Below are 57,088 nucleotides of genomic sequence, written 5' to 3'. Positions count from 1 at the left end.
CACGATCGACTTCCTGCTTGATGGATCGCGGAGAGAAGAGCAGGTCTGCGACAATCGCGCAGACGATACCAATGACAATCTCGCTGCAACGTTCCACGGCGAACTGCGGAGCAAGCAGCGGTTCACTCTGAATGGTGATGATAATAATCAGCGCGGTATATCCCGCCAGACCCCAGGCGTACGAGTTCTCCACCTTCACCAGCGAAGAGACCCAGGTGCAAAAACCCGCCCAGATACAGCATACAATCAGCATCAGCAGCGGCGTGCGGATCATCAGGATGATAATGGTCAGGGCGGCGATACAGCCGATAAAGGTGCCGATAATACGCAGCATCCCGCGATAGCGAATTGCCCCGGAGTAAGGTTCGCCACCCGCCGCGAAGGCAGGACCGGCGGCGACGATCGCGGCGGTCAGAACGGCCCAGCGCGGCGTTTCAAGCTGGAAATGGAAGCCAACAAACAGCGCCAGCACAATGGCGCATGCCAGCTTCACGGCGAAGCGGATGTGCTGGCTGGCGATGGAAAAAATGCCCATAGCGATCAACCAAACTCGCGCAGGCGATGGGCGATTTGACGGAAGATAGAATCCTGGCTGGCATCACGGTCTTTTTCACCCGTGATCACCACCGTCGCCGTGGTGCCTGCGGGCCAGAGGTTGCTCTGCTGCTCATCCAGACGAATGCGTACCGGTACGCGCTGCGCCAGACGAACCCACTCGAGGTTAGAATCGACGGTCGCCATCCCTTTTGAATCATTGGTACTGCTGGAGTTGGTCACCCCCGCGGCCACGCTGTCCACGGTTCCCTTCAGGACCCGGTTGCTGCCGAGCGGCGTGATTTCGGCGCGATAGCCCGGACGCACGCCTTCCAGCTTGGTCTCTTCCATATAGGCGAGGACGTAGAAAGAGTTCTGTTTCACCAGCGCCACGGCCGTAGAGCCGCGCGTGATAAACTCGCCCGCATAGACATTGAGGTTGGTCACCCAGCCATCGGACGGGGCGCGGATAACGGTACGTTCCAGATCGAGCTTCGCCAGATCGCGCGTCGCCTGCGCTTTTGCCAGCTGATGCAGCACGGTTTGCAGCACGTTATTGGACTGGTCAATCTCTTCCCGGGACATGGCCTGGATGCCCAGCTTGTTACGGCGTCCTGCTTCACGGCGTTTTTCAGAGGCCAGCGCGTTGTAATACGCCACGTCGGCTTCCGCTTCTTCCAGTGCTTTTTGATAGCGCGGCTGGTCGATGGTGAACAGCACCTGATCTTTTTTCACCAGTTGGTTATCGTGGACGTTGACTGCCGTAATGAGACCGGCGACATCGGGCGCTATCGCGACCACCTCCGCGCTGAAACGCGCATCGCGCGTCCACGGGGATTCGGTGTAATAAACCCAGGCGCGAAAAATAGCGATGAACGCCAGGATGACCAGCGCCATAGTGATGGCAGTGCGGGAGATTTTTCTTGTTAGCGTTTTCACATCAACCTCAGACAAACATGCGCGATATTAAATAGAACAGGCAGCAATACAGCGCGGTATTGAACAATGCAGGATGCCAGACGAAATCATAAATCCCGGTAGGGACCAGCACCTTGCGCACCAGCCAGAAGATCGCCAGTGATAAAAGAAGCTCGAAAAATATCGGTGGGAACGACAAACCGAACACCACGATAACGGGAAACAGACTCATGTTGACCTTGATTAAAGAGAGTGCAGGTTACTGGATTTTTAAGCTCGCGCCGCCGCAGGAGAGCAAGAATTGCCGGGCGAGAGTGGCGCAGCCGTTATGTAATTAATAATATATTAACGTAACTGTTATGCTGTTATCTATCATATGTGATCTAAATCACTTTTAAGCCAGAGTGAATAATGGAACGTCTAAAACGCATGTCCGTCTTTGCGAAAGTGGTTGAGCAAGGCTCTTTTACCGCCGCAGCACGTCAGCTACAAATGAGCGTCTCATCCATTAGCCAGACAGTGTCAAAACTGGAAGATGAGCTTCAGGTGAAGCTGCTCAACCGCAGCACCCGCAGCATCGGGCTGACGGAAGCGGGTAAAATTTACTATCAGGGCTGCCGTCGAATGCTGCATGAAGTGCAGGACGTTCACGAGCAACTCTATGCCTTTAACAACACGCCTATCGGCACGCTGCGTATCGGGTGTTCTTCAACTATGGCACAAAATGTTCTCGCTGCCATGACGGCGGAAATGCTGAAAGAGTATCCCGGTTTAACCGTTAATCTGGTTACGGGCATTCCGGCACCGGACCTGATTGCCGATGGGTTAGACGTGGTGATCCGCGTTGGCGCGTTGCAGGACTCTAGCCTGTTCTCGCGTCGACTGGGCAGCATGCCGATGGTGGTCTGCGCTTCGAAAAGCTACCTGGCACAGTATGGCGTGCCGGAGAAACCTGCCGATCTGAGCAACCACTCGTGGCTGGAATACAGCGTTCGGCCAGATAACGAATTTGAACTGATCGCGCCGGAAGGGCTTTCCACTAAACTGCTGCCTGAAGGCCGCTTCGTCACCAACGATCCGATGACCATCTCACGCTGGCTGGTGGCCGGGGCCGGGATCGCCTACGTACCGCTGATGTGGGTGATCAACGAGATCAACAGCGGCGTGCTGGAGATCCTCTTCCCGCGCTACCAGTCCGATCCGCGTCCGGTGTACGCGCTCTATACGGAAAAGGACAAGCTGCCGCTGAAGGTGCAGGTCTGTATTAACTATCTGACGGACTATTTTGTGGAAGTGGCGGAGCTGTTTCAGGGCATGCGGGGCAGAAGGAAAGAGTAGGCTTTTCCCCTCTCCCCGTTGGGGAGAGGGTTAGGGTGCGGGGGAAAATTTACGCCGTGCCGCCCACCGTCAGATTATCTACTTTCAGCGTAGGCTGACCGACGCCCACAGGCAGGCTCTGGCCCTCTTTGCCGCAAACGCCCACGCCGTTATCCAGCTTCAGATCGTTACCGACCATGGAAATCTGCTGCATGGCCTCAATGCCGGAGCCAATCAGGGTTGCGCCTTTCACCGCTTTGGTCACTTTGCCCTTCTCAATCAGATACGCCTCTGAGGTAGAGAAGACAAATTTGCCGGAGGTGATATCCACCTGACCGCCGCCAAAGTTTGGCGCGAAGATCCCGTAATCAACGGATTCGATAATCTCCTGCGGCGTGGATTTGCCCGGCAACATGTAGGTGTTGGTCATGCGCGGCATCGGCAGGTGCGCGTAGGATTCACGACGGCCGTTACCCGTTGGCGCTACGCCCATCAGGCGCGCGTTAAGCTTGTCCTGCATGTAGCCTTTCAGTACGCCGTTTTCGATCAGCACGTTGTACTGGCCCGGCGTGCCTTCATCGTCGATAGAAATCGAGCCGCGACGGTCGAGCATGGTGCCATCATCCACCACGGTACACAGTTCGGAGGAGACAAGCTGCCCCATCTGACCGCTGAATACGGACGTCCCGCGACGGTTGAAATCACCCTCAAGGCCGTGACCGACCGCTTCGTGCAGCAGCACGCCAGGCCAGCCTGCGCCCAGAACCACCGGCAGCGTACCGGCAGGAGCCGCCACGGCAGACAGGTTGACCAGCGCCATGCGCACGGCTTCTTTTGCCCACGCATCAGCGCGCGCTTCGCCGTCAACGTCGCCGAGGAACCAGTCGTAGCCAAAACGACCGCCGCCACCGCTTGAGCCGCGCTCGCGCTTGCCGTCGTCTTCAACCTGCACGCTGATAGAGAGACGCACCAGCGGGCGAACATCCGCCGCCAGGGTACCGTCCGTCGCCGCCACCAGGATCAGTTCATAAACACCGGTCAGGCTGGCAGAGACTTCCTGCACGCGTTTATCCGCCGCGCGAGCCACTTTGTCCACGCGACGCAGGATGTCGAGCTTCTCTTCGCGGCTCATGCTTTGCAGCGGGTCGATGCTGGTATAGAGCGCAGCGTGCTGCACTTCACCCAGCGTTTTCACGCGACCATCTCCGGTATCACGCACAATGGTGCGCGCGGCCTGCGCGCTCTGCTCAAGTGCGGCGAGGCTAATCTGATCGGCATAAGCAAAACCGGTTTTCTCCCCGCTGACGGCGCGCACGCCGACGCCCTGGTCGATGTTGTAAGAGCCATCTTTAATGATGCTGTCTTCTAAAACCCAGGATTCGTGATAGCTCGACTGGAAATAGAGATCGCCGTAGTCGAGGCGGCGTTCGGTCAGTTGACCAAGAATGGAGAACAGGTCCTGATGGCTCAGGCCGTTCGCTGCGAGCAAATGTTCACTTACCAGGTTCAGACTCATCTATTGCTACTCGTTCGTTGCCGCCCGTGGCGGTATAAAGATCGTATTTATTGAGAGTGAGGCAATTACCTGCCCACGTCAAATCATTGCGGTGCTTCTTTGCGCGGCTGGCGCAGCACCTCGTTAATCTGCGGTTTATCGACCGGACCGGTAATGCGATAGCGCAGAATAGAGACCTTGCTCCACAGCGGCCCCAGCACTTTACTGGCGGCAAACACCGCCGCACCGACAATCGGGTTCACCACAAAGGCCGCCGCAACGCCCACGCTTGCGGAAATTTCCGGCGCCACCACGGCTTCCATATCCAGTTCGCGACGCACGAGGTTGACCGAGCCTTTCATGGCGATATCCGCTTCCAGGCCATCCACCAGCGTATCGTCCGTATGCAGAACGCCGTCTTTGATCCACGCCGTACTGCGAATGGAATCGTAGTAGAAACCTTCGCTGAAGGTGTCGCTGAAATCGAAGCGCAGCTTGCGCAGCAGCGCATCAAAACTCAGCAGGCGCAGGATCTGCCCGGCGCGCCCCGTGCTCACGTCGGCAATCTCACCCTTACCGAAGTTGGTTTTCAGGATGCCGTTAAGCGAAGCTTCATCGGGTGTCCACGGCGCAGCGCGCCAGTGCAGATCGTAATTCACATCGAAGGACGATCCGCGAAGCGGCGTGCTAATGCCGAAGAAGTTAGCCGCGGCGTCCAGCTTATTGCCTTTAATATCGCCTTTCAGCGAGGTGCGTTGTTCACCCGGTTTGTTCACCCATTCGCCCGCGGCAGTCATGCGGCCAAAGCCGGTATCCACCAGCCCACCAGAGAGGCTCAGCGTATTTCCCTGAATGGCAAAATCACCGTCGATACGGCCATATTTCTGTCCCCACAGCCAGCACTCCGCGCAGCGCAGCTGGAGATCGGGCCAGCCGCTGAAATCCACGCGCGACGTCCCATTGCCACTGACAGGAGAAGTGCTTGTCGACTCTGCTTTAGACGCCGTAAAGGTCGGATTGTAATAGAGATAACGGATAGCCGCCTGCCATGGCGCGTGATCGCGCATGATCAACGAACCGTTGATCTCACGCCCCTGCGCCTCGACCTTTGAGCCGTTTACCGTCGGCCGGGAGACAATACTCAGGTTGTTCCACTGCTGCCCGCCCAGCGTCAGCGCAGGCGTGCGCAAGGTAATGGACTGCGGGAACTGCGCCGTTTGGTCGACGTTTTGCCCGACACCTTTCTGGAACAGTGCCAGCCACTCTGCGCCATCCATCGGCGGGAGATTCAGTTCAACGCCCGCCTGCTCCGGCAGCGGCGGCGTGGTACGGCTGTCCGTCGTCCAGATCGCCCTGTCCAGCGTCAGCTTGCGGTTAAGCAGCCAGCGGCTGTTGAAGTGGTTTGTTCCGCCCGCGTTTCCGGTTAAATCGAAGCTGTTAAGGTTGCCCGCAACCTTAACGTTGACGGGCAATGCTTCACCGCTTTTTTTATTCAGCGGCGCGGGAAGCTGGCTGCTGAGGTTTTTTAGATCGCCCGTAATGTCGACGTTATAGCGCGCACCGGCATGATAAGGCAGGTCGATGGCGACCTTGCCATTCCATGACACCGCACCGTCCACCGCATTCTCAATCGGCTTCGGCAGAACATCCATGCGTGACGGCTGCCAGTTCGCGTCCATATTGACCGCCACCTGGTAGGCTTTATCGCCCTCGGTGGTGGAGAAATCGATATTAACGGGTTGATTGAACCAGGTCGCTTTAAGCGGCTCACTTTTCAGCGTGCCGTTAACAAAGCTGAACTGACCGCTGAGGTTTTTCAGGGTGCTGTCCAGCGGCTTGATATAGAGGCTGTTGTTATTAAGGCGAACGTCGCCTTTGGCGGTGGTCAATTCACCGTCCAGCGGGATATCCAGATGTAAGCGAGCATTCACATCGCCATCTAACTGCAACTGCTGAAGGGTGGCTGCCAGGGAGTCATTCAGCGGCGTATCTTCAAAGTACGGGCCAACCGCTTTACCCGGCCCCTTAATATCCGCATCAATCAGCAGCTTCTCTTTGGAATAATCCGGGATGTTTGCCGTCAGGTTGCTTGCCGTTACGCCGCCCAGCGCGACGCTGTCCGTCTTCATCCACAAGCCGTCATTCAGGAAGTTGAGTTCAATATCCAGATTCTTCAGCGCCGGCCAGTCTGGCTGGAAGGCATAGGTGGCGTTGCGTAGCGGCACCAGAACCTGGAACTGGCCTTCGTTGTGCTTATACGGGAACAGGTGCGGGTTGCCGCCGTAGACCAGCGTGGCGTTATCCGCCTGGCCGCCCTGAATAGCGCCGCTGAGATAGTCCACCAGCGCTTTCCCCATCAGGTTTTCCGGGAAGTAGCGCCACGCCTGCGAACCGTCATCTGTGCTGATGCCCGCCAGAATACCCAGCCACGGCTCATCGCCTTCAGGCTGTAGATAACGGAAATTACCACGGGCATGTACCGCTTTGGCTTTTACATCAATATCGCGGCCATCGAGCTGAAAACCTTTGTCATTCTTCAGCCAGTTGAGAGTGGCATTTCCCTTTTCGATCTCCAGTGGCGCACGGAAGACCGTTTCGTACGGCATTTTCGCGTCCTGCATTTCTGCCGTCAGCCTGCCGTTTTCCACGCTTCCTTCCAGTTTACCGCTGAAGTGCTCGGCACCCGGCAGCAATTTCCACTGTTTCCATGCGAGATTTTTCCATGCCGCCTGAAAACGCGTCTTTTCCGTAGCCTGGAGCGGAATATCCAGCGCCAGTCGGTTTATCTGCCCGCTCGGCTGCGTCGCCAGCCAGATTTCGCCCAGCTCCGGTGAAAGTTTTGCGGCCATTGAACGCAGCCCTTCGATCGCCGTCAGATCCAGGTTACTGGCGCGGATACGCAGCTCGTCGCTGCGTTTACCGTTTATCCCGCCGACGTCCTGTTCCGGCATCCACGCCAGCGTCAGCGCGCCGCGCGGCCAGGGTTTGTTATCCATGGAGATGCGCGTATCCGGAATGGCGAACTGCCAGCCGCCTTTATCCTGCGTCACGTGTGCGGTGAGGTTATCGACGGAAAGTTGATGCTGATGGTTTTCCCCTTTCCAGCTCGCGCCCCCCTGCTTAAGCCAGATATCGCCGCTGGCGAACGCCCCGTTCGTCAGCGTCATCCAGCCTTCCAGGCTGAAGCGCGCGGTCTCCAGCTGCATGTTCTGCTGTAGCAACTCACCGAGCCACGGCTTCACGTCCACGTCGTCCGCCTGTAGCCAGACCCTGCCGTTGTTCAGCAGGCCATTGTCGTCACGCAGATCCATCCGCACCTGCATAACCCCGTGCTGCCCGTTCAGGCTGGAGAGATTCACCTGCCCCTCGGCGCGGTGGCGATCTTTCCCGTTTAACCAGGTCAGCTGAGGGATCGCCAGCTCAGCGCGCTGACCGGAAAGAGTAATAAAGCTCACTTCGCTGTCGCGCAGATCGAAATGATCGAACTGCCGCAGGAACAGATCGCTGATACGGCTGGTTTCCAGCCCTCGATCGCTGTCGCCGCTTTGCAGCGGCGTGTTAGTCATCAGCTGAAGTTGCCAGAAGGTGAGATCGCGAAACTGCCAGCGCAGATGCAGCAGGCTTTGCCAGACATCCAGCGCCAGGGTGACGCGTTTGATTTTGAGGTGGCCGCCATCTTTCAGGCTGGCGCGGATATCCCGCGCATCTAGCGTCGGGCCAAAGTTCTGCCAGCTTGCCTCGATATGACTCACGTCCACCGGCAGGCCGGTGGCGGATTCGATTTTTGCCAGTATCTGCGGACGCCAGCTGTCCAGATGCGGCAAGGCGAGACGCAGCCCGCTCACGAGCAACGCGACAATCACGACCAGCGTTGCCCCTGTAAGCAGTAAAATCCCCGGCAATCGCCTCACGCGTCTCTCCTTGTCAGCCTTAAATCTCGCAGCGAACTGCGTTTACATCATGACGACGTCAAACTGCTCCTGGTTATAGAGCGGCTCAATTTGCACTTTTACCTGTTTGCCGACAAAGATTTCCACTTCCGCCAGCGCGTGCGACTCTTCCCCTTTCAGGGCCTCCGCCACCGCAGGGGAAGCATAGACCAGAAAACGGTCTGAGTCGTAGGCATGATGGACACGGACAATTTCACGCATGATCTCGTAGCAGACCGTCTCCACCGTCTTTACCGTTCCGCGTCCATGGCAGGTTGGACACTCATTACACAGGACATGTTCCACGCTTTCGCGGGTCCGTTTCCGGGTCATTTCCACAAGACCGAGCTGCGAGAAGCCATTGATGCTGGTTTTCACGCGGTCCTTACTCAGCGCCTGCTCCAAAGAGTGCAACACGCGACGGCGGTGATCTTCATTATTCATATCGATAAAGTCGATGATGATAATGCCGCCCAGATTACGCAGGCGAAGCTGACGCGCGATGGCCTGCGTCGCTTCGATGTTGGTGTTGAAGATGGTGTCATCGAGGTTGCGATGGCCGACAAACGCGCCGGTGTTGATATCGACGGTGGTCATCGCTTCGGTTTGATCGATGATCAGATAGCCACCCGATTTCAGCTCAACCTTACGCTCCAGCGCACGCTGGATTTCGTTTTCAACGTCATAGAGGTCAAATATCGGCTGGCGTCCGGTGTAATGCTCCAGCAGACCCGGCATTTCCGGGATGTACTCGGCGGTGAACTCCAGTAAGGCTTCGTACGTCAGACGGGAGTCCACGCGGATGCGGTCAAGCTGGGCGTCGGCGAAATCACGTAATACGCGCTGAGCGAGCGCCAGCTCACCGTACAGCCGGTAGCGGGTCTGGTTGCGTTTTTTACGCTCCATCACTTTGGTCCAGACGCGCTTCAGGTAGGCCGCATCCGAGGCGAGATCTTCTTCGCTGATCCCTTCCGCCGCGGTACGGATAATAAACCCGCCCTGCTCGTCGCAGTAGGCGCTGACCACCTTTTTCAGGCGCTCACGCTCGCTTTCGCTCTCAATACGCTGTGACACGCCGACGTGCGACGCCCCCGGCATAAACACCAGGTAGCGTGAAGGCAGGGTGATGTCGGTGGTCAGACGCGCGCCTTTAGTGCCCAGCGGATCTTTTACCACCTGCACCATCAGATCCTGGCCCTGACGCACCAGCTCAGAGATGTCGCGCACGGCAAACTGCTTTTGCTCTTCGCCTGCCACACATTCGGTGTGCGGCATGATATCGGAGGCATGTAAAAACGCCGCCTTATCGAGCCCAATATCTACAAAAGCCGCCTGCATACCCGGCAGGACACGACTGACACGACCTTTGTAGATATTGCCTACGATTCCGCGTCGCGCTTCACGCTCAATATGAATTTCCTGAAGAATGCCACCATCAATGTAGGCCACACGGGTTTCCGATGGCGTTACGTTTACCAACAATTCAGCCGTCATAATTATCCCTTCCCTCACGCAGTGAGTTAAAATTGCTCAGCAACTCATACGTTTCCACCAGCGGTAAGCCGACTACGGCGTGATAGCTGCCATTTATCTTCCTGACAAAACAGCCACCCAACCCTTGAATACCGTATGCACCTGCTTTATCCATAGGTTCACCGCTGGCGATATAGCCGGCGATCTCCTCGTCGGTGAGGACTCTGAACGTCACTTCCGTTACCACAAGGCAATCCAGAGCGTACTGGCTGTCTGCCAGCGCTACCGCCGTCATCACCTGATGGGTTTGTCCGGACATGTTACGCAGCATCCGCGCCGCATGGTCTGCGTCGCGGGGTTTCTCAAGCACCTCACCATTGAGAATGACAATGGTATCCGCACCCAGCACCGGTAAGTCACGCGGCACGCATGCCACGCCCGCCTGCGCTTTTTCACGCGCCAGACGAGAGACATACTGCTGAGCGCTTTCACCCTCAGCACGTTTTTCTTCAATACCGGTAACGATGCGTTCGAAGGAGACACCCAACTGCGCGAGCAGTTCCTGGCGACGCGGAGAACCGGAGGCAAGATACAAAGACGTCATAGAAACCTTTTATTGCACGGCAAACTGCTGGCGAATTTTACGCATCAGCAGGAACAGCCACGGCCAGAGCACACCGTTTACTACACTACTCCAGAACACTTCCGGTCGGAAAGAGACGTTGATCACTAAAAACTCTGCCCAGAAAACAACGATATCCGCAGCGAGCGACAACAACATCACCACCAGCGCCTGTTGCCAGAGCGCAAGGTTACGAAAGAGCTGGAATTTGAGTGCGACGAGATACGCAATAATGCTCATGGATAAGGCGCGGACGCCAAGCGTAGAGCCACTGATAAGATCCAGTATGGCACCCATCACAAAACCTGTGCCGACATTTACGCGGTGCGGCAGGGCAAGGATCCAGTAGAGCAAAATGAGCAATACCCAGTTTGGCCGGAAAACAAGAATGTCGTCCGGCCAGGGCATAATTTGCAGCAACAGTGCAACGAGGAATGAGAGCCAGATTACCCAGCGCCCCTGGCTACGATAACTGGCCACTACTGCCCTCCACCCGAGACTTGCGGCGGTGGCGGCGCATCCGGCAGCGGCTGCGTTAACCCCGTCGCCGGAGCCGGTACGGGTGCAGGTGGTCCCATCGCATCCGGCGCAGGCAGTACCTGCGGCATCATCTGCATCAGGCGTTCATTCGCCACGCGATGCACATCTTCCGGGGTCATCGGGTTAGCTCCGTTACGATCGGCGCCCCACAGCAGCAGCAGGTAGCGCAAACGCTGCAAGCCGGCCGTTGGACGCGCCTGAATCACGGTGTAGGCACGCTGAGTGTCGAGCTTCACGGAAGAGACAACCGCAACCGGGTAGCCCTCAGGGAAACGACCGCCCAGACCGGACGTCACTAGCACGTCGCCCACGCGGATATCCGTGTTGGCGGGCAGATGTTCCAGTTGCAGATCGTCCGTGCAGCCGTTACCGGCGGCAATCACGCGAATATCGTTACGCAGCACCTGAATCGGCAGTGCATGGGTGGCATCGCAAATCAGCAGCACGCGGCTGGTCAGTTTGGCAACCGCCACAACCTGGCCCACGACGCCTTTATCGCTGATGACAGGCTGACCTTCGTATACGCCGTTCACGCTGCCTTTATCAATCACCACCTGATCGCTGTACGGATCGTTTACGGTGGAGATCACCTGGGTGACCATTTTCTGTTCATCCTGGCGCAGCGGCGAGCCAAGCAGTTCACGCAGGCGTGCGTTTTCCTGCTTATATTGCCCCAGCATCAGCAGCTCGCTGTTTTTCAGCAGCAGTTCCTGGCGTAACGCACGGTTTTCGAGTTCGAGCTGGTCACGCGATGAGAGCGTTTGCGACACGGAGTCGAGCAGTTCACGGGGACCATTTGAAATAAAGTAGAAAGGACTGACGGCGGTATCCATGTACGTTCGGATCTGGCTGAACGTACCGAGGCGGCTATCGGCAATAATGACCCCGAGCGCAACCAGAACCGCCAGGATCAGGCGAAACTGTAGCGACGGGCCACGGCTAAAAATTGGCTTCATAGGCTATGCGTATTCTCGCGTCAGAGAGAAAGGGTAGCAAATTGCTACCCTCTCACACCCGACTACTCTTCGCTAAACAAGTCGCCGCCGTGCATGTCGATCATTTCCAACGCCTTGCCACCACCACGGGCGACGCAAGTCAGTGGATCTTCTGCAACTACGACAGGAATACCTGTCTCTTCCATTAACAGGCGGTCGAGGTTACGCAGCAGCGCACCACCACCGGTCAGAACCATACCGCGCTCGGAAATATCGGAGGCTAGCTCTGGCGGGCACTGTTCCAGCGCAACCATCACCGCGCTCACGATACCGGTCAGTGGCTCCTGCAACGCTTCCAGGATTTCGTTGGAGTTCAGGGTGAATCCACGTGGCACGCCTTCCGCCAGGTTACGACCGCGAACTTCGATCTCGCGCACTTCATCACCCGGGTAGGCAGAACCGATTTCGTGCTTGATGCGCTCTGCGGTCGCTTCACCGATCAGAGAGCCGTAGTTACGGCGAACGTAATTGATGATAGCTTCGTCGAAACGGTCGCCGCCGATACGCACGGAAGAGGAGTACACCACGCCGTTCAGGGAGATAACGGCCACTTCAGTGGTACCGCCACCGATATCCACCACCATAGAACCGGTAGCCTCAGAAACCGGCAGACCCGCACCAATTGCCGCAGCCATCGGTTCTTCAATCAGGAAGACTTCACGCGCACCGGCACCCTGAGCAGATTCACGGATTGCACGGCGTTCAACCTGGGTCGCGCCAACCGGCACACACACCAGCACGCGCGGGCTTGGGCGCATGAAGCTGTTGCTGTGAACCTGCTTGATGAAGTGCTGAAGCATTTTTTCGGTCACGAAGAAGTCAGCAATAACGCCGTCTTTCATTGGGCGGATCGCGGCGATGTTGCCCGGCGTACGGCCCAGCATCTGCTTCGCATCATGACCTACTGCGGCCACGCTTTTTGGCGAGCCGGCACGATCCTGACGAATGGCCACAACGGAAGGCTCATTCAATACGATGCCTTGTCCTTTTACATAAATAAGGGTATTCGCGGTACCCAGGTCAATGGACAGGTCATTGGAAAACATGCCACGAAATTTTTTCAACATACTAAGGGATAATCCTGAAAGCTGGGGCGGAAAACAAAATCCGCTTACTTTACCAACCACACGCAGCAGCGACAAGGCGCAAAAATCGTCTGCTACGGTGAAAATTAGTGCAGCACGTTTCCTTTGTTACAAATTCATCCCCTGAATCCCTCAGGGCTGAGTAAACAGCAGCGTCCCTCACTTTCACTTGTAACCCATTAAAGGTCGTTCACTGGCTTTTATGCTCGTCTTACTCAAAGCTACAGGCGCGATATTCTACGTGAAAACAAAGTAAACGGCAGGTCAAACAGAGTATCTTTGCAAATATTTTTTCACATTGGTGTCAAGCGGCTGAGAGGCGGCAAAAAAATCCCCCTGACCGCCCGTCACGCCGCGCTCTGTCAACATCTGCCATTCACTTCGTGAACGTACGCCTGTGGCAAATACTTGCGTTTGCGTTCCTTTGCACGCTTCCACCAGGCTTTGTACCAGCAGCTGGTTTTCCGTGCGTTTTTCAATATTCCTTACCAGACCCGGATGCAGCTTCAATAATTCAACATCCAGCTCTTTGATCCAGCTGGTGCTCACCAGCGTCAGACCCGCCTGGGTTACCGCCACGCGAGCTCCAAGCGCATTGATTAAACGCACCACCGGGCGCAACCGGCTGATGTGTTGACCTACATCTGCCTCTGCAAGTTCAAAAATAATGCGTTTGCGTTGCGATTTTTCGCATTGCATTAACGTGTCACGTAACCAGCGCTGGAAGCGCGGACGGATCAGCGATTCGACGGTCACCTGTAAAGCCAGATTTTCTTCAGGCCAGTACGATAAAAACGGAATGAGGCGGGTGATTTGCTGACGGTCATACTCTTCGGACAATCCGAATTGCAACACCATGGGCAGATATTCCGCGGAGATAACCTCTTCGGTGCCATCAAAAATACGGCACATCAGCTCACGATGATGGACATGACCACTCTTCATGACCGCCGGTTTTTGATAGATGCGCGGTCCGCCCCGGCTCAGCATCTGTTCAATCAGGGTTCGCCAGCGCACGTTGCCGCGCCCTTTCTCCGGCAGCGTATCATCATAGACTGCCCAGCCGTTCGCCCCCTGCAATACGGCGTTACGCGTGGCCGCTTCCGCATGTTCCATCACCTGCTCCGTCGACTGACCGCCGCGCCAGGCACAGATGCCCATATGCACCATATCGTCTCTGTCGAGCATTTTGCTCTGGGGCAGCGCATCGACGGCTTTCAGCAGCTGGCTGGCGATACTCTCGGACTCCTTTAAGGTGCGATGCGGCAGCAAGACGGCAAAATCGCTGCGGTGGTAGCGTGCCAGTAACGCGCCGGGGTAGCGCATAATAAAGGTGGACAGCAGGTTAATCAGCGTAAAGAGGTTCTCTTCCGCCACGCGCTGACCCCAGGTATCACGGAGCAGATCGAAGTCGGGCAGGCGAATCATCATTACCACGCCATGCGTACCCACCTTTTCGGGGTCATCAAGAAGGGTAGCCAGCTGATTATCAAAGAAGAGACGGTTGTTGAGGCCCGTTTTGTTATCCTGCGCGGCGTAAGAGCGAATCAACGTGTCCATACGGCTACGCTGATCGCTGGCAAACTGGATTTCGGAGAGCAGCACGTCCAGGGCGCTACTGGTGCGTGATGGCCATTCATAAACCGATCCCCGCACCTGCGGACCCCGCTCGCCATTCAGTATCCGCACGGAGCGTGTTTCCAGCAGTTCCTGGCCGGAAAGTTGACGACGCTGCCAGCGAACGGCGAGGAAAATCAGCAGTACGATAAAAGCAACGGCGATGGTTAAGGGCGCGGTGGTCATAAGCGAGCGTAAATAGTTGCTCATCGGATCCTGGTACATCAGATGAATTGTCATACCCGGATGTTTAAGTGAATTAACCGTGACGTCCCGATACTGATCTACCGTGCCGGCAGGACGATAGCTGCCCTGGCGGGTATGGCTGAAAACGGTCTGCTTCCCCTGTTTAATGTCGATCTGCACTATATCCACAGGCACCATTAACTCATCCAGCTCACGCGAAAGCGCCGGGAAGGAGGACGTTATCAGGCGAGTGTCGATAACCGATGCAACCGATTCAACCCGGTTAACCAGCTTATCCTGGATGGCATTGTAAAAGCTCAGCGAGCAGCCGATTAGCGTGACAAATATGGTCAGCCCCGTCAGCAAGGTAATAAAAGCTGAGAACTTCGTCGTTAATCGCATCCTTGAGATTACTCCGTGGGTTGAAGGGGGGCAAGTGAGCACTAACTTGCATTTTAAATGCGACATACTACCAAACCTGGTGTATCTGGCAATTTATTGCGTTAAATCGGCACTGCGTTTCATTGAGCGAGTATAGTCATCAGGACATATTTTCCCATCATCAAACCTAGTGAGGACCCTGTATGCAGGCTTTGATCTTAGAACAGCAGGACGGCAAAACCGTTGCCTCGGTGCAAGCCATTGAGGAAAACCGCCTGCCGGAGGGCGACGTGACCGTAGATATCGACTGGTCCAGCCTGAACTATAAGGATGCACTGGCGATTACGGGAAAAGGTAAAATCATCCGAAATTTCCCGATGGTGCCAGGAATCGACTTTGCAGGCCGCGTGCATACCAGTGAAGATCCGCGTTTTCACGCCGGACAGCAGGTGCTGCTCACCGGCTGGGGCGTAGGTGAAAACCACTGGGGCGGACTGGCAGCACAGGCGCGCGTCAAAGGTGACTGGCTGGTCCCGATGCCGAAAGGCCTGGACGGTCGTAAGGCGATGATCATCGGCACGGCAGGCTTCACCGCCATGCTGTGCGTGATGGCGCTGGAAGAGGCCGGGATTCGTCCTGACTCGGGCGAAATTGTCGTCACCGGCGCCAGCGGCGGCGTGGGCAGCACGGCCGTCACGCTGCTGCACAAGCTGGGGTATCAGGTCGCCGCCGTCTCTGGCCGCGAAAGTACGCATGATTATCTACGTCAGCTGGGCGCAAGCCGTATTCTGAGCCGCGACGAATTCGCCGAGACCCGCCCGCTGGAAAAACAGATCTGGGCTGGCGCAGTAGATACCGTCGGCGACAAAGTGCTGGCGAAGGTGCTGGCGCAAATGAATTACGGCGGCTGCGTGGCGGCCTGTGGTCTGGCGGGTGGTTTTGCCCTGCCGACGACGGTGATGCCATTTATTCTGCGTAACGTGCGTCTTCAGGGTGTCGATTCGGTCATGAGCCCAGCCGAGCGGCGGGCTGAGGCCTGGGAACGTCTGGTGCAGGATCTGCCAGCCTCATTCTATGAGCAGAGCGCCACTGAGATCACCCTGAGCCAGGCGCCAGAGTTCGCCAATAAAATCATGGACAACCAGTTCCACGGTCGTGCGCTGGTTAAAATCGCCTAATCTTCAAATTTTCGTGACATATTCGCGCTAACCCTCCTCCTCCGTCATGCTTAGAAAAACGCCTGACGGAGGATGCCATGAAAACCCGAAAACTGACGGAAGCCGACGTAACGTCTGAATCTGTCTTTATGCTACAGCGCCGCCAGATCCTGAAAATGCTTGGCATCAGCGCCACTGCCCTGACGCTCACCCCTGCGGCCCATGCCGATCTGCTCGACTGGTTTAAGGGCAACGATCGCCCGAAAGCCCCCTCCGGCGCACCGCTTGACTTCACCAAACCGGCACAGTGGCAGAATAAACTGACGCTGACGCCGGAAGATAAAGTCACCGGCTATAACAACTTCTATGAGTTTGGTCTTGATAAGGCCGATCCTGCCGCCAACGCCGGGAGCATGAAAACCGATCCCTGGACGCTGAAGATAGATGGCGAGGTGGCAAAACCGCTGACGCTGGATCATCATGACCTCACCACCCGCTTCCCCCTTGAAGAACGCATTTACCGTATGCGCTGTGTGGAAGCCTGGTCGATGGTGGTGCCGTGGGTAGGTTTCCCTTTGCATAAACTGCTGGCGCTGGTTGAGCCCACCAGCAACGCGAAGTATGTTTCTTTCCAGACGCGCTATGCCCCGGACGAGATGCCAGGCCAGAAGGATCGGTTTATCGGCGGCGGGCTGGAGTATCCCTACGTTGAAGGTTTACGTCTCGACGAAGCCATGCATCCGCTTACGCTGCTCACCGTCGGGGTTTATGGCAAAGCGCTGCCGCCGCAAAACGGGGCACCCATTCGCCTGACCGTACCGTGGAAATACGGTTTCAAGGGCATCAAATCGATCGTCAGCATTAAGCTCACCCGTGAACGCCCCCCCACCACCTGGAACCTGGCAGCGCCTGACGAGTATGGTTTTTTTGCCAACGTTAACCCACACGTTGACCATCCGCGCTGGTCGCAGGCAACAGAACGTTTTATCGGTTCCGGCGGCGCGCTGGATGTTAAACGCCAGCCAACGCTGCTATTTAACGGCTATGCGGATGAGGTGGCATCCCTCTACCGTGGTCTGAACTTACGGGAGAACTTCTAAGTGCGTTTAACGGCAAAGCAGATAACCTGGCTGAAGGTACTCCTGCATTTAGCCGGATTGCTCCCCTTTATCTGGCTCTTCTGGGCAGCCAGCCAGGGACAGTTCAGTGCCGATCCGGCGAAAGATATTCAGCATTTTACGGGTCGGATGGCTCTGAAATTTTTGCTGGCGACCTTGCTCGTCTCACCGTTGGCGCGCTACGCTAAACAGCCATTATTGATACGCACCCGTCGGCTTTTAGGGCTATGGTGTTTCGCCTGGGCAACGCTGCATCTCACCAGCTACGCCCTGCTGGAACTGGGCATTAATAACCTGGCACTCCTTGGCAGCGAACTGGTGACGCGTCCCTATCTGACGCTGGGTATCGTAAGCTGGCTGGTTTTACTGGCGCTGACGCTGACATCCACGCAGTATGCGCAGCGAAAACTGGGGCGACGCTGGCAACTACTGCATAACTTCGTCTATCTGGTCGCGATCCTCGCCCCTATTCATTACCTGTGGTCGGTGAAGATTTTATCCCCTCAGCCGGTCATCTACGCCCTGCTGGCCCTGGCCCTTTTAGCGTGGCGTTACAAGAAGTTCCGCCAGTGGTTGCGATAGTTCACGAAACTGTGCGTTTTCCCGCAGATTATTTATCAACCGCGAATCTTTTTCGGATAGCGGTTGATAATCTTCCCTGATAAGACCAGTATTTAGCTGCCAAATGCTACGAAATCGTTATAATGTGCGACTTCGGTTTTCCGGACAGGGGTTTTAGGCCTCTGAAAGGGTGACAATTGCGCTTTGAGGGTATATGTTGTTTTTTACCCGAAAATCGCAGGAGATAGCGGCATAATGGCTGATAAATTCCAAATTTTAGTTTTAAACGGACCGAACCTGAACATGCTCGGCACCCGTGAGCCAGAGAAGTACGGCACGCTAACATTGAGCGAAATTGTTAACCGTCTGAGTACGGAAGCAGCGTCGCTGAATGTGGATTTGGACCATTTTCAGTCTAACGCGGAGTACGCAATCATCGACCGTATTCATCAGGCTAAAGACACTGTGGACTATATCCTGATCAATCCGGCCGCGTTTACGCACACCAGTGTTGCTATACGCGACGCACTGCTCGCGGTGAGTATCCCGTTTATCGAGATTCACCTGAGTAACGTGCACGCCCGAGAGCCGTTCCGCCACCACTCCTACCTGTCAGATATCGCCGCTGGCGTGATTTGTGGGCTGGGTGCAGACGGCTATTCATACGCTTTACAGACAGCGGTAAAACGCTTGTCACAATCACACTAAACAAGAGTACGGAACCCACTCATGGATATTCGTAAGATTAAAAAACTGATCGAGCTGGTTGAAGAATCAGGCATCTCCGAACTGGAAATTTCTGAAGGCGAAGAGTCTGTACGCATCAGCCGTGCAGCCCCAGCCGCTAGCTTCCCGGTAATGCAGCAAGCTTATGCTGCGCCAGTGCAGCAGCCTGCGCTCTCCGCAGCCGTTGCGCCAGCGGCAGCAGAAGCGGCACCTGCGGCTGCAACAGAAATCAGTGGTCACATCGTACGTTCCCCAATGGTTGGTACTTTCTACCGCACCCCGAGCCCGGACGCGAAGGCGTTCATCGAAGTGGGTCAGAAAGTCAACGTAGGCGATACCCTGTGCATCGTTGAAGCCATGAAAATGATGAACCAGATCGAAGCAGACAAATCAGGTACTGTGAAAGCGATCCTGGTCGAAAGTGGTCAGCCGGTAGAATTTGACGAGCCGCTGGTCGTCATCGAGTAACGAGGCGAACATGCTGGATAAAATTGTTATCGCCAACCGTGGCGAGATTGCACTGCGTATTCTTCGTGCCTGTAAAGAACTGGGCATCAAGACCGTGGCCGTGCATTCAAGCGCGGATCGCGATTTAAAACACGTATTGCTGGCGGATGAGACGGTCTGTATCGGTCCGGCTCCGTCCGTAAAAAGCTATCTGAACATCCCGGCGATCATCAGCGCCGCCGAAATCACTGGCGCGGTCGCGATTCACCCGGGTTATGGTTTCCTCTCTGAGAACGCCAACTTTGCTGAGCAGGTTGAACGCTCTGGCTTTATCTTCATTGGCCCGAAAGCTGACACCATTCGCCTGATGGGTGACAAAGTGTCTGCCATCACCGCGATGAAAAAAGCTGGCGTGCCAACCGTACCGGGCTCTGACGGCCCGCTGACCGACGATATGGATGCTAACCGCGCCCATGCTAAACGCATTGGCTATCCGGTGATCATCAAAGCGTCCGGCGGCGGCGGCGGTCGCGGTATGCGCGTTGTACGCAGCGATGCTGAACTGGCGCAGTCCATCTCCATGACCAAAGCGGAAGCGAAAGCGGCTTTCAGCAATGACATGGTGTACATGGAAAAATACCTGGAAAACCCACGCCACATCGAAATTCAGGTGCTGGCTGACGGTCAGGGTAACGCGATCTATCTGGCAGAACGTGACTGCTCCATGCAGCGTCGTCACCAGAAAGTCGTCGAAGAAGCGCCAGCGCCGGGCATTACGCCGGAACTGCGTCGCTACATCGGTGAGCGTTGCGCCAAAGCGTGTGTCGATATCGGCTATCGCGGGGCGGGTACCTTTGAGTTCCTGTTCGAAAACGGCGAGTTCTACTTCATTGAGATGAACACCCGTATTCAGGTTGAACACCCGGTTACCGAAATGATCACCGGCGTTGACCTGATTAAAGAACAGCTGCGTATCGCAGCCGGTCAGCCGCTGTCCATCAAACAGGAAGAAGTTGTGGTTAAAGGCCATGCGGTAGAGTGCCGTATCAACGCCGAAGACCCGAACACCTTCCTGCCAAGCCCGGGTAAAATCACGCGTTTCCACGCGCCGGGTGGCTTTGGTGTGCGCTGGGAGTCCCATATCTACGCCGGTTACACCGTACCGCCGTACTATGACTCAATGATTGGTAAGCTGATCTGCTACGGCGAAAACCGTGACGTGGCCATTGCCCGCATGAAGAACGCCCTTCAGGAGCTGATCATCGACGGGATCAAAACCAACGTTGATCTCCAGATGCGCATTATGAGCGACGAGCACTTCCAGAATGGTGGGACTAACATCCATTACCTGGAGAAAAAACTCGGTCTGAACGAGAAGTAAGAGATCAGTGTTGCTAAAAGGCCGGATTATCCGGCCTTTTTTATTTCTGGGGATCGCTAAGCCCCATCATGTACAATCCCCGCTTTCTTCATCCACAAGGGACAAAAAATGGACAAACGTTTTGTTCAGGCCCATAAAGAAGCGCGCTGGGCGCTGTGGCTGACCCTTCTCTATCTCGCCGCATGGTTAGTAACTGCTTACTTACCTGATTCGGCGATTGGCATTACCGGCCTCCCGCACTGGTTTGAAATGGCCTGCCTGCTGCTGCCGCTGGTGTTTATCCTGCTGTGCTGGGCGATGGTGAAATTCATCTATCGCGATATTTCACTGGAGGACGATGATGCAGCTTGAAGTCATTCTGCCCCTTATCGCTTACCTGTTCCTGGTGTTTGGCCTGTCGGTTTATGCGATGCGTAAACGTTCGACCGGCACCTTTCTGAACGAGTATTTCCTCGGGAGCCGCTCAATGGGTGGCGTCGTGCTGGCCATGACGCTGACCGCTACTTACATCAGCGCCAGCTCGTTTATCGGTGGCCCGGGCGCCGCTTATAAGTACGGGCTGGGCTGGGTACTGCTGGCCATGATCCAGCTGCCTGCCATTTGGCTCTCTCTGGGCATACTGGGTAAAAAGTTTGCCATTCTGGCCCGTCGCTACAATGCCGTAACGCTGAACGATATGCTGTTTGCTCGCTATCAGAGTCGCTTGCTGGTATGGCTGGCAAGCCTGAGTCTGCTGGTGGCGTTTATTGGCGCAATGACGGTGCAGTTTATCGGCGGCGCACGTCTGCTGGAGACGGCAGCCGGTATCCCCTATGAGACGGGCCTGGTCATTTTCGGTGTGAGTATCGCGCTGTATACCGCGTTTGGCGGGTTCCGCGCCAGCGTACTCAACGACACGATGCAGGGGATGGTGATGCTCATTGGCACCCTCGTTCTGCTGGTGGGTATCGTGCATGCCGCAGGGGGCCTGAGCCATGCGGTTGAAACCCTGGAAGCGATCGATCCGAAACTGGTCTCGCCGCAGGGGGCGGATGACATCCTCTCTCCAACCTTTATGACCTCGTTCTGGGTGCTGGTGTGCTTTGGCGTGATTGGCCTGCCGCATACTGCCGTGCGCTGCATCTCATATAAAGACAGCAAAGCGGTGCACCGCGGGATCATTATCGGGACAATTGTGGTGGCGATCCTGATGTTTGGTATGCACCTGGCGGGCGCGCTGGGCCGCGCGGTGATCCCTGACCTTACCGTACCGGATCTGGTCATTCCGACCCTGATGGTGAAAGTGCTTCCGCCGTTTGCCGCCGGGATTTTCCTCGCCGCACCCATGGCGGCCATTATGTCGACCATCAACGCTCAGTTGCTGCAAAGTTCCGCTACGATCATTAAAGATCTCTATCTGAATTTGCGCCCTGAACAGGTCGAAAATGAGCGACGCCTCAAGCGTATGTCGGCGGTGATTACCCTGGTGCTGGGGGCGTTACTGTTGCTGGCCGCGTGGCGTCCACCGGAGATGATCATCTGGCTAAACCTGCTCGCCTTTGGCGGGCTGGAGGCCGTTTTCCTGTGGCCGCTGGTGCTGGGGCTGTACTGGGAACGCGCGAATGCCGCGGGTGCATTAAGCGGCATGATTGTCGGGGGCGTCCTGTATGCCGTTCTCGCCACGTTTAAAATTCAGTATCTGGGCTTCCATCCGATCGTGCCTTCGTTACTGTTAAGTTTACTGGCGTTTGTGGTGGGAAACCGTTTTGGTCGACCGGTGCCACAAACTGCCCTGATTTCTACTGACAAATAAAGAGTTTTGCCATGCCGTGGATCCAATTAAAACTGAACACAACCGGCGCGAACGCCGAAGAACTGAGTGATGCGCTGATGGAGGCCGGTTCGGTCTCTATCACCTTCCAGGACACGCATGACACGCCGGTCTTTGAGCCGCTGCCAGGCGAAACGCGCCTGTGGGGTGATACGGACGTTATCGGCCTGTTCGATGCAGAAACCGATATGAAAGAGGTCGTGGCGATTCTGGAAAACCATCCGCTGCTGGGCGCGGGTTTCGCGCATAAAATTGAACAGCTGGAAGACAAAGACTGGGAACGCGAGTGGATGGACAACTTCCATCCGATGCAGTTTGGTCAGCGTCTGTGGATCTGCCCAAGCTGGCGTGAAGTGCCCGATGAAAACGCCGTCAACGTGATGCTGGATCCGGGTCTGGCGTTCGGCACCGGTACCCACCCGACAACCTCCCTGTGCCTGCAATGGCTGGATGGCCTGGATCTGGAAGGCAAAACCGTGATCGACTTCGGTTGCGGATCCGGGATCCTTGCTATCGCAGCACTGAAACTGGGCGCGGCAAAAGCCATCGGGATCGACATCGATCCGCAGGCGATTCAGGCCAGCCGTGATAACGCCGAGCGTAATGGCGTTTCCGATCGCCTTGAACTGTATCTGCCCGATGCACAGCCAGAGGCGATGAAAGCCGATGTGGTGGTCGCGAATATCCTGGCTGGCCCATTACGCGAGCTGGCGCCGTTAATCAGCGTGCTGCCGGTTGAAGGCGGTCTGCTGGGCCTGTCCGGTATCCTTGCCAGCCAGGCAGACAGCGTCTGTGAAGCCTACGCCGATCTCTTTGCGCTCGACCCGGTGGTCGAGAAAGAAGAGTGGTGTCGCATCACCGGTCATAAAAAATAAGCGTTTGGCGTGGTCGTCTGACCACGCCTTTTTCCTTCGGTTTTTTCTCCCGCCTTCTTCCTTTCTTCGATAAAATAACCCCACAAATCACAATGTTAATTATTGATTTGGATAATAAAATTCACAGGAAGAATATGATGAAACACATTTCAGGCAAGGCAGCGCTGCTGGCGCTGAGCATGATTTCGGCTACGGCTTACGCATCACACTGGAGCTATCAAGGAGAAGGCGCACCGGAACACTGGGGCGAACTGGACGAGGCGTACAAGACGTGTAAAAGCGGAATGTATCAGTCGCCGGTGAACATAGATAACACGGTCAAAGCCCACATCTCTCCGCTGGAAACGCACTATATCGACGGCCCGGTCATTCTGACAAATAACGGCCATACTATCCAGGCGAGTGAAAATGCCGATACACGCGACAGCATCACGCTTGATAAACAGCGCTGGACGTTACAGCAGTTCCATTTCCATGCACCATCCGAAAACACGGTGCACGGTAAAAAATACGCAATGGAAATGCATCTGGTCCATAAAAACGCTGACGGCGAACTGACGGTCGTTGCCGTTATGTTCGATCAGGGCGCTGCAAACACTGAACTGGATAAACTCTGGGGCGTGATGCCGGGACAGGTTGACCAGAACGTCACGATTAAGCCAACCCTTGATATGAATAAATTACTGCCCGCGGATAAAACTTACTGGCGTTTTAGCGGCTCTCTGACCACCCCACCGTGTTCAGAAGGGGTAACGTGGCTGGTCCTCAAGCATCCGCTGACCGTCTCTGCTGAACAGCTGCAAAAATTTACTCACACTCTGCACCACGAAAACAGCCGCCCGGTTCAGCCGCTTCATGGCCGTCTGGTTGTTGAATAAGTCGATTTTTTACGTTGATATCCTGTGCTGAAATGCGACGCAGATCGCAAAGAAGCGCCATAATCTGCTGCTTATAGCAGCAGATTATCCCGAACAATTGATCCATTTATTCAGAAATGATGAGAAGTTACGGGAAATTGTAAGCGCCCACAAAATGTTCATTTATTCATAACACAATGATTTAAATAGCGAATAATCTTATCCCAAAAGAATGACTGGCGATTCCTTGATCTACAACAGAGGATTGTTCAAAGTTTGGCCTTTCATCTCGTGCAAAAAATGCGTAATATACGCCGCCTTGCAGTCACAGTATGGTCATTTCTTAACTCATGCGCATCGGACACCACCAGCTCAGAAATCGCCTGATCGCAGCCCCAATGGCAGGTATTACCGACCGGCCGTTCAGGACGCTGTGCTACGAGATGGGAGCAGGATTAACCGTTTCCGAGATGATGTCGTCTAACCCGCAGGTTTGGGAAAGCGACAAGTCCCGCCTTCGGATGGTGCACGTGGATGAACCAGGTATCCGCACCGTGCAAATTGCCGGAAGCGTGCCTGAAGAGATGGCAGATGCCGCGCGTATTAACGTGGAAAGTGGCGCCCAGATTATTGATATCAATATGGGTTGCCCGGCCAAAAAGGTGAATCGCAAGCTTGCAGGTTCAGCCCTTCTGCAATACCCCGACCAGGTGAAGTCAATCCTGACGGCGGTTGTCAGCGCAGTGGACGTTCCTGTTACGTTGAAGATTCGCACGGGTTGGTCGCCGGAACACCGTAACTGCGTAGAGATTGCCCAACTGGCCGAAGACTGTGGCATTCAGGCCCTGACCATTCATGGACGCACTCGCGCCTGTTTGTTCAACGGTGAAGCTGAATACGACAGCATTCGGGCAGTTAAGCAGAAAGTTTCCATTCCGGTTATCGCGAATGGCGACATTACTGACCCGCTTAAAGCCAGAGCTGTGCTCGACTATACGGGAGCTGATGCTCTGATGATAGGACGTGCCGCTCAGGGAAGACCCTGGATCTTTCGGGAAATCCAGCATTATCTGGACACTGGGGAGCTGCTTGCCCCGCTGCCTCTGGCAGAGGTCAAGCGCTTGCTTTGTTCGCATGTTCGGGAATTGCATGACCACTACGGCCAGGCAAAAGGGTACCGAATTGCGCGTAAACACGTCTCCTGGTATCTCCAGGAGCACGCTCCAAATGACCAGTTTCGGCGCACATTCAACGCCATTGAGGATGCCAGCGAACAGCTGGAGGCGTTGGAGGCATACTTCGAAAATCTTGCGTAATGAAATAAAGAGCTGACAGAACTATGTTCGAACAACGCGTAAATTCTGACGTACTGACCGTTTCTACCGTTAACTCTCAGGATCAGGTGACTCAAAAGCCCCTGCGTGACTCGGTTAAACAGGCACTGAAGAACTATTTTGCTCAACTGAACGGTCAGGATGTTAATGACCTGTATGAGCTGGTACTGGCTGAAGTTGAACAGCCACTGTTGGACATGGTGATGCAATACACCCGTGGTAATCAAACCCGCGCTGCCCTGATGATGGGCATCAACCGTGGTACCCTGCGTAAGAAACTGAAAAAATACGGCATGAACTAATTTCGATTAGCTAACTGCTTGTTTAAAAAGGCGCTCTTCGGCATGGGGAAGCGCCTTTTTTATCGTTCGGGCGAGCAACCGTCAACGCTTTGTAAACCTTCCCTTTCCCCACTTTTCAACGCCCGCTTTTCGTGTATATTTCCACCAACTTACAGGCTCTCTTTTCGCGGAATGACACATGATTCGTAAATACTGGTGGCTGGTCGTTTTTGCTGTCTCTGTTTTCATTTTCGATGCGCTGCTGATGCAGTGGATTGAACTGATGAGCACTGAAACCGATAAATGTCGCAATATGAATTCCGTGAACCCGCTTAAACTGGTCAACTGCTCAGAGCTGGACTAACCGCTTCCATCCTGTATAAAACCCTGTTAACACCCAATAAAAACAGGGGCTTAAATCACTTTTCGTCATTTCCTGACGATGATAATGTCTGTCCCCTTTCCAACCGCTCTTGCTTAACGTCTCACACGAGTGAACAGACCATGCTGGTTAGCCAATACAACCAAATCCTCGTAGTCATCTCCTTTGTTGTTGCCATTCTTGCCGCCTATACCGCACTGAATATGGCTGCGCGCGTTGCTGGAAGCCAGGGCGTCGCTGCACGCGTCTGGCTGGCAGGTGGCGGTGTTTCGATGGGGATTGGCGTGTGGGCGATGCATTTCATCGGTATGCTGGCGATGGATCTTTCCATGAGCATGAGTTACAACGCGGCCCTGACCGTGCTTTCGATGGTTATCGCCATTAGCTCGTCAATGTTTGCCCTGTGGCTCGTTAGCGGCGAGCAGCTACGTTTGCGCCGGCTGCTGCCTGGCGCCGTCGTGATGGGAACGGGCATTGTTGCCATGCACTACACCGGTATGGCTGCCCTGGAGGTCACACCGGGTATTGTCTGGGATAAAACGTGGGTGGCTATCTCTGTGGTCATAGCCCTTGCCGCTTCACTGGCCGCTCTTTGGCTGACGTTCCGTTTACGTCAGGAAGCCGCACGAATGGCGTTGATGCGGCTGGGGGCGGCGATCACCATGGGCATCGCTATCGCTGGCATGCATTACGCTGGCATGGAAGCAGCACAATTTCCGATGTCGACGATGGTCCACCATCATGGCATTAACGGGAGCTGGCTGGCGATATTGGTTAGCGTGGTCGCGCTCGCTATTCTGGGGATTACGCTGCTGGTGTCGATGTTCGATGCCCGCCTTCAGGCTCGTACCTCGCTGCTGGCCTCATCACTGGCAGAAGCTAATCGTGAACTCGCACAGCTGGCGTTGCATGATACGCTGACGCGATTACCCAATCGTATTCTGCTTGAGGATCGCCTCGATCAGGCCATCAGCAAGGCCGATCGCGAAGGAAGCCCTTTCGCGCTGATGTTTATGGATCTCGACGGCTTTAAAACCGTCAACGATGCCTATGGTCATGATGTCGGTGACAAGCTTCTGGTAGCGGTGACTCAGCGTTTGCTGTTGCAGTTGAAAGGTCAGTACACGCTGGCGCGTATCGGTGGGGATGAATTCGTGCTGCTGGCCGAAACCGCCACCCCGGATGATGCTGCCTCACTGGCAAATTCACTGGTGCGCGTCATTGATAGCCCGTTCCATCTCGATCCTTACGAACTGATGGTCACCCTGAGCATTGGCATTGCGCTCTATCCACACGATGGCAAAACCGATCGTGAACTAATGTTTAACGCTGATGCTGCGATGTACCACACGAAACATATGGGTCGCAACGGCTATCACTTCTTCCAGCCGTCAATGAATACGCTGGCGCAGACGCATCTACAGCTGATGAATGATCTGTGGCAGGCCATCGACCGTGATGAGTTACGCCTGCTTTATCAACCTAAATTCCACGCCCCTGCCGGGCCGGTCATCGGGTTCGAAGCGCTGTTACGCTGGCAGCATCCCAAACAGGGATTACTCTCCCCCGACCTGTTTCTGCCGCTGGCAGAGAAAACAGGGCTGATTATTCCGATTGGAAACTGGGTAATCGACGAGGCCTGCCGCCAGCTGCGTGAATGGCATCTTCAGGGCCACACGGACTGGTCAATGGCGGTGAATCTTTCTACGTTGCAGTTCGAACAGCCGTCGCTGGTTAAAACGGTTCTCGATTGTCTGACGCGCCATAGCGTGCCGCCCGGCATGTTGATCCTGGAGGTGACTGAAACCACGGCAATGAGCAATCCGGACGAAAGCGTACGCGTCCTGACAGCGCTGACGGATGCGGGAGTAAAAGCCTCAATAGACGATTTTGGTACAGGTTACTCAAGCCTTCTCTATCTTAAGCGGCTTCCCGCCTGCGAGTTGAAAATCGATCGCGCTTTTGTGAAAGAGTTAAGTGGAGAGAGCGAAGATGCGACAATTGTCTCGGCGATTGTCGCCCTGGCAAAAACGCTGAATCTGAAGGTCGTGGCGGAAGGGGTCGAAACCGCAGCGCAGCAGACCTTCCTGACAGAACTGGGATGCAATACGCTACAGGGTTATCTGCTGGGCAAACCAATTACCGCGCAAGCTATTATGGAACAGTGCCAGCACGGGGAGATGTCGCCACCCCGGGCGCAGTCATAAGGCTGTATCGTAAACCACTGGCGCCACTCGGGTGATATTTAGTGTCGCCAGAATATTATCCACCAGCGCCGGCGCTTGTTTGTACAGATTAAAACTGGTGTTATCCATTAACCAGTTTTTAATGACTCCGCTAAAAAACGCATGGAAAACAATCAGCGCCAGTTCAATATTAGTTTGCGAAGAGATAATGTTATGAGCAATGCATCGCTTAAGCGTCTTGCGAAGATAATCATCGTTTAAACCGATCCGCTTGCGTATTTCACATTCTGAAATCACATCGTCATGAAATTCACACTTATGATACAGAATTTGTAAAAGCGCATACTGTCGGGGTTCGCTCGCAATATATTGCAGCGCAACAATAAATTGTTCACGAAGCATTAACAAAGGGTCGTCATTTTCGGAAAGCATTAGCCTGTCACGAATGATTTCACGCAGCGGCAATTGCTGTTCCCATATTGCGTTAAATATTTCCGCTTTACTCGAGAAATGCCAGTAAACCGCCCCGCGAGTGAGTTGAGCTGCATCGGCAATGTCGGTAAGCGTGGTGCTGGCCACACCACGCGTCGCGAATAGCCTGATAGCGGCTTCAATCAGCTGCTGGCGGGTCTTTTGAGCCTCTTCTTTCTTTTTGCGCGCCATTACCTGCTACTCGTTACTTACAAGATTGATACGTTATCAAAGGATATTGCCGTGGTCGTGTCAGACAAAGTATTAACCAAAATCCGTGTTAGTTTTGCACAAAAAAAGTCAATTCGTTTAATTTATAAACCTCGTGAATAAATTGAATATATTAAATACATAAAACATATGTATAGCTTTCACCAAAAAGCATTTCGTTGATTATCCTGACAGAAATAGAGTGTCGAATGCACTGGGTCAGATTCCGATTTTTACTTTTTAAAAGCTCCATCAGCACTTATAAATTAAAAAACATTAAATACCCTCATTATTATACGCAGCTACATTTCTTTTTTTGCCTCACACCCTTTCACCGATTCATGACAAATATCGGTTCAGGGGTAGTTTAAGGAACAGTAATGACGAATCACTTCAGATGCTTACCCTTATCCGGTTTCATTGTCTGTGCCGCGCTGCTTACCGGATGCGATGGGCAAGAAAACCCACAGCAACATGCGCAAGCTCCTCAGGTCAGTGTTCATATTGTTAAAAGCGCGCCACTGGCCGTAAAGACAGAATTGCCTGGCAGAACTGACGCGTATCGTGTTGCGGAGGTTCGTCCCCAGGTAAGTGGTATCATTCTGCACCGTAATTTTACCGAAGGCAGCGACGTCAAAGCGGGTGAATCCCTTTATCAGATCGATCCGGCCACGTATCAGGCAGCCTACGACAATGCGAAAGGTGAACTGGTAAAAGCACAGGCGGCGGCCAATATCGCTCATCTGACGGTGAAACGTTACGTTCCGCTGGTCGGTACGCAATATGTGAGCAAGCAGGAGTACGATCAGGCGGTGGTAACCGCCCAGCAGGCGGATGCGAGCGTCGTTGCCGCGAAGGCTGGCGTTGAAAGCGCGCGGATCAACCTGGCTTATACCAAAGTCACATCCCCAATCAACGGGCGTATAGGTAAATCCAGCGTCACCGAAGGGGCGTTGGTTACTAATGGTCAGTCGACTGCACTGGCGACGGTTCAGCAGCTCGATCCCATTTATGTCGATGTGACGCAATCCAGCAGCGATTTTATGCGTCTGAAGCAGCAGACGAGCCTGCAAAAGGGAGACACCAGCAGCGTCGAGTTGCTGATGGAAAATGGCCAGCCTTATCCACTGAAAGGAACGCTCCAGTTCTCTGATGTCACGGTAGATGAAAGTACCGGCTCAATCACCCTTCGCGCCCTCTTCCCTAACCCTCAGCATATGCTGTTACCGGGTATGTTTGTCCGTGCACGCATTGACGAAGGTACACAGCCTGATGCCATTCTTGTTCCCCAGCAGGGGGTAACCCGTACACCGCGCGGGGATGCCACTGTGCTTGTGGTAAACGATAAAAACCAGGTGGAATCGCGCACTGTCGTTGCACCGCAGGCGATTGGCGATCGCTGGCTGATCACGGAAGGCCTGAAAAACGGCGACCGCGTCATTATCAGCGGCCTGCAAAAAGTTCGCCCTGGCGTTACCGTCGTGGCTATTCCTGATACCGCCGCGACTCCAGCCAGTTAAGGAATAACGACATGGCTAATTTCTTTATTCAACGGCCTGTTTTCGCCTGGGTGCTCGCCATCATTCTGATGATTGCGGGCGGGCTGGCCATTTTAAAACTGCCGGTGGCGCAATATCCGACCATTGCGCCGCCAGCGGTGGCGGTGACAGCAACCTACCCTGGCGCTGATGCCCAGACGGTACAGGACACCGTAACTCAGGTTATCGAACAGAACATGAACGGTATCGATAATTTGATGTACATGTCGTCCACCAGTGATTCCGCCGGTAACGTCACCATTACGCTGACGTTCGAGTCGGGTACGGATCCTGATATCGCGCAGGTGCAGGTTCAGAACAAACTCCAGCTCGCCATGCCGCTGCTGCCGCAAGAAGTGCAGCAGCAGGGGATTGGCGTGGAGAAATCCAGCAGCAGCTTCCTGCTGGTTGCAGGCTTTGTGTCGGACAATAAAAATCTCACGCAGGATGATATCTCCGACTATGTCGCTTCTAACGTAAAAGATGCGATCAGCCGTACTTCCGGCGTCGGTGACGTGCAACTGTTCGGTGCCCAGTATGCAATGCGCATTTGGCTGGACAGCAACGCGATGAACAAATATCAGCTCACGCCGCTGGATATCATTAACCAGCTGAAAACACAGAACGACCAGATTGCTGCGGGCCAGTTGGGAGGAACGCCGTCCGTACCAGGGCAGCAACTGAACGCCTCAATTATTGCTCAAACACGCTTGAAATCGCCGGAGGAGTTTGGTCGTGTGACGCTGAAGGTGAACCAGGACGGTTCAATGGTCCACCTGAAAGATGTGGCACGCATTGAGCTGGGTGGCGAAAACTACAACATGGTCACCAAAATCAATGGCCAGGCAGCAACGGGGCTGGGGATCAAGCTGGCGACTGGCGCAAACGCGCTGGATACCGCTGCCGCCATCAAGAGTAAACTGGCGCAGTTGCAGCCCTTCTTCCCTCAGGGTCTGAAAGTCGTGTATCCGTACGACACCACACCTTTCGTGAAGATCTCCATCCATGAAGTGGTGAAGACGCTGTTTGAAGCGATTGTTCTCGTGTTCCTGGTGATGTACCTGTTCCTGCAAAACCTGCGGGCAACGCTTATTCCCACTATCGCCGTTCCCGTGGTGTTACTGGGCACCTTTGCGGTACTGGCTGCGTTCGGGTTCTCCATTAACACCCTGACGATGTTCGGGATGGTATTGGCGATAGGTCTTCTCGTCGATGACGCCATCGTGGTAGTCGAGAACGTAGAACGCGTCATGGTTGAGGACAAGCTGCCGCCAAAAGAGGCGACGCAGAAGTCAATGGAGCAAATCCAGGGCGCTCTGGTGGGCATTGCCATGGTGCTTTCGGCGGTATTTATTCCGATGGCATTCTTTGGTGGTTCAACCGGGGCTATCTATCGCCAGTTCTCGCTGACCATTGTCTCCGCGATGGCCTTGTCGGTACTGGTGGCGTTGATATTAACGCCTGCTCTTTGTGCAACGCTGCTCAAACCGGTTTCCAGCGAACATCATGAAAAGAAAGGTGGTTTCTTCGGCTGGTTTAACGCGCTCTTTGATAAGAGTGTGGAGCACTACAGCAACAGCGTGAGCGGCATTTTACGTAAGACCGGCCGCTATCTGCTGGTTTACGTCATCATCGTCGGCGGCATGGCAGTTCTGTTCCTGCGCCTGCCTTCCTCCTTCCTGCCGGAAGAGGATCAGGGTGTGTTTATGACGATGGTTCAGTTGCCGGCAGGGGCGACGCAGATGCGTACCCAGCAGGTACTCGATCAGGTTCAGGATTATTACCTGACAAAAGAGAAAGCGAACGTTGAATCGGTCTTTACCGTAAACGGGTTTAGTTTTAGCGGACAGGGTCAGAACTCCGGTATCGCTTTCGTCAGCCTGAAGCCATGGGAAGAGCGTCCGGGCAAGGAAAACGGCGTTGAGGCGATTGTCAGCCGCGCGACGAAAGCGTTCAGCCAGATCAAAGACGGCCTTGTATTTCCGTTTAACCTGCCTGCCATTATTGAACTGGGTACCGCAACAGGCTTTGACTTTGAACTGATAGACCAGGCAAACCTGGGGCATACGCAGTTAACGCAGGCGCGTAACCAGCTGCTGGGCATGGTGAGAGAACATCCTGACTTACTGGTCCGCGTGCGTCCTAACGGACTGGAAGATACGCCACAGTTCAAGCTGGACGTCGATCAGGAGAAGGCACAGGCGCTGGGTGTGAGCGTGTCTGACGTCAATCAGACTATTTCAACAGCCCTGGGTGGCACCTATGTGAACGACTTTATCGATCACGGACGGGTGAAAAAAGTTTATGTCCAGGCTGATGCTCGCTTCCGTATGCTACCCGGAGACATTAACGGCCTGTATGTGCGTAGCGCTAACGGCGAAATGGTGCCTTTCTCTGCCTTTAGCAGCTCTCACTGGGTGTACGGTTCACCGCGTCTGGAACGTTACAATGGGATGCCATCAATGGAGATCCTCGGTGAGTCTGCACCAGGCAAAAGTACCGGTGAGGCAATGGCGCTGATGGAAAACCTTGCGTCAAAACTGCCGTCCGGCATCGGCTATGACTGGACGGGGATGTCTTATCAGGAACGACTTTCCGGGAATCAGGCTCCGGCGCTGTACGCCATTTCACTTATTGTGGTGTTCCTGTGTCTGGCGGCTCTCTATGAAAGCTGGTCAATTCCATTCTCGGTCATGCTGGTTGTGCCTCTGGGGGTGATCGGTGCGCTTCTGGCTGCATCAATGCGAGGGCTGAACAATGACGTTTACTTCCAGGTTGGTCTGCTTACAACAATTGGTTTATCAGCCAAGAACGCCATACTGATCGTTGAGTTCGCCAAAGATCTTATGGATAAAGAAGGCAAAGGGATTATCGAAGCCACGCTTGAAGCCTCGCGTATGCGTCTGCGTCCTATCCTGATGACTTCCCTGGCATTCATCCTTGGTGTTATGCCTCTGGTCATCAGCAGCGGTGCAGGTAGTGGTGCACAAAATGCGGTCGGGACGGGCGTGATGGGCGGGATGCTCTCAGCCACACTGTTGGCCATATTCTTTGTTCCTGTTTTCTTTGTGGTTGTCCGGAGACGATTTACAAAGCACAAGGATTAATGAAAATCATAAAGGCACCTCTGGTGCCTTTTTTATTTCCTGAAAAAAATGTAAAAACACATCCCCTCTTCACATTTCCTCCATTAATAATTACTGCCCGCGCTTTTTTCTTCATAATTTTTACAATCCACACAAATTGAGATTATTCCACGTGCTGCATGGTATTAGTGCGGTGGTAAAATAATCATCGATTCGTTAATTGCCACATCGGCTCTTTAGCGAATAGGCGATCATATTGAGGTAACATCATGAAAAGATTCCTTTCCGTTGCACTTCTCGCTGCGCTGCTTGCTGGTTGCGCGCACGATTCTCCATGTGTACCGGTATACGACGATCAGGGGCGACTGGTTCACACCAATACCTGTATGAAGGGCACTACCCAGGATAACTGGGAAACAGCAGGTGCGATTGCTGGTGGCGCCGCGGCAATCGCTGGCCTGACACTCGGTATTGTCGCCCTCACTAAATAAGGCTTCTAAAAGCGCGGCGATGGCCGCGCTTTTATTTTTGCCTGATATAAGAAACGTATATTCCCCATCGCAAATAACATCAGATATTAATTAAATTCAATACGCTACCTTACTCCTCGCTATATCCCTTACCTGTACAGCATTTGGCATAACATTTAATTCATTTAACACTACTGCGAGCCAGCAGAATGCATTTCACAACTACAGTTTCAGTACGGTAAAGCGCTACGTCCGTAGGGTATTAACGGCACCAGTGAGAACATCGAATGAGGGAATTGGTTTAGCTAGAGATATAACGCAAAAAGGCCATCCTTTCGGATGGCCTTTCTACTTGTTTGATGTCTGGCAGTTCCCTACTCTCACATGGGGAGACCCCACACTACCATCGGCGCTACGGCGTTTCACTTCTGAGTTCGGCATGGGGTCAGGTGGGACCACCGCGCTAAAGCCGCCAGACAAATTCTTTTACTTCTTGCCGAACTTTAACCTAAGTATAAAGTGGTGCTGATACCCAGAGTCGAACTGGGGACCTCACCCTTACCAAGGGTGCGCTCTACCAACTGAGCCATATCAGCACGCTAAATTTGATGCCTGGCAGTTCCCTACTCTCACATGGGGAGACCCCACACTACCATCGGCGCTACGGCGTTTCACTTCTGAGTTCGGCATGGGGTCAGGTGGGACCACCGCGCTAAAGCCGCCAGGCAAATTCTGTTAATCTGTATCAGGCTGAAAATCGTGTCTGTCTCTCGTTCGCCAAAACATCTTCGGCGTTGTAAGGTTAAGCCTCACGGTTCATTAGTATCGGTTAGCTCAACGCATCGCTGCGCTTACACACCCGACCTATCAACGTCGTCGTCTTCAACGTTCCTTCAGGAGACTCAAGGTCTCAGGGAGAACTCATCTCGGGGCAAGTTTCGTGCTTAGATGCTTTCAGCACTTATCTCTTCCGCATTTAGCTACCGGGCAGTGCCATTGGCATGACAACCCGAACACCAGTGATGCGTCCACTCCGGTCCTCTCGTACTAGGAGCAGCCCCCCTCAATTCTCCAGCGCCCACGGCAGATAGGGACCGAACTGTCTCACGACGTTCTAAACCCAGCTCGCGTACCACTTTAAATGGCGAACAGCCATACCCTTGGGACCTACTTCAGCCCCAGGATGTGATGAGCCGACATCGAGGTGCCAAACACCGCCGTCGATATGAACTCTTGGGCGGTATCAGCCTGTTATCCCCGGAGTACCTTTTATCCGTTGAGCGATGGCCCTTCCATTCAGAACCACCGGATCACTATGACCTGCTTTCGCACCTGCTCGCGCCGTCACGCTCGCAGTCAAGCTGGCTTATGCCATTGCACTAACCTCCTGATGTCCGACCAGGATTAGCCAACCTTCGTGCTCCTCCGTTACTCTTTGGGAGGAGACCGCCCCAGTCAAACTACCCACCAGACACTGTCCGCAACCCGGATCACGGGTCTACGTTAGAACACCAGCCATTAAAGGGTGGTATTTCAAGGGCGGCTCCACGCAGACTGGCGTCCACGCTTCAAAGCCTCCCACCTATCCTACACATCAAGGACCAGTGTTCAGTGTCAAGCTATAGTAAAGGTTCACGGGGTCTTTCCGTCTTGCCGCGGGTACACTGCATCTTCACAGCGAGTTCAATTTCACTGAGTCTCGGGTGGAGACAGCCTGGCCATCATTACGCCATTCGTGCAGGTCGGAACTTACCCGACAAGGAATTTCGCTACCTTAGGACCGTTATAGTTACGGCCGCCGTTTACCGGGGCTTCGATCAAGAGCTTCGCGTTGCCGCTAACCCCATCAATTAACCTTCCGGCACCGGGCAGGCGTCACACCGTATACGTCCACTTTCGTGTTTGCACAGTGCTGTGTTTTTAATAAACAGTTGCAGCCAGCTGGTATCTTCGACTGATTTCAGCTCCGCCCGCAGGGGCTTCACCTACATATCAGCGTGCCTTCTCCCGAAGTTACGGCACCATTTTGCCTAGTTCCTTCACCCGAGTTCTCTCAAGCGCCTTGGTATTCTCTACCTGACCACCTGTGTCGGTTTGGGGTACGATTTCGTGTTACCTGATGCTTAGAGGCTTTTCCTGGAAGCAGGGCATTTATCACTTCAGCACCGTAGTGCCTCGTCATCACACCTCAGCGTTAATAAGGTACCGGATTTACCTGGAACCTCCGCCTACATGCTTAAACCGGGACAACCGTCGCCCGGCTGACATAGCCTTCTCCGTCCCCCCTTCGCAGTAACACCAAGTACAGGAATATTAACCTGTTTCCCATCGACTACGCCTTTCGGCCTCGCCTTAGGGGTCGACTCACCCTGCCCCGATTAACGTTGGACAGGAACCCTTGGTCTTCCGGCGAGCGGGCTTTTCACCCGCTTTATCGTTACTTATGTCAGCATTCGCACTTCTGATACCTCCAGCATGCCTCACAGCACACCTTCAACGGCTTACAGAACGCTCCCCTACCCAACAACGCATAAGCGTCGCTGCCGCAGCTTCGGTGCATGGTTTAGCCCCGTTACATCTTCCGCGCAGGCCGACTCGACCAGTGAGCTATTACGCTTTCTTTAAATGATGGCTGCTTCTAAGCCAACATCCTGGCTGTCTGTGCCTTCCCACATCGTTTCCCACTTAACCATGACTTTGGGACCTTAGCTGGCGGTCTGGGTTGTTTCCCTCTTCACGACGGACGTTAGCACCCGCCGTGTGTCTCCCGTGATAACATTCTTCGGTATTCGTAGTTTGCATCGGGTTGGTAAGCCGGGATGGCCCCCTAGCCGAAACAGTGCTCTACCCCCGAAGATGAGTTCACGAGGCGCTACCTAAATAGCTTTCGGGGAGAACCAGCTATCTCCCGGTTTGATTGGCCTTTCACCCCCAGCCACAGGTCATCCGCTAATTTTTCAACATTAGTCGGTTCGGTCCTCCAGTTAGTGTTACCCAACCTTCAACCTGCCCATGGCTAGATCACCGGGTTTCGGGTCTATACCCTGCAACTTAACGCCCAGTTAAGACTCGGTTTCCCTTCGGCTCCCCTATACGGTTAACCTTGCTACAGAATATAAGTCGCTGACCCATTATACAAAAGGTACGCAGTCACACCCGAAGGTGCTCCCACTGCTTGTACGTACACGGTTTCAGGTTCTTTTTCACTCCCCTCGCCGGGGTTCTTTTCGCCTTTCCCTCACGGTACTGGTTCACTATCGGTCAGTCAGGAGTATTTAGCCTTGGAGGATGGTCCCCCCATATTCAGACAGGATACCACGTGTCCCGCCCTACTCTTCGAGTTCACAGCATGTGCATTTTCGTGTACGGGACTATCACCCTGTACCGTCGGACTTTCCAGACCGTTCCACTAACACACAAGCTGATTCAGACTCCGGGCTGCTCCCCGTTCGCTCGCCGCTACTGGGGGAATCTCGGTTGATTTCTTTTCCTCGGGGTACTTAGATGTTTCAGTTCCCCCGGTTCGCCTCGTTAACCTATGTATTCAGTTAACGATAGTGTGTCGGAACACACTGGGTTTCCCCATTCGGACATCGCCGGGTCAAGGGTTCATATCACCTCGCCGGCGCTTTTCGCAGATTAGCACGTCCTTCATCGCCTCTGACTGCCAGGGCATCCACCGTGTACGCTTAGTCGCTTAACCTCACAACCCGAAGATGTTTCACTTCTGATTGCGAAAATTTGAGAGACTCGAACACACATGAGCTGTGTGTCGTTTCAATTTTCAGCTTGATCCAGATTTTTAAAGAGCAAATATCTCAAACGTGACTCGCAAGTCAGTTTTGAGATATGACGGCAGGTGACTTTCACTCACGAACCAGCAAGTGGCGTCCCCTAGGGGATTCGAACCCCTGTTACCGCCGTGAAAGGGCGGTGTCCTGGGCCTCTAGACGAAGGGGACGTACAGTCTCAATCGCAAGACGCCTTGCTATTTACTTTTCATCAGACAATCTGTGTGAGCACTACAAAGGCAGGTTCTTTAAGGTAAGGAGGTGATCCAACCGCAGGTTCCCCTACGGTTACCTTGTTACGACTTCACCCCAGTCATGAATCACAAAGTGGTAAGCGCCCTCCCGAAGGTTAAGCTACCTACTTCTTTTGCAACCCACTCCCATGGTGTGACGGGCGGTGTGTACAAGGCCCGGGAACGTATTCACCGTGGCATTCTGATCCACGATTACTAGCGATTCCGACTTCATGGAGTCGAGTTGCAGACTCCAATCCGGACTACGACGCACTTTATGAGGTCCGCTTGCTCTCGCGAGGTCGCTTCTCTTTGTATGCGCCATTGTAGCACGTGTGTAGCCCTACTCGTAAGGGCCATGATGACTTGACGTCATCCCCACCTTCCTCCAGTTTATCACTGGCAGTCTCCTTTGAGTTCCCGGCCTAACCGCTGGCAACAAAGGATAAGGGTTGCGCTCGTTGCGGGACTTAACCCAACATTTCACAACACGAGCTGACGACAGCCATGCAGCACCTGTCTCAGAGTTCCCGAAGGCACCAATCCATCTCTGGAAAGTTCTCTGGATGTCAAGAGTAGGTAAGGTTCTTCGCGTTGCATCGAATTAAACCACATGCTCCACCGCTTGTGCGGGCCCCCGTCAATTCATTTGAGTTTTAACCTTGCGGCCGTACTCCCCAGGCGGTCGACTTAACGCGTTAGCTCCGGAAGCCACGCCTCAAGGGCACAACCTCCAAGTCGACATCGTTTACGGCGTGGACTACCAGGGTATCTAATCCTGTTTGCTCCCCACGCTTTCGCACCTGAGCGTCAGTCTTTGTCCAGGGGGCCGCCTTCGCCACCGGTATTCCTCCAGATCTCTACGCATTTCACCGCTACACCTGGAATTCTACCCCCCTCTACAAGACTCTAGCCTGCCAGTTTCGAATGCAGTTCCCAGGTTGAGCCCGGGGATTTCACATCCGACTTGACAGACCGCCTGCGTGCGCTTTACGCCCAGTAATTCCGATTAACGCTTGCACCCTCCGTATTACCGCGGCTGCTGGCACGGAGTTAGCCGGTGCTTCTTCTGCGGGTAACGTCAATCGACAAGGTTATTAACCTTATCGCCTTCCTCCCCGCTGAAAGTACTTTACAACCCGAAGGCCTTCTTCATACACGCGGCATGGCTGCATCAGGCTTGCGCCCATTGTGCAATATTCCCCACTGCTGCCTCCCGTAGGAGTCTGGACCGTGTCTCAGTTCCAGTGTGGCTGGTCATCCTCTCAGACCAGCTAGGGATCGTCGCCTAGGTGAGCCGTTACCCCACCTACTAGCTAATCCCATCTGGGCACATCCGATGGCAAGAGGCCCGAAGGTCCCCCTCTTTGGTCTTGCGACGTTATGCGGTATTAGCTACCGTTTCCAGTAGTTATCCCCCTCCATCAGGCAGTTTCCCAGACATTACTCACCCGTCCGCCACTCGTCAGCAAAGCAGCAAGCTGCTTCCTGTTACCGTTCGACTTGCATGTGTTAGGCCTGCCGCCAGCGTTCAATCTGAGCCATGATCAAACTCTTCAATTTAAAAGTTTGATGCTCAATGAATTAAACTTCGTAATGAATTACGTGTTCACTCGTTGAGACTTGGTATTCATTTAGTGTCCGAGGACATTAAGAATCCATGTCACTTTGAGTGCCCACACAGATTGTCTGATAAATTGTTAAAGAGCAGTTGCGACGCGCTTCAGCGCTCTGTCGCGAGGTGGCGTATATTACGCTTTCCTCTTTCAGAGTCAACCCTGATTTTCAGGATTTTTTCTCTTCAACCGACCGGGTTGTTTGTGAAGTGATTCACATCCGCCGTGTCGATGGAGGCGCATTATAGGGATCCCAGTTTTTAGCACAAGTATTTTTTAGATCTTTTTTTCCAACTGATGATTTTCCGTGCTTTTCGCTGAAAACCCACCCGATCCGCTTAAAAATTGACGCATTTTGCCTTGCCTCGATCCAGGAATACGATCAAAGTCTTCTTTAATAGCGCTCATCTGTATCGAGGTAGATATGTTTGCAGTATTACGTCCTTATAAAGATCTGTTCCCCCAAAAAGGCGATCGCGTGATGATCGATGCCAGCAGCGTGGTCATTGGTGATGTTCGCATGGCCGATGATGTCAGCATCTGGCCACTCGTCGCGATCCGGGGCGATGTTAACTATGTTGCAATCGGTGCACGCACCAATATTCAGGACGGCAGCGTGCTGCATGTGACTCATAAGTCATCTTATAACCCTGAGGGCAATCCGCTCATCATTGGGGAAGATGTTACCGTCGGTCATAAAGTAATGCTCCACGGCTGCACAATCGGTAACAGGGTTCTCGTTGGGATGGGATCGATTTTGCTGGATGGCGTCATAGTAGAAGATGACGTAATGATTGGCGCAGGAAGCCTAGTTCCGCAAAACAAACGCCTGGAAAGTGGCTATCTCTATTTAGGCAGTCCGATTAAACAGATCCGCCCCCTAAAGGAGGCGGAGATCGAAGGATTGAAATACTCAGCGAACAATTACGTTAAATGGAAGAATGACTATCTGGATCAGGATAACCAGACCCAGCCCTGATCGTCTTCCTGCTGTACGCGGATCAAATCGCTGGCTTCCTCTTCCAGATCCCAGCGATTTTCACAAAAGACCGCTAACGGATCTGAACCACCAAAGCGCTGAAGCAACGTCTCCCCTTTAATCGCACAGGTGAGCTGCATTCCATGCACCAGCACCGGGAAACACACCGCTTGCTTGTTTTCATCCCAGATTTCTCTGTCGGGAAAATGAATCGCCTGATTCATACCATCAGTTCCTTTTTCAGCTTTTCGATCACCGGTTCTACAGCAGGTAACACGCCATGCCAGAGTAGCACCGCATGAGCCGCCTGCCCCACCAGCATGCCCAGACCATCAGCCACATGTTTTGCCCCCTGTTGTTCGCACCAGGTCAGAAATGGCGTTTTCCCTTTTTGATAAAACATGTCATAGGCGTAGATGTGGGAATGAACCAGGGATGCAGGAATCGCCGGGATCTCTCCATTAATACCGCTTGAGGTGGCATTAATCACAAGATCAAATTCGTGACCCGCGAGATCCTCAAGAGCTACCGCAGCTACGCTGCCTGTGTGTGCGAACAACGCCGCCAGCTCTTCTGCTCTGGAGAAAGTACGGTTGGTGATTGTCACCGCACAATCCAGCGAAAGAAGAGGAAGCAATACGCCGCGCGACGCGCCACCCGCACCGATCAGCAGGATCCGAAAGCCTGGTTTAATAAACGACAGTCGCTCCAGATCGCTGAGTAAACCTATGCCATCGGTGTTATCGCCCAGAAGGCGACCATCTTCGAGCCGCTTAAGAGTATTGACGGCACCAGCGAGCGACGCACGCTCGGTCAGCTCATCCGCACGCCCGAAAGCCTCTTCTTTAAAAGGCACCGTAACGTTCGCACCTTTACCGCCCGCAACAAAAAAGCTATTTAGCGTCGGTAAAAATGCATCAACAGGCGCAAGAACCCGACCATATGGGTGATCTATCTGCAATTGCTCTGCAAACAGCTGATGGATCAGAGGCGACTTGCTGTGCGCGATCGGGTTACCAAAAACAGCATAGGTTTCCATCACATTATCCCTGGCGAAAACGTTCGCCGGTCAAGGCATCGCGAATTTCTGACGGGTTAAGACGGCCACCGGTTTCACCGACGGCTACCGGGAAATCACTCCCGAACTGCGCCAGAACTTCTTCGGTTGTCCGACAGGGGGGAAGCCCGGTCAGGTTGGCGCTGGTTGAAACCAGAGGTTTACCAAATGCCTGGCATAACTCCACCACCAGCGGATGGTCGGTAACGCGTACCGCAAGTGAATCGAAACGCCCGGTTAACCAGCGCGGCGTTGTCGGTTGTGCAGGAAAAACAAACGTCACGGGACCAGGCCACGCAGAGAAAATGGTTTCCCGCTGTGCAGGCGTCAGCATGGAATCATCAATATAAGGCTTAAGCTGCGCGTAGTTCGCAGCGATCAAAATCAATCCTTTTTCGACAGGCCGTTGTTTTAGCGCCAGCAGACGGTTAACGGCGACTTCGCTGTCAGGATCGCACCCGACCCCGAAAACGGCTTCTGTTGGATAGGCGATGACTTCTTCTTTTTTCAGGATTTCCACCGCCTGCGCGATGGAGCCTGATGGCAGGTTATTATTCACTGATTTGATCCGCCGAAACCGGCTTTCCACATTGTTTACTGGCGCAAAAGCGTTTCAAGCCTTGCGCGGTTTTCTTTTCTATAAGTAACGGATAATCGCAATTATGGCAGACGCCCGCTACTGGTTTGAAATTGATAACGAACTGGCATTCAGGATAGCGATCGCACGAATGGAAGGTCTTGCCATAACGAGAGCGGCGCTGCACCAATTGACCACGCTGGCACTGAGGGCAGGCAATTGCCGTTTCATCTGGTTTATCAATTTGTTCCGTATGATCACATTCCGGGTAGCGGCTGCATCCGATAAACATCCCGAACCGCCCCTGCCGCAGCGCCAGTTCGCCGCCGCAGAGCGGACAAAGCTGTCCCTCCAGAATTTTGACGATATGTCCGTCCGCCTGGCTCTTCAGGGAACGGACATAATCACATTCCGGATAGTGTGAACAACCGAGAAACGGACCGTGTTTCCCGGACCGAATAACAAGTTCAGCCCCACACTGTGGGCAGGGCTCGTTTTTATGCACCGTGAAGAGTGCTGATTTGGCCATAACAACTCTTGTTGCTGCACATAGAATTAATGCAGCATACCTTCATTCACTTCAAAGAGTAATTCTTCCATTTGCTGATAGGCATTTTCACAGCCTGGAATGTTGAACAGCACCATCAGGATCACCCATTTCAGATCTTCCAGTTCAAATTCAGCAGTATCCAGCGCCATGACGCGCTCTATCACCATCTCTCTCGTTTCGAGGTTTAGCACCTGAATCTGCTCGAGGAATAAAATGAATCCCCGGCAGCTGGCATCCAGCCTTTCACACTCTTCAGCTGTATAGATGCGCACAGACAATGGGTCAGAAGCAAGCTGCATCGGTTCGGCGAGGCCGTCCTGATAATCAGCCAACTTATCCAGCCACATCAACGCATTATAAATATCTTCCCGCTCAAAACCTGCGTCGGTCAGATCCCGTGTTAATTTGTCCTGATCCACCTGCATTTCTGCTTCGTTGTGGATGTAAGTCTCAAACAAATACATCAGTACGTCGAACATGGCATGCCCTCCTTAATCGGACATAGCCGCCGGGTACAGCTGCGATCCACCCTGCTAACTCCAGTTCGAGTAGCTGTGCTACCGTTACTGGCACAGGTTGGCCGGCACGTTCAGCGACAACGTCAACAGGTGTTACCTCATCTCCTACGTTAGCCAGGAGCTTGGGAAATGGCAATGCTACGGCCTCCTGATCCGATGAAATATGTCGCTTTTGGAGATCATCCTGCAACCAATGCAATCCATACTGCAAATTTTCCAGGATATCCTCTTTACAGGTCACCAGCGTCGCCCCCTGTTTTATCAGCCAGTGAGGGCCTTCGCAGCCAGGGTTCCCCAACGGGCCGGGCTGCGCAAAAACTTCACGCCCCTGCTCCAGTGCGCACCTTGCAGTAACCAGCGATCCACTTCGAATCGCAGCTTCGACCACCAGCACGCCCTGGCTTAACCCGCTGATGATCCGGTTACGCCGTGGAAAGTTACCCGGTCTGGGCGATGTCGAAAGTGAAAACTCAGATACTATCGCCCCTTCAGAAGCGATAAGTTGCTCAGCCAGAATGTGATGACGACGCGGATAGAGACTAAAAAGACCATTGCCAAGCACGGCGACACTTCGCCCTTTTGCTGACAACGCCGCATGATGTGCCACACCGTCGATGCCGCAAGCCAGGCCACTGGTGATCGTAAAGCCACATTGGGACAGCTGTTCACTGAGCATTTTCCCCCAACGCTCGCCGTACCACGAGGGCGCACGGCTGCCCACAACCGCAAGCTGCATGCTATTAAGCACGTCGACGCGGCCTCGCACAAAGAGCGCCCCGGGAAAATCAGGTATAGAACGCAACAATGGCGGAAAACGAGGATCATCCGCCGTGAGAAGGTGGTTGTCGGTGTGTTCCAGCCATTCCAGACTACGTTCAAGCTCACTCTCGCTGAACGAAAAAAACTTTACGGCATGTTTGGGCGAAAGCCCTGCCGCGTTGACAGCTTCAGCATCAACGGTTGCCTGGCGAAGCAGCCTCTGCGCAATCTCCAGCATCGCGTCACCGTATAACGACCCGATGTTTATAAGCCGTAACCATATCTCTGTGGACGTCATCCTTTTCCCTGCCATAAGCAGCCTCAGCAATCTTTGCGATTGGTCACTGATGCTGTCAATCGACCGGGGATTTGTCTAGAATAGAAGTAATATTCTTATCAACTCCTGAACACGACTCTGGAAATTTATGGCAGTTTTGCAAGTGTTACATATTCCTGACGAGCGTCTTCGCATCGTCGCGGAACCGGTTAAAGAAGTGAATGCAGAAATTCAGCGTATCGTCGATGATATGTTCGATACCATGTACGCTGAAGAAGGCATTGGCCTGGCGGCGACCCAGGTAGACATTCACAAGCGTATTATCGTGATCGACGTTTCTGAAAATCGCGATGAGCGTCTGGTGCTGATCAACCCTGAACTGCTTGAAAAAAGCGGCGAAACAGGCATTGAGGAAGGCTGTCTGTCTATCCCTGAACAGCGCGCTTTGGTGCCACGTGCCGAAAAAGTTAAAATTCGCGCACTGGATCGTGACGGCAATCCGTTTGAGCTGGAAGCCGACGATCTGCTGGCGATTTGCATTCAGCATGAGATGGATCACCTGGTCGGTAAACTGTTTATCGATTACCTCTCACCTCTGAAGCAACAGCGTATTCGTCAGAAAGTTGAGAAACTGGATCGTTTGCGTTCTCGCGCTTAACGCCCCCCGGATACAAGGAATAACGTGTCTACATCACTACGTATAATCTTCGCGGGTACCCCTGATTTTGCAGCGCGTCATCTCGACGCGCTGCTATCGTCTGGTCATCAGATTGTTGGCGTATTTACTCAGCCGGATCGACCGGCTGGCCGCGGTAAAAAACTGATGCCTGGCCCGGTTAAAGTACTGGCAGAAACGCATGGTTTACCGGTATTCCAGCCAGCGTCATTACGACCTGAGGAAAACCAGCAGTTAGTGGCAGACCTGAACGCTGACGTGGTGGTAGTTGTGGCTTACGGCCTCATTCTGCCAAAAGCGGTACTCGATATGCCCCGCCTGGGCTGTGTTAACGTTCATGGTTCTTTGCTCCCACGCTGGCGCGGTGCAGCCCCTATTCAGCGCGCTCTGTGGGCAGGCGATGCTGAAACTGGCGTGACAATCATGAAGATGGACGTAGGTTTAGACACGGGTGACATGCTGTATAAACTGGCGTGTCCCATTACCGCAGAAGATACCAGCGCCACGCTGTATGACAAGCTGGCGGATCTCGGTCCGCAGGGGCTGATTGAAACGTTGCAACAGCTTGCTGACAATACAGCGACACCTGAAGTGCAGGATGAGGCACAGGTGACCTATGCTGAAAAACTGAGTAAAGAAGAAGCCCGGATCGACTGGTCCCTGTCAGCAGCTCAACTCGAACGCTGCATCCGCGCCTTTAATCCGTGGCCGATGAGCTGGTTGATGATTGATGAGCAGCCAGTGAAAGTCTGGAAAGCTTCAGTTATTAACGGCAATACATCAGCAGAGCCCGGTACGATTATCGACGCCAGCAAAAACGGTATCCAGGTTGCGACCGGAGAAGGGATCCTGAATCTTGAATCGCTGCAACCGGCCGGTAAAAAGGCAATGAGCGCGCAGGATCTATTAAATTCCCGTCGTGAATGGTTCATCCCTGGCAATCGTCTTGCCTGAACAAATTTATTCTTAAGGCCCGGTGTTTCCGGGCATTTTTATTTTTACGGTTATGAAAAGACAAAATCTACGCACTATGGCGGCTCAGGCCGTTGAGCAGGTTATTGAGCAGGGCCAGTCACTGAGTAATGTCCTGCCTCCACTGCAACAAAAGGTTTCCGATAAAGATAAAGCGCTGCTTCAGGAGCTGTGCTTTGGCGTGCTGCGTACCCTCTCTCAGCTTGAATGGTTAATTAATAAGCTGATGTCACGCCCGATGAGCGGCAAGCAACGTACCGTGCATTATTTGATCATGGTCGGTTTCTACCAGCTTCTTCATACCCGCATTCCACCTCATGCTGCGCTGGCTGAGACAGTGGAAGGTGCCGTTGCGATTAAACGTCCCCAGCTGAAAGGATTGATTAACGGCGTGCTGCGTCAGTTCCAGCGTCAGCAGGACGAACTGCTGGCAGAATTTGCGCAAAGCGAAGCGCGCTTCCTGCATCCAGAATGGCTGCTGAATCGCCTTAAAAAAGCCTACCCACAGCAATGGCAAGACATTGTGGATGCCAATAACCAACGTCCGCCGATGTGGTTACGCGTCAATCGTAACCATCATACCCGCGACGCATGGCTGGCCCTGCTGGAAGAGACCGGAATGAGCGGCTTCACACACGCGGCTTATCCTGATGCGGTTCGTTTAGCCTCCCCTGCACCGGTACATGCATTACCCGGTTTTGAAGAGGGCTGGGTAACGGTACAGGACGCATCCGCTCAGGGGTGCATGGCCTGGCTTGAACCGAAAGACGGGGAGCAGATCCTTGATCTTTGTGCAGCGCCAGGGGGAAAAACAACGCACATTCTGGAAGTGGCGCCGCAGGCCTGCGTGATGGCCGTGGATGTTGATGAGCAGCGTCTTTCACGCGTCTATGACAACCTCAAGCGTCTGGGTATGAAAGCACAGGTTAAGCAAGGCGATGGACGTAAACCCGCAGACTGGTGTGGTGATACCCGGTTCGATCGTATTTTGCTGGACGCCCCCTGCTCTGCAACCGGCGTAATTCGTCGTCATCCCGATATCAAATGGCTGCGTCGCGATCGTGATATCAAGGAGCTTGCCCAGTTGCAATCCGAAATTCTGGATGCCATCTGGCCGCATCTCAAACCCGGCGGAACCCTGGTGTATGCAACCTGCTCTGTTCTTCCGGAAGAAAACAGTCAGCAAATTGCGGCTTTCCTGAAGCGCACCCCGGACGCGACGCTGCATGATACGGGAACACCTGAGCACCCGGGTCTGCAAAACCTGCCGGGCGCAGAAGAGGGTGATGGCTTCTTTTACGCTAAGCTAATCAAAGAGTGATGTTGAGAACAGGTCACGAAAGATGAAAATTATCATTCTGGGCGCAGGGCAAGTTGGCGGAACGCTGGCGGAAAATCTCGTGGGCGAAAACAACGATATCACCATTGTGGATACCAATGGCGATCGCCTGCGCGTTTTGCAGGACAAGTTTGATCTTCGTGTTGTGCAGGGGCACGGCTCTCATCCTCGAGTGCTTCGTGAGGCGGGCGCGGACGATGCCGACATGCTGGTTGCAGTAACCAGTTCTGATGAAACCAACATGGTTGCATGCCAGGTGGCCTACTCGCTGTTCAACACACCGAACCGCATCGCCCGCATTCGCTCCCCGGACTATGTCCGGGATGCGGAAAAGCTGTTTAATTCCGAAGCAGTACCTATCGACCATCTTATTGCCCCTGAGCAGTTGGTTATCGACAGTATTTATCGTCTGATTGAGTACCCGGGCGCGTTGCAGGTTGTGAACTTTGCTGAAGGGAAAGTAAGCCTGGCGGTCGTGAAGGCTTATTACGGCGGCCCGCTGATTGGTAATGCCCTGTCGACAATGCGCGAGCATATGCCACATATCGATACGCGTGTTGCGGCGATTTTCCGTCACGACAGACCTATTCGTCCGCAAGGTTCCACCATTGTCGAAGCCGGGGATGAAGTCTTCTTTATTGCGGCTTCTCAGCATATCCGTGCGGTGATGAGTGAACTTCAGCGTCTCGAAAAACCGTATAAACGTATTATGCTGGTTGGCGGCGGTAATATTGGCGCAGGTCTGGCGAGACGGCTGGAAAAAGACTACAGCGTGAAGCTGATCGAACGAGATCAACAGCGCGCGTCGGAGCTGGCTGAAAAACTTCAGAATACTATCGTGTTTTATGGCGATGCTTCGGATCAGGAATTGCTGGCCGAAGAGCATATCGATCAGGTTGATCTTTTTATTGCCGTCACCAACGACGACGAAGCGAATATTATGTCCGCCATGCTCGCTAAACGTATGGGGGCGAAAAAAGTAATGGTGCTTATCCAGCGTAAGGCTTATGTCGACCTGGTACAGGGTAGCGTAATTGATATTGCTATTTCACCCCAGCAAGCCACCATCTCTGCCCTGCTAAGCCATGTGCGTAAAGCGGATATTGTCGGCGTGTCGTCTCTGCGTCGTGGTGTTGCTGAAGCCATTGAAGCCGTCGCTCACGGGGATGAAACGACGTCGCGCGTTGTTGGTCGCGCGATCGACGAAATTAAACTTCCACCAGGCACCATTATCGGCGCCGTAGTGCGAGGTAACGATGTCATGATCGCCAATGATAATTTACGTATCGAGCAGGGTGACCACGTTATTATGTTCCTGACCGATAAAAAATTTATTACCGACGTCGAGCGTTTATTCCAGCCAAGTCCATTCTTCCTGTAATGATTTGGGTGCTCAGACAAGAGCACCCAAATATTAACCTTCTAATTTTCATGCCTTTTATTTTCATAACGATTATTTATCCCCAATGGCAATTAGCTAATCATTTGTTAAACTTATAGGCGTCAGCTGGCACAAGGAGAACATAATGAGTTTTATTAAAGAGTTTCGCGAATTTGCGATGCGCGGGAATGTAGTGGATTTGGCTGTGGGTGTCATTATTGGTGCGGCGTTCGGTAAGATCGTTTCATCATTAGTCGCCGACATTATTATGCCGCCGTTAGGACTGTTGATTGGAGGCATTGATTTCAAACAATTCGCCTTCACCCTTCGGGAAGCTCAGGGCGATATCCCTGCGGTTGTAATGCACTACGGCGTATTCATTCAGAACGTATTTGATTTCGTGATCGTGGCATTTGCCATTTTCATGGCGATCAAACTTATCAACAGACTTAACCGTAAAAAAGAAGAACCGGCTGCTGCCCCGCCAGCACCAACTAAAGAAGAAGTCTTACTGACTGAAATTCGCGATCTGTTAAAAGAGCAGAATAACCGCGTTTAATCAGGAGACAGAAACAGAAAGGCCAGTGGTAAAAAAGCGATTAGCTTGCTTGCCACTGGCCTCCCATTTACCCCGTTGTGCATGTTTACCTTTACGTAAATAACTCCCTTTTCCTTTCTTGTTCTTCTCAACTCGCTGTCTGAAAAGTGGGTCGTGAAGCAATGCCTCAATGGCGTTATCCTTAATGTGTCCCTTAGTATGCTGATAGCGGCTCATCATTTCTCCTGAGCATAGTTAATGTCGGCGGGAGTCTAGTCCCTGGCTAATAAAAAATCAACAACCTTGAGCTTCACTACTGGCACCCTGTTCAAGTGCTTCCAGTATTGAGCAATAAACACTGCTGTGAGCGGTACCGCAGCACGCGTCATTTAACCTTTGCAGAGATCGCTGCATGGCTTGCAGTTCCTGAATGCGTCCTTCAACTTCATCCAGCCGGGCCTGAACGATGCTTTTAGATTCCTGACACGTATGATGTTCAGGATCGATACGGATCGACAGCAGTTCACGGATCGACTCAAGCGTGAAGCCGAGTTGCCGTGCATAGCGGATAAAACGAAGGCGTTGCAGGTCGTTATCCGTATAAAGGCGAAATCCACCTTCCGTTCTGACCTCATGATCGATCATCTGCTGCTTTTCGTAGTAGCGGATAGTATCCGGCGTTACGTTAGCAAGCTTCGCAAGTTCACCTATGCGGTACATGGCTACTCCTTGTTTATTTTTTGTATTAACCTTTCACTGTACTCACCATGCAAAAAGTCAGTATTCATTCCCGTCTGGCGCAGTTTTAGCTCGATGAGCGCCAACCGACGACTGATTTCAGAGTACCGCGGGTCATTCTTATGAATGCCTTTAAGCAGATCGGCAAGCTCGACGGCTTCATTACGTTGCTGAAGCTCAGGCGGTAAACAACCTGCGTTTTTCAGTAAGCGATAACCGGCCCGTAATTCAGGGGGAATATGTGAATCATCGTCCAGAATCAGCGGCTCACCGCTGCCGGGAAGATTTTCGAACTCGCCTTTGTTTTGGGCATCGCAAATATGGCGTTCAGACCACTGATCGAGCAACCACATAATGAACTCCAGGGGGTGAGCAGAAAAGATACAGACATTGTAGATAAGTGGAGATTCTGCGGATATAAAAAAACCCGCCGAGGCGGGTTTTTTTACGTTACTACAGATTACTCTGCAGCAGCTTCTGCTTTCTCTGAACGATCAACCAGCTCGATGTAAGCCATCGGCGCGTTGTCGCCTGCACGGAAGCCACACTTCAGAATGCGAGTGTAACCACCGGCACGGCTCGCGAAACGCGGGCCCAGTTCGTTAAACAGTTTTGCCACGATCTCGTTATCACGAGTACGGGCGAATGCCAGACGACGATTAGCAACGCTGTCAGTCTTGGCAAGAGTAATCAGCGGCTCAACTACGCGACGCAGCTCTTTCGCTTTAGGCAGGGTCGTCTTGATGATTTCATGACGAACCAGTGAACCTGCCATGTTGCGGAACATAGCCTGGCGATGGCTGCTGTTGCGGTTCAGTTGACGACCACTCTTACGATGGCGCATGACCTTATCCTTCTCAGTAAAACCTTAACCTGTGATCCGGTTACTCGTCAGCAATGCTTGCCGGTGGCCAGTTTTCCAGGCGCATGCCCAGAGACAGACCACGTGAAGCCAGCACGTCTTTAATCTCGGTAAGAGATTTTTTACCCAGGTTCGGCGTTTTCAGCAACTCAACCTCGGTACGCTGTACCAGATCACCGATATAGTGGATAGCTTCTGCCTTGAGGCAGTTAGCAGAGCGGACAGTCAATTCCAGATCGTCAACAGGGCGCAGCAGGATCGGATCGAATTCTGGTTTCTCTTCTTTCACTTCCGGCTGACGTACATCACGTAAGTCAACGAAAGCTTCCAGTTGTTCTGCCAGGATGGTTGCCGCACGACGAATCGCCTCTTCAGGATCGATTGTGCCATTGGTTTCCATTTCGATGACCAGCTTGTCCAGGTCGGTACGCTGTTCTACACGCGCTGCTTCAACATTGTAGGCAATACGCTCTACAGGGCTGTAGCATGCGTCGACCAGCAGACGGCCGATTGGGCGCTCATCTTCTTCCGAATGAATTCGGGCAGAAGCCGGCACATAACCACGACCGCGCTGAACTTTGATACGCATGCTAATAGCTGCGTTCTCATCGGTCAGGTGGCAGATCACGTGCTGCGGCTTGACGATTTCAACATCACCGTCGTGGGTGATGTCGGCTGCAGTCACAGGGCCAATGCCAGATTTATTCAGAGTAAGAATAACTTCATCTTTACCCTGAACTCTCACCGCCAGCCCTTTCAGGTTGAGCAGGATTTCAAGGATATCTTCCTGAACGCCTTCTTTGGTGCTGTACTCATGAAGTACACCATCAATCTCAACCTCGGTCACCGCGCAACCCGGCATCGATGAGAGCAGAATACGGCGCAGTGCGTTACCCAGAGTATGGCCAAAGCCACGCTCTAAAGGCTCAAGGGTCACCTTGGCGTGCGTCGAACTCACTTGCTCGATATCTACCAGGCGCGGTTTTAGAAACTCTGTCACAGAACCCTGCATTGTGTCCTCTCTTTGGTACTAAGCTTTACTTGGAGTAAAGCTCGACGATCAGGTGTTCGTTAATGTCCGCAGACAGATCAGAACGTTCTGGCTGACGCTTGAACGTACCTTCCATCTTGCCAGCATCAACTTCCAGCCAGGTTGGCTTTTCACGCTGCTCAGCCAGCTCCAGAGCGGCTTTCACGCGAGATTGCTTTTTCGCTTTCTCACGAATGCTAACAACGTCATTCGCTTTAACCTGATAAGAAGCGATGTTAACAACACGACCGTTTACCATGATTGCTTTATGGCTAACCAGCTGGCGTGATTCAGCACGAGTCGCGCCGAAGCCCATACGGTATACAACGTTGTCCAGACGACCTTCCAGCAGAGCCAGCAGGTTTTCACCTGTGTTGCCTTTCAGACGTGCTGCTTCTTTATAGTAGTTACGGAACTGACGCTCCAGCACACCGTAGATACGGCGAACTTTTTGCTTTTCACGCAACTGCACACCATAGTCAGACAGACGCGGTTTACGCGCACCGTGCTGGCCAGGAGCTTGTTCAATTTTACACTTGGTATCGATCGCGCGAACGCCAGACTTAAGGAATAAGTCGGTGCCCTCACGACGGCTCAGCTTGAGCTTAGGACCCAAATATCTTGCCATTTTCTATCTCCAACTAACCTAAAAAACGAGCGTTATACGCGACGTTTTTTCGGCGGACGACAACCGTTATGAGGGATCGGAGTCACATCAGTAATATTCGTGATGCGGAAACCAGCGGCGTTCAGAGCGCGAACAGTAGATTCACGACCCGGACCCGGACCTTTAACCATAACTTCCAGATTCTTGATGCCGTATTCTTTTACGGCTTCAGCGCAACGCTCTGCTGCAACCTGAGCTGCGAACGGAGTGGATTTGCGAGAACCACGGAAACCGGAACCACCGGCTGTTGCCCAACCCAATGCGTTACCCTGACGATCAGTAATAGTAACGATGGTGTTGTTGAAAGAAGCATGGATATGAGCCACGCCGTCAGAGACTTGTTTTCTTACACGTTTACGTGCACGAACTGGTGCCTTTGCCATTATTCAATCACCCCGATTATTTCTTGATCGGTTTGCGCGGACCCTTACGGGTACGTGCGTTGGTCTTAGTACGCTGACCGCGTACTGGCAGACCACGACGATGACGCAAACCGCGATAGCAACCAAGATCCATCAGGCGCTTGATGCTCATGCTGATTTCACGGCGCAGATCACCTTCAACGACAAATTTGGCAACTTCGTCACGCAGCGTGTCGATTTGTTCTTCAGACAGCTCACTGATCTTAACATCTTCAGCGATACCCGCTGCAGCCAGAATGGCTTTAGAACGGGTCTTGCCGACGCCGTAGATCGAAGTTAATGCGATCACAGCATGTTTCTGATCAGGAATGTTAATGCCTGCTATACGGGCCACTATGCACTCCTACTATTTAATATGTACGCACCATGCTGAAAAGCCCGTTTTCAGGATACTCAAATGGAAACGTACAGACATACAAAAGATTGGCTGGCTAATCTAGCCAGCTCAACCCAACTTTGCAAGAAAAATATGCGAAATAATCAGCCTTGGCGCTGTTTATGCTTCGGCTCGGCACTGCAAATCACACGGATGACACCATCACGCTTAACGATTTTGCAGTTACGGCATAATTTCTTGACGGAAGCACGAACTTTCATTTTTACTCTCCGTAACTTCTCAGGCGACCAGTTAGCGGCCGTAGCCTTTCAGGTTCGCCTTCTTCAATGCAGACTCATACTGACTGGACATCATCAGAGTTTGCACTTGAGCCATAAAGTCCATAATCACGACAACAACGATAAGCAGTGAGGTCCCACCGAAGTAGAACGGTACTTTCATTGCATCACGCATGAACTCCGGGATCAGGCAGATAAAAGTAATATAAAGCGCACCAACCAAAGTCAGGCGAGTCATTACTTTATCGATATACTTCGCCGTTTGCTCTCCCGGACGAATTCCTGGTACAAATGCACCGGACTTCTTCAGGTTATCTGCTGTTTCACGCGGGTTGAAGACCAACGCCGTGTAGAAGAAACAGAAGAAGATGATCGCAGACGCATAGAGTAACACATAAAGTGGTTGCCCAGGCTGCAAATACAGCGAAATTGTTGTCAGCCAGTTCCAACCAGTACCGCCCCCGAACCATGACGCGATGGTTGCCGGGAACAGAATAATACTGGAAGCGAAGATAGCCGGGATAACCCCCGCCATATTCACTTTCAGCGGTAAATGTGTGCTCTGTGCAGCATAGACACGACGACCCTGCTGACGTTTAGCGTAGTTCACCACAATGCGGCGTTGACCACGTTCAACGAAGACAACAAAGAACGTCACTGCAAATACTAATACTGCAACCAACAGCAACAGGAGGAAGTGCAGGTCGCCTTGACGCGCTTGCTCGATAGTATGGGCGATGGCTGGCGGGAGGCCCGCAACAATACCGGCGAAGATAATGATTGAGATACCGTTACCGATACCACGCTCTGTAATCTGTTCGCCGAGCCACATCAGGAACATTGTCCCTGTGACCAGACTTACAACAGCGGTGAAGTAGAATGCAAAGCCCGGGTTTAACACCAGGCCCTGCATACCAGGCATATTCGGAAGACCGGTAGCAATACCGATCGACTGGAATATTGCCAGCACCAGAGTGCCGTAACGGGTGTACTGGCTAATCTTACGACGTCCAGACTCCCCTTCTTTCTTCAACTCTGCCAGGGCCGGATGAACGACCGTCAGCAGCTGGATAATAATTGATGCCGAAATGTACGGCATAATACCCAGTGCGAAAATAGAAGCACGGCTGAGAGCACCACCAGAGAACATGTTGAACATTTCAATGATGGTGCCTCGCTGTTGCTCAAGCAGTTTGGCAAGTACAGCGGCATCAATACCAGGGATCGGAATAAAAGAGCCAATACGGAACACAATCAGCGCGCCGATTACAAACAGCAGTCTGCGTTTCAGCTCGCCAAATCCACCTTTGGCACTTTGAAAATCTAATCCCGGTTGCTTAGCCATCTGCTACTTATTCCTCAATTTTACCGCCAGCAGCTTCGATAGCAGCACGAGCACCTTTAGTAACACGCAGGCCACGAACAGTTACCGGAGTAGAAACTTCACCAGCCAGGATCACTTTCGCGAACTCGATCTGGATACCGATAATGTTAGCCGCTTTCAGCGTGTTCAGGTCTACAACGCCGCCTTCAACTTTCGCCAGGTCAGACAGACGGATTTCCGCTGTGATCGCTGCTTTGCGAGAGGTGAAGCCGAACTTCGGCAGACGACGGTACAGTGGCATCTGGCCACCCTCGAAACCGCGACGTACGCCACCGCCAGAACGAGAGTTCTGACCTTTGTGACCACGACCACCGGTTTTGCCGAGGCCAGAACCGATACCACGACCCAGGCGTTTACCCGCCTTTTTAGAGCCTTCGGCCGGAGACAGAGTATTTAAACGCATCTCTTACTCCTCAACTTTAACCATGAAGTAAACCGCGTTGACCATACCACGAACAGCAGGAGTATCCTCGCGCTCAACGGTATGACCAATACGACGCAGACCCAGGCCAAGCAGCGTTGCCTTGTGTTTCGGCAGACGACCGATTGCACTGCGGGTTTGAGTGATTTTAATAGTCTTTGCCATGGTCAATTACCCCAGAATTTCTTCAACGGATTTACCACGCTTGGCAGCGACCATTTCTGGAGAATTCATATTTTCCAGGCCATCAATAGTTGCACGAACCACGTTGATCGGGTTGGTGGAACCATATGCTTTAGCCAGAACGTTATGAACTCCAGCAACTTCCAGAACGGCGCGCATTGCACCACCGGCGATGATACCGGTACCTTCGGAAGCTGGCTGCATGAATACACGAGAACCCGTGTGAACACCTTTAACTGGGTGTTGCAGGGTACCGTTGTTCAGCGCGACGTTAATCATATTGCGACGGGCTTTTTCCATCGCTTTCTGGATCGCTGCTGGAACTTCACGCGCTTTACCGTAACCAAAACCAACGCGACCGTTACCATCACCCACTACAGTCAGAGCTGTGAAGGAGAAAATACGACCACCTTTAACGGTTTTAGATACGCGGTTTACCGCGATCAGCTTTTCCTGCAGTTCGCCAGCCTGTTTTTCGATGTGAGCCATCTTACACCTCTACCTTAGAACTGAAGGCCAGCTTCACGGGCAGCATCTGCCAGTGCCTGGACACGACCATGATATTGGAACCCGGAACGGTCAAAGGAAACATTGCTGATGCCTTTTTCCAGAGCGCGTTCAGCGACAGCTTTACCTACAGCTGCTGCGGCGTCTTTGTTACCGGTATACTTCAATTGTTCTGAGATAGCTTTTTCTACAGTAGAAGCAGCTACCAGAACTTCAGAACCGTTCGGTGCAATTACCTGTGCGTAAATATGACGCGGGGTACGATGTACCACCAGGCGAGTTGCACCCAGCTCTTTGAGCTTGCGGCGTGCGCGGGTCGCACGACGGATACGAGCAGATTTCTTATCCATAGTGTTACCTTACTTCTTCTTAGCCTCTTTGGTACGCACGACTTCGTCGGCGTAACGAACACCCTTGCCTTTATAAGGCTCAGGACGACGGTAGGCGCGCAGATCTGCTGCAACCTGACCGATCAGCTGTTTATCAGCGCCTTTCAGCACGATTTCAGTCTGAGTCGGACATTCTGCAGTGATACCGGCCGGCAGCGGATGCTCAACAGGGTGTGAGAAGCCCAGAGACAGGCCTACTGCATTCCCTTTGATAGCTGCACGATAACCTACACCAACCAGCTGAAGCTTTTTAGTGAAGCCTTCGGTAACACCAACAACCATTGAGTTCAGCAGGGCACGCGCGGTACCAGCCTGAGCCCATCCATCCACGAAACCATCACGTGGACCGAAGGTCAGAGCGTTATCTGCATGTTTAACTTCAACAGCTTTGTTGAGGGTACGAGTCAGCTCGCCGTTTTTACCTTTGATCGTAATAACCTGACCGTCGATTTTTACATCAACGCCGGCAGGAATAACGACCGGTGCTTTAGCAACACGAGACATTCTTTCCTCCGATTAGGCTACGTAGCAGATAATTTCGCCACCAAGACCAGCCTGGCGCGCTGCACGATCAGTCATAACACCTTTAGAGGTAGAAACAACTGCGATACCAAGACCAGCCATT

The 57,088-nt window shown here is 53.3% G+C and carries 58 protein-coding genes, 2 tRNA genes and 4 rRNA genes (2 of these 64 only partly in view); 24 read left to right on the top strand and 40 right to left on the bottom strand.

The window, feature by feature from the left end; genetic code table 11:
* The 3 genes in view from aaeB to aaeX are tightly spaced (at most 7 nt apart) and all read right to left on the bottom strand, a layout consistent with a single transcriptional unit that may run on beyond the window.
* Positions 1–535 carry the 5' portion of a p-hydroxybenzoic acid efflux pump subunit AaeB gene (gene aaeB, locus AM329_RS20755; RefSeq protein ID WP_003860418.1) on the bottom strand. The gene continues 1,433 nt to the left of window position 1, outside the view, so 535 of the gene's 1,968 nt are visible here — the first part of the coding sequence; the start codon lies at positions 533–535; the stop codon falls past the left edge of the window.
* Between the two features lie 5 nt (positions 536–540).
* The gene (aaeA, locus tag AM329_RS20750; protein WP_003860417.1) at positions 541–1,473 is read right to left on the bottom strand and encodes a p-hydroxybenzoic acid efflux pump subunit AaeA; all 933 of its coding nucleotides are present in this window, start codon (positions 1,471–1,473) and stop codon (positions 541–543) included.
* 7 nt (positions 1,474–1,480) lie between these two features.
* On the bottom strand, positions 1,481–1,684 hold the full coding sequence (aaeX, locus tag AM329_RS20745) for a p-hydroxybenzoic acid efflux pump operon protein AaeX (RefSeq protein ID WP_003860416.1): 204 nt from the start codon (positions 1,682–1,684) through the stop codon (positions 1,481–1,483).
* Between the two features lie 179 nt (positions 1,685–1,863).
* On the opposite strand from aaeX, the gene aaeR reads away from it, so the two are divergent.
* Positions 1,864–2,790 (top strand): HTH-type transcriptional activator AaeR, encoded by a 927-nt coding sequence (aaeR, locus tag AM329_RS20740; protein ID WP_003860415.1) that lies wholly within the window; start codon positions 1,864–1,866, stop codon positions 2,788–2,790.
* A 49-nt stretch (positions 2,791–2,839) separates the two neighbouring features.
* Here aaeR and tldD read toward each other — a convergent pair whose 3' ends face one another.
* From tldD to csrD, 8 genes are all read right to left on the bottom strand, one after another.
* Entirely contained in the window at positions 2,840–4,285 is a 1,446-nt protein-coding gene (gene tldD, locus AM329_RS20735) for a metalloprotease TldD (protein WP_003860414.1), read from the bottom strand.
* An 83-nt stretch (positions 4,286–4,368) separates the two neighbouring features.
* Positions 4,369–8,175, bottom strand: a complete 3,807-nt coding sequence (gene yhdP, locus AM329_RS20730) for an AsmA2 domain-containing protein YhdP (RefSeq protein WP_032608001.1) — start codon at positions 8,173–8,175, stop codon at positions 4,369–4,371.
* Between the two features lie 42 nt (positions 8,176–8,217).
* Complete coding sequence (gene rng, locus AM329_RS20725; protein ID WP_003860405.1) at positions 8,218–9,687, bottom strand: ribonuclease G; 1,470 nt, start codon at positions 9,685–9,687, stop codon at positions 8,218–8,220.
* On the bottom strand, positions 9,677–10,270 hold the full coding sequence (locus AM329_RS20720) for a nucleoside triphosphate pyrophosphatase (RefSeq protein ID WP_032608002.1): 594 nt from the start codon (positions 10,268–10,270) through the stop codon (positions 9,677–9,679). Before AM329_RS20720 ends, rng begins: the two co-directional genes overlap by 11 nt.
* A 9-nt stretch (positions 10,271–10,279) precedes the next feature.
* A complete protein-coding gene (gene mreD / locus AM329_RS20715; protein ID WP_003860402.1) occupies positions 10,280–10,768 on the bottom strand; it encodes a rod shape-determining protein MreD in 489 nt (162 codons plus the stop codon).
* The gene (gene mreC / locus AM329_RS20710) at positions 10,768–11,784 is read right to left on the bottom strand and encodes a rod shape-determining protein MreC (RefSeq protein ID WP_003860400.1); all 1,017 of its coding nucleotides are present in this window, start codon (positions 11,782–11,784) and stop codon (positions 10,768–10,770) included. The genes mreD and mreC overlap by 1 nt, the downstream gene beginning before the upstream one ends.
* Before the next feature lie 62 nt (positions 11,785–11,846).
* Positions 11,847–12,890: a rod shape-determining protein MreB gene (gene mreB, locus AM329_RS20705; RefSeq protein ID WP_000913396.1), complete on the bottom strand. Its 1,044-nt coding sequence runs from the start codon at positions 12,888–12,890 to the stop codon at positions 11,847–11,849.
* 282 nt (positions 12,891–13,172) lie between these two features.
* Positions 13,173–15,113 carry an RNase E specificity factor CsrD gene (csrD, locus tag AM329_RS20700; RefSeq protein WP_032665687.1) on the bottom strand — a complete coding sequence of 647 codons (1,941 nt, stop codon included), beginning with the start codon at positions 15,111–15,113 and terminating at the stop codon, positions 13,173–13,175.
* 182 nt (positions 15,114–15,295) lie between these two features.
* Between csrD and AM329_RS20695 the strand changes: the two genes are divergently transcribed.
* The 14 genes from AM329_RS20695 (at position 15,296) to AM329_RS20630 (ending at position 28,228) form a co-directional block, all read left to right on the top strand.
* Positions 15,296–16,270, top strand: coding sequence for an MDR family oxidoreductase (locus AM329_RS20695; RefSeq protein WP_032608003.1), 975 nt, complete (start codon positions 15,296–15,298; stop codon positions 16,268–16,270).
* A 77-nt stretch (positions 16,271–16,347) separates the two neighbouring features.
* Positions 16,348–17,349, top strand: coding sequence for a protein-methionine-sulfoxide reductase catalytic subunit MsrP (gene msrP / locus AM329_RS20690; protein ID WP_003860395.1), 1,002 nt, complete (start codon positions 16,348–16,350; stop codon positions 17,347–17,349).
* Positions 17,350–17,949 carry a protein-methionine-sulfoxide reductase heme-binding subunit MsrQ gene (gene msrQ / locus AM329_RS20685; protein ID WP_003860393.1) on the top strand — a complete coding sequence of 200 codons (600 nt, stop codon included), beginning with the start codon at positions 17,350–17,352 and terminating at the stop codon, positions 17,947–17,949.
* Between the two features lie 234 nt (positions 17,950–18,183).
* Positions 18,184–18,636: a type II 3-dehydroquinate dehydratase gene (gene aroQ / locus AM329_RS20680; protein ID WP_003860391.1), complete on the top strand. Its 453-nt coding sequence runs from the start codon at positions 18,184–18,186 to the stop codon at positions 18,634–18,636.
* A gap of 21 nt (positions 18,637–18,657) precedes the next feature.
* The gene (gene accB / locus AM329_RS20675) at positions 18,658–19,122 is read left to right on the top strand and encodes an acetyl-CoA carboxylase biotin carboxyl carrier protein (RefSeq protein ID WP_003860389.1); all 465 of its coding nucleotides are present in this window, start codon (positions 18,658–18,660) and stop codon (positions 19,120–19,122) included.
* A gap of 10 nt (positions 19,123–19,132) precedes the next feature.
* Positions 19,133–20,482 (top strand): acetyl-CoA carboxylase biotin carboxylase subunit, encoded by a 1,350-nt coding sequence (gene accC, locus AM329_RS20670; RefSeq protein WP_003860388.1) that lies wholly within the window; start codon positions 19,133–19,135, stop codon positions 20,480–20,482.
* 108 nt (positions 20,483–20,590) lie between these two features.
* Positions 20,591–20,833 (top strand): YhdT family protein, encoded by a 243-nt coding sequence (locus AM329_RS20665; protein ID WP_003860385.1) that lies wholly within the window; start codon positions 20,591–20,593, stop codon positions 20,831–20,833.
* The gene (panF, locus tag AM329_RS20660) at positions 20,823–22,274 is read left to right on the top strand and encodes a sodium/pantothenate symporter (RefSeq protein ID WP_023323805.1); all 1,452 of its coding nucleotides are present in this window, start codon (positions 20,823–20,825) and stop codon (positions 22,272–22,274) included. Before AM329_RS20665 ends, panF begins: the two co-directional genes overlap by 11 nt.
* Before the next feature lie 11 nt (positions 22,275–22,285).
* Complete coding sequence (gene prmA, locus AM329_RS20655; RefSeq protein WP_003860381.1) at positions 22,286–23,167, top strand: 50S ribosomal protein L11 methyltransferase; 882 nt, start codon at positions 22,286–22,288, stop codon at positions 23,165–23,167.
* 137 nt (positions 23,168–23,304) lie between these two features.
* A complete protein-coding gene (locus AM329_RS20650) occupies positions 23,305–24,045 on the top strand; it encodes a carbonic anhydrase (RefSeq protein ID WP_003860379.1) in 741 nt (246 codons plus the stop codon).
* 329 nt (positions 24,046–24,374) lie between these two features.
* Positions 24,375–25,340 (top strand): tRNA dihydrouridine synthase DusB, encoded by a 966-nt coding sequence (gene dusB / locus AM329_RS20645; RefSeq protein WP_022651936.1) that lies wholly within the window; start codon positions 24,375–24,377, stop codon positions 25,338–25,340.
* A gap of 23 nt (positions 25,341–25,363) precedes the next feature.
* The gene (gene fis, locus AM329_RS20640) at positions 25,364–25,660 is read left to right on the top strand and encodes a DNA-binding transcriptional regulator Fis (protein WP_000462905.1); all 297 of its coding nucleotides are present in this window, start codon (positions 25,364–25,366) and stop codon (positions 25,658–25,660) included.
* 178 nt (positions 25,661–25,838) lie between these two features.
* Positions 25,839–26,003: a DUF2556 family protein gene (locus tag AM329_RS20635; RefSeq protein ID WP_003860373.1), complete on the top strand. Its 165-nt coding sequence runs from the start codon at positions 25,839–25,841 to the stop codon at positions 26,001–26,003.
* A 140-nt stretch (positions 26,004–26,143) separates the two neighbouring features.
* Positions 26,144–28,228, top strand: coding sequence for a bifunctional diguanylate cyclase/phosphodiesterase (locus tag AM329_RS20630; RefSeq protein ID WP_003860371.1), 2,085 nt, complete (start codon positions 26,144–26,146; stop codon positions 28,226–28,228).
* On the opposite strand, the gene envR is transcribed toward AM329_RS20630, so the two are convergent.
* Positions 28,223–28,870, bottom strand: coding sequence for an acrEF/envCD operon transcriptional regulator (gene envR, locus AM329_RS20625; RefSeq protein ID WP_023314924.1), 648 nt, complete (start codon positions 28,868–28,870; stop codon positions 28,223–28,225). The genes AM329_RS20630 and envR overlap by 6 nt on opposite strands.
* A gap of 398 nt (positions 28,871–29,268) precedes the next feature.
* On the opposite strand from envR, the gene AM329_RS20620 reads away from it, so the two are divergent.
* From AM329_RS20620 to AM329_RS20610, 3 genes are all read left to right on the top strand, one after another.
* On the top strand, positions 29,269–30,408 hold the full coding sequence (locus AM329_RS20620) for an efflux RND transporter periplasmic adaptor subunit (protein WP_032608006.1): 1,140 nt from the start codon (positions 29,269–29,271) through the stop codon (positions 30,406–30,408).
* Between the two features lie 11 nt (positions 30,409–30,419).
* Positions 30,420–33,533, top strand: coding sequence for an efflux RND transporter permease subunit (locus tag AM329_RS20615; RefSeq protein WP_023314926.1), 3,114 nt, complete (start codon positions 30,420–30,422; stop codon positions 33,531–33,533).
* A gap of 248 nt (positions 33,534–33,781) precedes the next feature.
* Positions 33,782–34,003: a lipoprotein gene (locus AM329_RS20610; protein WP_003860364.1), complete on the top strand. Its 222-nt coding sequence runs from the start codon at positions 33,782–33,784 to the stop codon at positions 34,001–34,003.
* Positions 34,004–34,343: 340 nt separating this feature from the next.
* On the opposite strand, the gene rrf (AM329_RS20605) is transcribed toward AM329_RS20610, so the two are convergent.
* From rrf (AM329_RS20605) to AM329_RS20580, 6 genes are all read right to left on the bottom strand, one after another.
* A 5S ribosomal RNA gene (gene rrf / locus AM329_RS20605) occupies positions 34,344–34,459 on the bottom strand.
* 43 nt (positions 34,460–34,502) lie between these two features.
* Positions 34,503–34,578 (bottom strand) — tRNA-Thr (locus AM329_RS20600).
* Positions 34,579–34,592: 14 nt separating this feature from the next.
* Positions 34,593–34,708: ribosomal RNA gene (gene rrf / locus AM329_RS20595) — 5S ribosomal RNA — on the bottom strand.
* Positions 34,709–34,780: 72 nt separating this feature from the next.
* Positions 34,781–37,685: ribosomal RNA gene (locus AM329_RS20590) — 23S ribosomal RNA — on the bottom strand.
* Positions 37,686–37,867: 182 nt separating this feature from the next.
* Positions 37,868–37,943 (bottom strand) — tRNA-Glu (locus AM329_RS20585).
* Between the two features lie 84 nt (positions 37,944–38,027).
* Positions 38,028–39,569, bottom strand: a 16S ribosomal RNA gene (locus AM329_RS20580).
* The 16S, 23S and 5S rRNA genes sit together here with 2 tRNA genes alongside, the layout of an rRNA operon.
* Positions 39,570–40,046: 477 nt before the next feature.
* Here AM329_RS20580 and AM329_RS20575 point away from each other — a divergent pair.
* The gene (locus tag AM329_RS20575) at positions 40,047–40,601 is read left to right on the top strand and encodes a gamma carbonic anhydrase family protein (RefSeq protein WP_032608007.1); all 555 of its coding nucleotides are present in this window, start codon (positions 40,047–40,049) and stop codon (positions 40,599–40,601) included.
* Here AM329_RS20575 and AM329_RS20570 read toward each other — a convergent pair.
* From AM329_RS20570 to dprA, 6 genes are read right to left on the bottom strand one after another with little or no spacing between them, the layout of a single operon-like run.
* Positions 40,577–40,825 (bottom strand): DUF1488 domain-containing protein, encoded by a 249-nt coding sequence (locus tag AM329_RS20570; RefSeq protein WP_003863356.1) that lies wholly within the window; start codon positions 40,823–40,825, stop codon positions 40,577–40,579. The two genes, AM329_RS20575 and AM329_RS20570, sit on opposite strands and share 25 nt — an antisense overlap.
* Positions 40,822–41,640 carry a shikimate dehydrogenase gene (aroE, locus tag AM329_RS20565; RefSeq protein ID WP_032608010.1) on the bottom strand — a complete coding sequence of 273 codons (819 nt, stop codon included), beginning with the start codon at positions 41,638–41,640 and terminating at the stop codon, positions 40,822–40,824. Before aroE ends, AM329_RS20570 begins: the two co-directional genes overlap by 4 nt.
* A gap of 4 nt (positions 41,641–41,644) precedes the next feature.
* Entirely contained in the window at positions 41,645–42,217 is a 573-nt protein-coding gene (gene tsaC, locus AM329_RS20560; RefSeq protein ID WP_003863353.1) for an L-threonylcarbamoyladenylate synthase type 1 TsaC, read from the bottom strand.
* Positions 42,210–42,764 carry a topoisomerase DNA-binding C4 zinc finger domain-containing protein gene (locus tag AM329_RS20555; protein WP_023323810.1) on the bottom strand — a complete coding sequence of 185 codons (555 nt, stop codon included), beginning with the start codon at positions 42,762–42,764 and terminating at the stop codon, positions 42,210–42,212. Before AM329_RS20555 ends, tsaC begins: the two co-directional genes overlap by 8 nt.
* A gap of 26 nt (positions 42,765–42,790) precedes the next feature.
* The gene (smg, locus tag AM329_RS20550) at positions 42,791–43,264 is read right to left on the bottom strand and encodes a DUF494 family protein Smg (protein WP_000460665.1); all 474 of its coding nucleotides are present in this window, start codon (positions 43,262–43,264) and stop codon (positions 42,791–42,793) included.
* Complete coding sequence (dprA, locus tag AM329_RS20545) at positions 43,236–44,360, bottom strand: DNA-protecting protein DprA (RefSeq protein ID WP_032608012.1); 1,125 nt, start codon at positions 44,358–44,360, stop codon at positions 43,236–43,238. Before dprA ends, smg begins: the two co-directional genes overlap by 29 nt.
* Before the next feature lie 127 nt (positions 44,361–44,487).
* On the opposite strand from dprA, the gene def reads away from it, so the two are divergent.
* The 5 genes from def to mscL all read left to right on the top strand — a co-directional run bounded on the left by def (position 44,488) and on the right by mscL (position 49,266).
* The gene (gene def / locus AM329_RS20540) at positions 44,488–44,997 is read left to right on the top strand and encodes a peptide deformylase (protein ID WP_006812188.1); all 510 of its coding nucleotides are present in this window, start codon (positions 44,488–44,490) and stop codon (positions 44,995–44,997) included.
* 24 nt (positions 44,998–45,021) lie between these two features.
* On the top strand, positions 45,022–45,969 hold the full coding sequence (fmt, locus tag AM329_RS20535; protein WP_032608013.1) for a methionyl-tRNA formyltransferase: 948 nt from the start codon (positions 45,022–45,024) through the stop codon (positions 45,967–45,969).
* Between the two features lie 52 nt (positions 45,970–46,021).
* Entirely contained in the window at positions 46,022–47,308 is a 1,287-nt protein-coding gene (rsmB, locus tag AM329_RS20530) for a 16S rRNA (cytosine(967)-C(5))-methyltransferase RsmB (RefSeq protein WP_032610139.1), read from the top strand.
* Positions 47,309–47,330: 22 nt separating this feature from the next.
* Positions 47,331–48,707 carry a Trk system potassium transporter TrkA gene (trkA, locus tag AM329_RS20525; protein ID WP_003863337.1) on the top strand — a complete coding sequence of 459 codons (1,377 nt, stop codon included), beginning with the start codon at positions 47,331–47,333 and terminating at the stop codon, positions 48,705–48,707.
* A 145-nt stretch (positions 48,708–48,852) separates the two neighbouring features.
* Positions 48,853–49,266 (top strand): large-conductance mechanosensitive channel protein MscL, encoded by a 414-nt coding sequence (gene mscL, locus AM329_RS20520; RefSeq protein WP_003863335.1) that lies wholly within the window; start codon positions 48,853–48,855, stop codon positions 49,264–49,266.
* On the opposite strand, the gene AM329_RS20515 is transcribed toward mscL, so the two are convergent.
* The 16 genes from AM329_RS20515 to rpsH all read right to left on the bottom strand — a co-directional run.
* Positions 49,267–49,482 carry an alternative ribosome-rescue factor A gene (locus AM329_RS20515; RefSeq protein WP_032608014.1) on the bottom strand — a complete coding sequence of 72 codons (216 nt, stop codon included), beginning with the start codon at positions 49,480–49,482 and terminating at the stop codon, positions 49,267–49,269. It abuts the gene before it with no gap.
* Between the two features lie 57 nt (positions 49,483–49,539).
* Positions 49,540–49,965 carry a Zn(2+)-responsive transcriptional regulator gene (gene zntR, locus AM329_RS20510; RefSeq protein WP_022651944.1) on the bottom strand — a complete coding sequence of 142 codons (426 nt, stop codon included), beginning with the start codon at positions 49,963–49,965 and terminating at the stop codon, positions 49,540–49,542.
* A gap of 2 nt (positions 49,966–49,967) precedes the next feature.
* A complete protein-coding gene (locus AM329_RS20505; RefSeq protein WP_032608015.1) occupies positions 49,968–50,336 on the bottom strand; it encodes a DUF1992 domain-containing protein in 369 nt (122 codons plus the stop codon).
* A gap of 107 nt (positions 50,337–50,443) precedes the next feature.
* Positions 50,444–50,827, bottom strand: a complete 384-nt coding sequence (gene rplQ / locus AM329_RS20500) for a 50S ribosomal protein L17 (protein WP_001216368.1) — start codon at positions 50,825–50,827, stop codon at positions 50,444–50,446.
* 40 nt (positions 50,828–50,867) lie between these two features.
* A complete protein-coding gene (gene rpoA, locus AM329_RS20495) occupies positions 50,868–51,857 on the bottom strand; it encodes a DNA-directed RNA polymerase subunit alpha (RefSeq protein WP_002919219.1) in 990 nt (329 codons plus the stop codon).
* A 25-nt stretch (positions 51,858–51,882) separates the two neighbouring features.
* Positions 51,883–52,503 carry a 30S ribosomal protein S4 gene (rpsD, locus tag AM329_RS20490; RefSeq protein WP_003863314.1) on the bottom strand — a complete coding sequence of 207 codons (621 nt, stop codon included), beginning with the start codon at positions 52,501–52,503 and terminating at the stop codon, positions 51,883–51,885.
* Positions 52,504–52,535: 32 nt separating this feature from the next.
* Complete coding sequence (gene rpsK / locus AM329_RS20485; protein WP_003863312.1) at positions 52,536–52,925, bottom strand: 30S ribosomal protein S11; 390 nt, start codon at positions 52,923–52,925, stop codon at positions 52,536–52,538.
* Positions 52,926–52,941: 16 nt separating this feature from the next.
* The gene (gene rpsM, locus AM329_RS20480; RefSeq protein WP_003863308.1) at positions 52,942–53,298 is read right to left on the bottom strand and encodes a 30S ribosomal protein S13; all 357 of its coding nucleotides are present in this window, start codon (positions 53,296–53,298) and stop codon (positions 52,942–52,944) included.
* Positions 53,299–53,444: 146 nt separating this feature from the next.
* Entirely contained in the window at positions 53,445–53,561 is a 117-nt protein-coding gene (rpmJ, locus tag AM329_RS20475; protein WP_000868187.1) for a 50S ribosomal protein L36, read from the bottom strand.
* Between the two features lie 31 nt (positions 53,562–53,592).
* Complete coding sequence (gene secY, locus AM329_RS20470) at positions 53,593–54,924, bottom strand: preprotein translocase subunit SecY (RefSeq protein WP_003863305.1); 1,332 nt, start codon at positions 54,922–54,924, stop codon at positions 53,593–53,595.
* Positions 54,925–54,931: 7 nt separating this feature from the next.
* A complete protein-coding gene (gene rplO / locus AM329_RS20465; protein ID WP_003863304.1) occupies positions 54,932–55,366 on the bottom strand; it encodes a 50S ribosomal protein L15 in 435 nt (144 codons plus the stop codon).
* A gap of 3 nt (positions 55,367–55,369) precedes the next feature.
* Complete coding sequence (gene rpmD, locus AM329_RS20460) at positions 55,370–55,549, bottom strand: 50S ribosomal protein L30 (protein ID WP_003863301.1); 180 nt, start codon at positions 55,547–55,549, stop codon at positions 55,370–55,372.
* 6 nt (positions 55,550–55,555) lie between these two features.
* Positions 55,556–56,056 carry a 30S ribosomal protein S5 gene (gene rpsE, locus AM329_RS20455; protein WP_003863299.1) on the bottom strand — a complete coding sequence of 167 codons (501 nt, stop codon included), beginning with the start codon at positions 56,054–56,056 and terminating at the stop codon, positions 55,556–55,558.
* 14 nt (positions 56,057–56,070) lie between these two features.
* A complete protein-coding gene (rplR, locus tag AM329_RS20450; RefSeq protein WP_003863297.1) occupies positions 56,071–56,424 on the bottom strand; it encodes a 50S ribosomal protein L18 in 354 nt (117 codons plus the stop codon).
* Positions 56,425–56,433: 9 nt separating this feature from the next.
* Positions 56,434–56,967, bottom strand: coding sequence for a 50S ribosomal protein L6 (gene rplF / locus AM329_RS20445; RefSeq protein WP_003863296.1), 534 nt, complete (start codon positions 56,965–56,967; stop codon positions 56,434–56,436).
* A 12-nt stretch (positions 56,968–56,979) separates the two neighbouring features.
* Positions 56,980–57,088: the final stretch of a 30S ribosomal protein S8 gene (gene rpsH / locus AM329_RS20440; RefSeq protein WP_006178918.1), read on the bottom strand. The gene runs 284 nt beyond the window's last position; the window shows 109 of its 393 coding nt (coding positions 285–393); the start codon falls outside the window, past its right edge — the gene reads right to left on this strand; its stop codon occupies positions 56,980–56,982.

Origin of the sequence: Enterobacter cloacae complex sp. AR_0002 (assembly GCF_001922365.1) — a bacterium.
Classification (GTDB): Bacteria; Pseudomonadota; Gammaproteobacteria; order Enterobacterales; family Enterobacteriaceae; genus Enterobacter; species Enterobacter hormaechei_C.
Note: the sequence above shows the minus strand (reverse complement) of the source record. Positions and strands in the feature narration are given on the sequence as shown.

Bases quoted from the DNA above. Each gene is read 5' to 3' on its own strand.
- aaeR (WP_003860415.1), top strand. From the start codon at position 1,864: ATGGAACGTCTAAAACGCATGTCCGTCTTTGCGAAAGTGGTTGAGCAA.
- rplO (WP_003863304.1), bottom strand. From the start codon at position 55,366: ATGCGTTTAAATACTCTGTCTCCGGCCGAAGGCTCTAAAAAGGCGGGT.
- rng (WP_003860405.1), bottom strand. From the start codon at position 9,687: ATGACGGCTGAATTGTTGGTAAACGTAACGCCATCGGAAACCCGTGTG.
- AM329_RS20665 (WP_003860385.1), top strand. From the start codon at position 20,591: ATGGACAAACGTTTTGTTCAGGCCCATAAAGAAGCGCGCTGGGCGCTG.
- AM329_RS20615 (WP_023314926.1), top strand. From the start codon at position 30,420: ATGGCTAATTTCTTTATTCAACGGCCTGTTTTCGCCTGGGTGCTCGCC.
- mreC (WP_003860400.1), bottom strand. From the start codon at position 11,784: ATGAAGCCAATTTTTAGCCGTGGCCCGTCGCTACAGTTTCGCCTGATC.
- dusB (WP_022651936.1), top strand. From the start codon at position 24,375: ATGCGCATCGGACACCACCAGCTCAGAAATCGCCTGATCGCAGCCCCA.
- mreB (WP_000913396.1), bottom strand. From the start codon at position 12,890: ATGTTGAAAAAATTTCGTGGCATGTTTTCCAATGACCTGTCCATTGAC.
- rsmB (WP_032610139.1), top strand. From the start codon at position 46,022: ATGAAAAGACAAAATCTACGCACTATGGCGGCTCAGGCCGTTGAGCAG.
- rplF (WP_003863296.1), bottom strand. From the start codon at position 56,967: ATGTCTCGTGTTGCTAAAGCACCGGTCGTTATTCCTGCCGGCGTTGAT.
- secY (WP_003863305.1), bottom strand. From the start codon at position 54,924: ATGGCTAAGCAACCGGGATTAGATTTTCAAAGTGCCAAAGGTGGATTT.
- AM329_RS20695 (WP_032608003.1), top strand. From the start codon at position 15,296: ATGCAGGCTTTGATCTTAGAACAGCAGGACGGCAAAACCGTTGCCTCG.
- AM329_RS20650 (WP_003860379.1), top strand. From the start codon at position 23,305: ATGAAACACATTTCAGGCAAGGCAGCGCTGCTGGCGCTGAGCATGATT.
- aaeX (WP_003860416.1), bottom strand. From the start codon at position 1,684: ATGAGTCTGTTTCCCGTTATCGTGGTGTTCGGTTTGTCGTTCCCACCG.
- AM329_RS20610 (WP_003860364.1), top strand. From the start codon at position 33,782: ATGAAAAGATTCCTTTCCGTTGCACTTCTCGCTGCGCTGCTTGCTGGT.
- AM329_RS20720 (WP_032608002.1), bottom strand. From the start codon at position 10,270: ATGACGTCTTTGTATCTTGCCTCCGGTTCTCCGCGTCGCCAGGAACTG.
- rplQ (WP_001216368.1), bottom strand. From the start codon at position 50,827: ATGCGCCATCGTAAGAGTGGTCGTCAACTGAACCGCAACAGCAGCCAT.
- rpsE (WP_003863299.1), bottom strand. From the start codon at position 56,056: ATGGCTCACATCGAAAAACAGGCTGGCGAACTGCAGGAAAAGCTGATC.
- AM329_RS20620 (WP_032608006.1), top strand. From the start codon at position 29,269: ATGACGAATCACTTCAGATGCTTACCCTTATCCGGTTTCATTGTCTGT.
- zntR (WP_022651944.1), bottom strand. From the start codon at position 49,965: ATGTACCGCATAGGTGAACTTGCGAAGCTTGCTAACGTAACGCCGGAT.
- aroE (WP_032608010.1), bottom strand. From the start codon at position 41,640: ATGGAAACCTATGCTGTTTTTGGTAACCCGATCGCGCACAGCAAGTCG.
- tldD (WP_003860414.1), bottom strand. From the start codon at position 4,285: ATGAGTCTGAACCTGGTAAGTGAACATTTGCTCGCAGCGAACGGCCTG.
- aroQ (WP_003860391.1), top strand. From the start codon at position 18,184: ATGGCTGATAAATTCCAAATTTTAGTTTTAAACGGACCGAACCTGAAC.
- rplR (WP_003863297.1), bottom strand. From the start codon at position 56,424: ATGGATAAGAAATCTGCTCGTATCCGTCGTGCGACCCGCGCACGCCGC.
- dprA (WP_032608012.1), bottom strand. From the start codon at position 44,360: ATGACGTCCACAGAGATATGGTTACGGCTTATAAACATCGGGTCGTTA.
- rpmJ (WP_000868187.1), bottom strand. From the start codon at position 53,561: ATGAAAGTTCGTGCTTCCGTCAAGAAATTATGCCGTAACTGCAAAATC.
- rpmD (WP_003863301.1), bottom strand. From the start codon at position 55,549: ATGGCAAAGACTATTAAAATCACTCAAACCCGCAGTGCAATCGGTCGT.
- mscL (WP_003863335.1), top strand. From the start codon at position 48,853: ATGAGTTTTATTAAAGAGTTTCGCGAATTTGCGATGCGCGGGAATGTA.
- panF (WP_023323805.1), top strand. From the start codon at position 20,823: ATGCAGCTTGAAGTCATTCTGCCCCTTATCGCTTACCTGTTCCTGGTG.
- def (WP_006812188.1), top strand. From the start codon at position 44,488: ATGGCAGTTTTGCAAGTGTTACATATTCCTGACGAGCGTCTTCGCATC.
- AM329_RS20575 (WP_032608007.1), top strand. From the start codon at position 40,047: ATGTTTGCAGTATTACGTCCTTATAAAGATCTGTTCCCCCAAAAAGGC.
- fis (WP_000462905.1), top strand. From the start codon at position 25,364: ATGTTCGAACAACGCGTAAATTCTGACGTACTGACCGTTTCTACCGTT.
- AM329_RS20570 (WP_003863356.1), bottom strand. From the start codon at position 40,825: ATGAATCAGGCGATTCATTTTCCCGACAGAGAAATCTGGGATGAAAAC.
- envR (WP_023314924.1), bottom strand. From the start codon at position 28,870: ATGGCGCGCAAAAAGAAAGAAGAGGCTCAAAAGACCCGCCAGCAGCTG.
- AM329_RS20505 (WP_032608015.1), bottom strand. From the start codon at position 50,336: ATGTGGTTGCTCGATCAGTGGTCTGAACGCCATATTTGCGATGCCCAA.
- rpoA (WP_002919219.1), bottom strand. From the start codon at position 51,857: ATGCAGGGTTCTGTGACAGAGTTTCTAAAACCGCGCCTGGTAGATATC.
- smg (WP_000460665.1), bottom strand. From the start codon at position 43,264: ATGTTCGACGTACTGATGTATTTGTTTGAGACTTACATCCACAACGAA.
- accB (WP_003860389.1), top strand. From the start codon at position 18,658: ATGGATATTCGTAAGATTAAAAAACTGATCGAGCTGGTTGAAGAATCA.
- AM329_RS20555 (WP_023323810.1), bottom strand. From the start codon at position 42,764: ATGGCCAAATCAGCACTCTTCACGGTGCATAAAAACGAGCCCTGCCCA.
- csrD (WP_032665687.1), bottom strand. From the start codon at position 15,113: ATGCGATTAACGACGAAGTTCTCAGCTTTTATTACCTTGCTGACGGGG.
- AM329_RS20635 (WP_003860373.1), top strand. From the start codon at position 25,839: ATGATTCGTAAATACTGGTGGCTGGTCGTTTTTGCTGTCTCTGTTTTC.
- AM329_RS20630 (WP_003860371.1), top strand. From the start codon at position 26,144: ATGCTGGTTAGCCAATACAACCAAATCCTCGTAGTCATCTCCTTTGTT.
- rpsK (WP_003863312.1), bottom strand. From the start codon at position 52,925: ATGGCAAAGGCACCAGTTCGTGCACGTAAACGTGTAAGAAAACAAGTC.
- accC (WP_003860388.1), top strand. From the start codon at position 19,133: ATGCTGGATAAAATTGTTATCGCCAACCGTGGCGAGATTGCACTGCGT.
- msrP (WP_003860395.1), top strand. From the start codon at position 16,348: ATGAAAACCCGAAAACTGACGGAAGCCGACGTAACGTCTGAATCTGTC.
- rpsD (WP_003863314.1), bottom strand. From the start codon at position 52,503: ATGGCAAGATATTTGGGTCCTAAGCTCAAGCTGAGCCGTCGTGAGGGC.
- trkA (WP_003863337.1), top strand. From the start codon at position 47,331: ATGAAAATTATCATTCTGGGCGCAGGGCAAGTTGGCGGAACGCTGGCG.
- AM329_RS20515 (WP_032608014.1), bottom strand. From the start codon at position 49,482: ATGAGCCGCTATCAGCATACTAAGGGACACATTAAGGATAACGCCATT.
- prmA (WP_003860381.1), top strand. From the start codon at position 22,286: ATGCCGTGGATCCAATTAAAACTGAACACAACCGGCGCGAACGCCGAA.